Annotated in this window: 46 protein-coding genes; 31 read left to right on the top strand and 15 right to left on the bottom strand. The window is 41.6% G+C overall.

Going from position 1 to position 54,374, the window contains the following annotated elements:
- Positions 1-32: 32 nt before the first annotated feature.
- The gene (locus RM368_RS24490) at positions 33-779 is read right to left on the bottom strand and encodes an ABC transporter substrate-binding protein (protein WP_322696443.1); all 747 of its coding nucleotides are present in this window, start codon (positions 777-779) and stop codon (positions 33-35) included.
- A 281-nt stretch (positions 780-1,060) separates the two neighbouring features.
- Entirely contained in the window at positions 1,061-2,023 is a 963-nt protein-coding gene (locus RM368_RS24495) for a TauD/TfdA dioxygenase family protein (protein WP_322691836.1), read from the bottom strand.
- 451 nt (positions 2,024-2,474) lie between these two features.
- On the opposite strand from RM368_RS24495, the gene RM368_RS24500 reads away from it, so the two are divergent.
- Entirely contained in the window at positions 2,475-3,134 is a 660-nt protein-coding gene (locus tag RM368_RS24500; protein WP_322696444.1) for a DUF1003 domain-containing protein, read from the top strand.
- A 376-nt stretch (positions 3,135-3,510) separates the two neighbouring features.
- Here RM368_RS24500 and RM368_RS24505 read toward each other — a convergent pair whose 3' ends face one another.
- From RM368_RS24505 to RM368_RS24515, 3 genes are all read right to left on the bottom strand, one after another.
- Positions 3,511-4,563, bottom strand: coding sequence for a sulfate ABC transporter substrate-binding protein (locus RM368_RS24505; protein WP_322696484.1), 1,053 nt, complete (start codon positions 4,561-4,563; stop codon positions 3,511-3,513).
- A gap of 451 nt (positions 4,564-5,014) precedes the next feature.
- Positions 5,015-5,248: an EF-hand domain-containing protein gene (locus tag RM368_RS24510; RefSeq protein ID WP_322696485.1), complete on the bottom strand. Its 234-nt coding sequence runs from the start codon at positions 5,246-5,248 to the stop codon at positions 5,015-5,017.
- 347 nt (positions 5,249-5,595) lie between these two features.
- Complete coding sequence (locus tag RM368_RS24515) at positions 5,596-5,811, bottom strand: hypothetical protein (RefSeq protein WP_322696445.1); 216 nt, start codon at positions 5,809-5,811, stop codon at positions 5,596-5,598.
- Between the two features lie 392 nt (positions 5,812-6,203).
- Between RM368_RS24515 and RM368_RS24520 the strand changes: the two genes are divergently transcribed.
- Positions 6,204-7,631: a DUF456 domain-containing protein gene (locus tag RM368_RS24520; RefSeq protein ID WP_322696446.1), complete on the top strand. Its 1,428-nt coding sequence runs from the start codon at positions 6,204-6,206 to the stop codon at positions 7,629-7,631.
- Positions 7,632-8,060: 429 nt separating this feature from the next.
- Here the strand turns inward: RM368_RS24520 and RM368_RS24525 are convergent, their stop codons facing one another.
- Positions 8,061-9,209, bottom strand: coding sequence for an alanine--glyoxylate aminotransferase family protein (locus tag RM368_RS24525; protein WP_322696447.1), 1,149 nt, complete (start codon positions 9,207-9,209; stop codon positions 8,061-8,063).
- 531 nt (positions 9,210-9,740) lie between these two features.
- On the opposite strand from RM368_RS24525, the gene RM368_RS24530 reads away from it, so the two are divergent.
- The 5 genes from RM368_RS24530 to RM368_RS24550 all read left to right on the top strand — a co-directional run bounded on the left by RM368_RS24530 (position 9,741) and on the right by RM368_RS24550 (position 18,213).
- Complete coding sequence (locus RM368_RS24530; RefSeq protein ID WP_322696448.1) at positions 9,741-15,473, top strand: putative Ig domain-containing protein; 5,733 nt, start codon at positions 9,741-9,743, stop codon at positions 15,471-15,473.
- Positions 15,474-15,699: 226 nt separating this feature from the next.
- Positions 15,700-16,089, top strand: coding sequence for a DUF1499 domain-containing protein (locus RM368_RS24535; protein ID WP_322696449.1), 390 nt, complete (start codon positions 15,700-15,702; stop codon positions 16,087-16,089).
- A gap of 270 nt (positions 16,090-16,359) precedes the next feature.
- Positions 16,360-17,025 carry a DUF1345 domain-containing protein gene (locus tag RM368_RS24540; protein ID WP_322696450.1) on the top strand — a complete coding sequence of 222 codons (666 nt, stop codon included), beginning with the start codon at positions 16,360-16,362 and terminating at the stop codon, positions 17,023-17,025.
- Positions 17,026-17,139: 114 nt separating this feature from the next.
- Positions 17,140-17,385, top strand: a complete 246-nt coding sequence (locus RM368_RS24545) for a ChaB family protein (RefSeq protein ID WP_322696451.1) — start codon at positions 17,140-17,142, stop codon at positions 17,383-17,385.
- A 180-nt stretch (positions 17,386-17,565) separates the two neighbouring features.
- Positions 17,566-18,213 (top strand): GNAT family N-acetyltransferase, encoded by a 648-nt coding sequence (locus RM368_RS24550; RefSeq protein ID WP_322696452.1) that lies wholly within the window; start codon positions 17,566-17,568, stop codon positions 18,211-18,213.
- On the opposite strand, the gene RM368_RS24555 is transcribed toward RM368_RS24550, so the two are convergent.
- The 4 genes from RM368_RS24555 to RM368_RS24570 form a co-directional block, all read right to left on the bottom strand.
- Entirely contained in the window at positions 18,151-18,633 is a 483-nt protein-coding gene (locus RM368_RS24555; RefSeq protein ID WP_322682621.1) for a cupin domain-containing protein, read from the bottom strand. The two genes, RM368_RS24550 and RM368_RS24555, sit on opposite strands and share 63 nt — an antisense overlap.
- Before the next feature lie 308 nt (positions 18,634-18,941).
- On the bottom strand, positions 18,942-19,109 hold the full coding sequence (locus RM368_RS24560; protein ID WP_322696453.1) for a hypothetical protein: 168 nt from the start codon (positions 19,107-19,109) through the stop codon (positions 18,942-18,944).
- Positions 19,110-19,240: 131 nt separating this feature from the next.
- The gene (locus RM368_RS24565) at positions 19,241-24,283 is read right to left on the bottom strand and encodes a PAS domain S-box protein (RefSeq protein WP_322696454.1); all 5,043 of its coding nucleotides are present in this window, start codon (positions 24,281-24,283) and stop codon (positions 19,241-19,243) included.
- Between the two features lie 335 nt (positions 24,284-24,618).
- Positions 24,619-24,822 carry an EAL domain-containing protein gene (locus RM368_RS24570; RefSeq protein WP_322696455.1) on the bottom strand — a complete coding sequence of 68 codons (204 nt, stop codon included), beginning with the start codon at positions 24,820-24,822 and terminating at the stop codon, positions 24,619-24,621.
- 7 nt (positions 24,823-24,829) lie between these two features.
- On the opposite strand from RM368_RS24570, the gene RM368_RS24575 reads away from it, so the two are divergent.
- From RM368_RS24575 to RM368_RS24585, 3 genes are all read left to right on the top strand, one after another.
- Positions 24,830-25,006, top strand: a complete 177-nt coding sequence (locus RM368_RS24575) for a hypothetical protein (RefSeq protein WP_322696456.1) — start codon at positions 24,830-24,832, stop codon at positions 25,004-25,006.
- A 374-nt stretch (positions 25,007-25,380) separates the two neighbouring features.
- Positions 25,381-26,385: an ABC transporter ATP-binding protein gene (locus RM368_RS24580; protein WP_322696457.1), complete on the top strand. Its 1,005-nt coding sequence runs from the start codon at positions 25,381-25,383 to the stop codon at positions 26,383-26,385.
- The gene (locus tag RM368_RS24585) at positions 26,386-27,198 is read left to right on the top strand and encodes an ABC transporter permease (protein WP_322696458.1); all 813 of its coding nucleotides are present in this window, start codon (positions 26,386-26,388) and stop codon (positions 27,196-27,198) included.
- A 38-nt stretch (positions 27,199-27,236) separates the two neighbouring features.
- Here the strand turns inward: RM368_RS24585 and RM368_RS24590 are convergent, their stop codons facing one another.
- Complete coding sequence (locus tag RM368_RS24590; RefSeq protein ID WP_322696459.1) at positions 27,237-27,608, bottom strand: four helix bundle protein; 372 nt, start codon at positions 27,606-27,608, stop codon at positions 27,237-27,239.
- Between the two features lie 163 nt (positions 27,609-27,771).
- On the opposite strand from RM368_RS24590, the gene RM368_RS24595 reads away from it, so the two are divergent.
- The 4 genes from RM368_RS24595 to RM368_RS24610 all read left to right on the top strand — a co-directional run bounded on the left by RM368_RS24595 (position 27,772) and on the right by RM368_RS24610 (position 31,814).
- On the top strand, positions 27,772-29,601 hold the full coding sequence (locus tag RM368_RS24595) for a GldG family protein (RefSeq protein WP_322696460.1): 1,830 nt from the start codon (positions 27,772-27,774) through the stop codon (positions 29,599-29,601).
- 114 nt (positions 29,602-29,715) lie between these two features.
- A complete protein-coding gene (locus RM368_RS24600) occupies positions 29,716-30,342 on the top strand; it encodes a DUF4340 domain-containing protein (protein ID WP_322696461.1) in 627 nt (208 codons plus the stop codon).
- Between the two features lie 96 nt (positions 30,343-30,438).
- Complete coding sequence (gene purU / locus RM368_RS24605; RefSeq protein ID WP_322696462.1) at positions 30,439-31,293, top strand: formyltetrahydrofolate deformylase; 855 nt, start codon at positions 30,439-30,441, stop codon at positions 31,291-31,293.
- A gap of 119 nt (positions 31,294-31,412) precedes the next feature.
- Positions 31,413-31,814, top strand: coding sequence for a nuclease A inhibitor family protein (locus tag RM368_RS24610; RefSeq protein WP_322696463.1), 402 nt, complete (start codon positions 31,413-31,415; stop codon positions 31,812-31,814).
- A gap of 66 nt (positions 31,815-31,880) precedes the next feature.
- Here RM368_RS24610 and RM368_RS24615 read toward each other — a convergent pair whose 3' ends face one another.
- From RM368_RS24615 to RM368_RS24630, 4 genes are all read right to left on the bottom strand, one after another.
- Positions 31,881-32,726: a DNA/RNA non-specific endonuclease gene (locus tag RM368_RS24615; RefSeq protein ID WP_322696464.1), complete on the bottom strand. Its 846-nt coding sequence runs from the start codon at positions 32,724-32,726 to the stop codon at positions 31,881-31,883.
- Between the two features lie 333 nt (positions 32,727-33,059).
- Positions 33,060-33,242, bottom strand: a complete 183-nt coding sequence (locus RM368_RS24620) for a hypothetical protein (RefSeq protein ID WP_322696465.1) — start codon at positions 33,240-33,242, stop codon at positions 33,060-33,062.
- 188 nt (positions 33,243-33,430) lie between these two features.
- Positions 33,431-34,264 (bottom strand): hypothetical protein, encoded by an 834-nt coding sequence (locus tag RM368_RS24625; RefSeq protein WP_322696466.1) that lies wholly within the window; start codon positions 34,262-34,264, stop codon positions 33,431-33,433.
- Positions 34,261-34,563: a hypothetical protein gene (locus tag RM368_RS24630; protein ID WP_322696467.1), complete on the bottom strand. Its 303-nt coding sequence runs from the start codon at positions 34,561-34,563 to the stop codon at positions 34,261-34,263. The genes RM368_RS24625 and RM368_RS24630 overlap by 4 nt, the downstream gene beginning before the upstream one ends.
- A 308-nt stretch (positions 34,564-34,871) precedes the next feature.
- Between RM368_RS24630 and RM368_RS24635 the strand changes: the two genes are divergently transcribed.
- The 17 genes from RM368_RS24635 (at position 34,872) to hemL (ending at position 54,180) form a co-directional block, all read left to right on the top strand.
- Complete coding sequence (locus RM368_RS24635; RefSeq protein WP_322696468.1) at positions 34,872-35,369, top strand: ISAzo13-like element transposase-related protein; 498 nt, start codon at positions 34,872-34,874, stop codon at positions 35,367-35,369.
- A gap of 841 nt (positions 35,370-36,210) precedes the next feature.
- Positions 36,211-37,215 (top strand): oxygen-dependent coproporphyrinogen oxidase, encoded by a 1,005-nt coding sequence (gene hemF / locus RM368_RS24640; RefSeq protein WP_322696469.1) that lies wholly within the window; start codon positions 36,211-36,213, stop codon positions 37,213-37,215.
- 947 nt (positions 37,216-38,162) lie between these two features.
- The gene (locus tag RM368_RS24645; RefSeq protein WP_322696470.1) at positions 38,163-38,789 is read left to right on the top strand and encodes an L-2-amino-thiazoline-4-carboxylic acid hydrolase; all 627 of its coding nucleotides are present in this window, start codon (positions 38,163-38,165) and stop codon (positions 38,787-38,789) included.
- Positions 38,790-38,794: 5 nt separating this feature from the next.
- On the top strand, positions 38,795-40,228 hold the full coding sequence (locus RM368_RS24650) for an FAD-binding protein (protein ID WP_322696471.1): 1,434 nt from the start codon (positions 38,795-38,797) through the stop codon (positions 40,226-40,228).
- 97 nt (positions 40,229-40,325) lie between these two features.
- The gene (locus RM368_RS24655; protein ID WP_322696472.1) at positions 40,326-41,750 is read left to right on the top strand and encodes a glutamyl-tRNA reductase; all 1,425 of its coding nucleotides are present in this window, start codon (positions 40,326-40,328) and stop codon (positions 41,748-41,750) included.
- A gap of 40 nt (positions 41,751-41,790) precedes the next feature.
- Positions 41,791-42,855 (top strand): aromatic ring-hydroxylating dioxygenase subunit alpha, encoded by a 1,065-nt coding sequence (locus tag RM368_RS24660; RefSeq protein ID WP_322696473.1) that lies wholly within the window; start codon positions 41,791-41,793, stop codon positions 42,853-42,855.
- A 242-nt stretch (positions 42,856-43,097) separates the two neighbouring features.
- On the top strand, positions 43,098-44,150 hold the full coding sequence (gene hemE / locus RM368_RS24665; RefSeq protein WP_322696474.1) for a uroporphyrinogen decarboxylase: 1,053 nt from the start codon (positions 43,098-43,100) through the stop codon (positions 44,148-44,150).
- 5 nt (positions 44,151-44,155) lie between these two features.
- Positions 44,156-45,142: a hydroxymethylbilane synthase gene (gene hemC / locus RM368_RS24670; protein ID WP_322696475.1), complete on the top strand. Its 987-nt coding sequence runs from the start codon at positions 44,156-44,158 to the stop codon at positions 45,140-45,142.
- A gap of 131 nt (positions 45,143-45,273) precedes the next feature.
- Complete coding sequence (gene hemB / locus RM368_RS24675) at positions 45,274-46,266, top strand: porphobilinogen synthase (RefSeq protein ID WP_322696476.1); 993 nt, start codon at positions 45,274-45,276, stop codon at positions 46,264-46,266.
- Positions 46,267-46,314: 48 nt separating this feature from the next.
- Entirely contained in the window at positions 46,315-47,214 is a 900-nt protein-coding gene (locus tag RM368_RS24680) for an alpha/beta hydrolase (protein WP_322696477.1), read from the top strand.
- 25 nt (positions 47,215-47,239) lie between these two features.
- Positions 47,240-47,377, top strand: a complete 138-nt coding sequence (locus RM368_RS24685; RefSeq protein WP_322696478.1) for a hypothetical protein — start codon at positions 47,240-47,242, stop codon at positions 47,375-47,377.
- 178 nt (positions 47,378-47,555) lie between these two features.
- On the top strand, positions 47,556-48,593 hold the full coding sequence (gene hemF, locus RM368_RS24690) for an oxygen-dependent coproporphyrinogen oxidase (protein ID WP_322696479.1): 1,038 nt from the start codon (positions 47,556-47,558) through the stop codon (positions 48,591-48,593).
- Between the two features lie 163 nt (positions 48,594-48,756).
- Positions 48,757-49,950, top strand: a complete 1,194-nt coding sequence (locus tag RM368_RS24695; protein WP_322696480.1) for an ABC exporter membrane fusion protein — start codon at positions 48,757-48,759, stop codon at positions 49,948-49,950.
- Between the two features lie 148 nt (positions 49,951-50,098).
- A complete protein-coding gene (gene devC / locus RM368_RS24700) occupies positions 50,099-51,274 on the top strand; it encodes an ABC transporter permease DevC (protein WP_322696481.1) in 1,176 nt (391 codons plus the stop codon).
- An 84-nt stretch (positions 51,275-51,358) separates the two neighbouring features.
- Positions 51,359-52,102 (top strand): DevA family ABC transporter ATP-binding protein, encoded by a 744-nt coding sequence (locus RM368_RS24705; protein ID WP_322696482.1) that lies wholly within the window; start codon positions 51,359-51,361, stop codon positions 52,100-52,102.
- A 37-nt stretch (positions 52,103-52,139) separates the two neighbouring features.
- Entirely contained in the window at positions 52,140-52,709 is a 570-nt protein-coding gene (locus RM368_RS24710) for a heme-binding protein (protein ID WP_322696483.1), read from the top strand.
- 166 nt (positions 52,710-52,875) lie between these two features.
- Complete coding sequence (gene hemL, locus RM368_RS24715; protein WP_416212257.1) at positions 52,876-54,180, top strand: glutamate-1-semialdehyde 2,1-aminomutase; 1,305 nt, start codon at positions 52,876-52,878, stop codon at positions 54,178-54,180.
- Positions 54,181-54,374 lie beyond the last annotated feature (194 nt).

The raw sequence follows: 54,374 nt of genomic DNA on the forward strand, positions 1-54,374 counted from the left end.
ATTCTTTTTCAGCAGTTCTGATTCCAGTTTACCTAATTGATGACACGCCCTAGGTAATAACCTCCTGGCGTTTTAATTCCTTGGGCATTTCGTAAGACTCGAATAGTGCCTTCCCGTTGCAGCTTGATCAGACTAGGATCGCTTTCTACAAAAGCATCAACCGTCTTGTTCAAAAACGCTGCTCTTCCATCTGCAATGGCTAGATTCACTGATTCAATATCACTGATTTTTAGCCCTACTTCTTCAAACGCTTTCACCACAAAAAAGGTCTGAGCCGTCCCTCTAGAATAAGCAACTTTTTTACCTTTAAGACCTGCCAATGTTTGGATTGGAGAATCCTTTAACACAACAATTGCTGAACCTTCTCCAGTACCTGGCGGGGTATTAACTACATAAATCAGATTAGTACCAGCTGCCTGAGCAAAAATAGGTGGTGTTTCACCGGTTGGCCCCATATCGATACTACCCACATTTAAGGCTTCTAAGAGTGGTGGCCCGGACACAAATTGAGACCAAGTAACACCTATTCCTTGAGGAGCTAAACGTTTTTCAATTACCCCTTTTTCGTGTGTTAGATCCCCAGAAACTTGGTAGCCAAGCCGAACAACCTTAGTACTGCTACTACTCTTAATAATATTGGTGTTACTGGCAGTGCTATTGCCGATACTGGTCTTGTTTGTACCACAACTGGCTAAAGTCGTAAAAGAAATTAATCCATAGAAAGCGTAGAGTAAATCACGTCTGGATATCGAATATTCGCCAATTTGCACTTTTCTCATAACTTTGATATTGATACCTTTAGGCAAAAGTTTAGGCAGTGTTATACTGTCTCCCTTTTCTCTCTAAAAAACTTTCAAACATCTTTTTAGAGAGAAAATAGAGATGCTTTTAGAGTCTCCTTAAAAAGAAGTGCTTAGACTTTCATTCTCTCCTTGAAAAGCTGCGATATATATACATCTCCATGCTCGGCTAAAGATATCATTACCGCCTTATTCCCCCTTTTTAAGGGGGAATTCAAGAGGCGGCCTCTCGTAGACAAGAAAACCAACAGAACTCAGGTTTACGAAAGTACTGGTTGTGGTTCCTTAGATTCAGCTTTTTGCTTGAAGACAGTTGGTACTTCCGCGTTGAACACCTCACCTTGAACCACTTGGGAGCGGAAACCATCAACTCCAACTGGAACATCACCAGTAATGGTGGTGCGATATAACAAACGCTCCACATCCAAATGATCTAAATCTTGAGGAGCTAAATGCACAGTAGCGCGGTTATCCCAGAACGCTATGTCACCATTGTTCCAACGGAAACGGGTGGTGTAAGCAGGCTTGGTGATTTGGTTGAAGAACAACTCAAGTAACAGTTTGCTCTCTTGTGGTGACACATCAATAATGTGCGAGGTGAAGCCAGGGTTCACGAACAACGCACGTTCACCAGTCTCAGGATGAACCCTGACTACTGGGTGGATTGAGACTAGTGGATTGACAGCAATGCGCTCGTCGAATTTGCCGTTGCGGGGCTGATACCCGCCCCCATTAAAGCGATGTTCAGCTTTCAATGTGTCTGCTAGCGCCCGTAGAGGTGCTGACAGTCCTTCATAAGCTGCAACTAGATTGCTCCACTGAGTGTCACCACCGAAGCTGGGGACATTAACCGCGCGTAAAATTGAACCTGCTGGTGGATTAATAGCTGCCGTTACGTCTGTGTGCCAAGGACCACCAGTGCGAAAACCGTACTGCTTCTCATAGAGCTTACGATCTACGGGTTTGATCTGTGGGAATCCTGGTACTGGTTCAGGCTCTCCGAGTGGATGCGCGAAAGTTACTTCACCGAAACGAGATGTAAACTCAACCTGGGCAGCATGATCGATGTTCTGACCACGAAAGAATACAACTTTCCATTTCAATAACGCTTTACGGATTTCTTGAACTTGTTCGTCAGAAAGAGGACGGGAAAGGTCTACGCTACCGATTTCGGCACCGATGAAACCAGCAACTTGTTTAACTTCTATATGTTTGTAGCCCATGTAGATTCTCCAAAGTTTGATCTGTAGGGTGGTGTTCACACTCGCCTGTTTTCTTTGGAATTTTGCCAATATTCCGATCGCAACATTCCTGTGCTGGGAGTAGAACTGAGAATATCATACATTATTCCGATAGATTTACCGTAGTATGCAATGCTATTTAACAATTTCCTGTGTTTTTGCAGCTAGATTCGGAATTGATACACTGATACCCTTCTCTACGAGAGGCTCTTGCTAGCTTGCTTAAGAGGAGGGGTACGGCAAAGCTACTTCGGCTGCGCTCAGGACAAGCTCAGTACAAGTCAGTGACCATCGTATACATCGCTGGAATTCTCACGAGTAATTACTTCTATTTATCGTTTTGAAAAAAAAGAATATTTGCTTCTATCGGCGGTAAACCTTAATTTTAAAGTATCAAGCCAAACACATACTGAATTAACTAAACAGGTGTAGCATGAGTATAAGCAAAAAAATATTGTCAAATAGCGTTGATGTACAAGCACTTCAAAACACTCAAGTTGCACAGAAAGCTCCAGACGCATCGATAGAGCAATTAACGCGCGGACAACAGCTTGCTGATAAATTAGCAAACCATGTAGGCTCTTGGAAATTCCTGATTTGCCAAAGTACCATTTTGGCCGGATGGGTGGGAATGAACTTGACACCAGGAGTTCCCCACTGGGATAATTCACCGTTCATCATGCTCAACTTAGTGTTTTCATTTGCTTCAGCCTACACAGCGCCAATTGTATTGATGAGTCAGAATCGCCAGTCTGACACTGACCGCAGAAGTGCCGAAATCGACCACCAAGTGAATCTTAAAGCCAGTCAAAATATTGAACTACTACATCAGAAATTGGATGAATTACACTCTCAAAGGCTTAACGAACTAACTCAAATTATCAAAGACCAGCAACAAATTATTAATGAGATGAAAGAAACTTTAGTATCTAGTCCGACAGATAATAAAGAAGCTAAAGTGGCTCTATTACCAGGCTTGCATATTCAAATTAATAGCAAATTTACTAAACAACCTTCTAGCAATAAACCTTTTACGGTTGCTCAAGCAGTTGGAGACAATAATAAGGTTGTTGAAAAACTGATTTGTCACTAAAAATCAGCCATAAATGCTTTTTTTATTAGTAGATAAGAGTATGAACTTTCTCTTCATGATAGTCGATTTAGTTAAACTCAAGCTCTTTAAATAGTAATTTTTATTTGGATATTTATCTAAGATTGTAGACCATAAGCTTTTCTCTAATATGGCTTATGGTCTACGAGATGATTTATAAAGTAAAGCTTAAATTGTAGGGTGCGTTATAGCAACGCTTAACGCACCGACAGATATGATGCGTTACGGCTAATCCTGATTTTCTGAAACTCCCAAATCTTTACATAGCCGTAACACATCCTACTTAATATTTACTTTATAAATAGGCTCTACATTCATAATCATGTAGGTTGTAAAAATTTTTAGAATTTCAAGCTATTTATTTTGAAGCTTTCTGAGCTTGAATTTGGTCAAAAATAGCACCTTCATTAAAAAATTTCTGTTGAATATTGTTCCATCCTCCTAAATCTTCAGCTTTGAACAGAGTTTGAACTTGAGGAAAATTGTTACCCAATTCTTTTGCAATCGTATTATTCACAGGACGAAATCCTATTTTGGAAAATTCCCGTTGTATCTCTGGGGTATAGAGATATTGAACAAATGCTTCTGCAACTTTCCGAGTCCCGTGTTGCTCGACGTTCTTATCTACCACAGCAATTGGATTATCAATAGATATATTCACATCAGGGACAACATATGAGAACTTTTCGCCTTTTTGTTTTGATAAAATCATTTCATTTTCATAGTTGAGTAAAGCATCCCCTTGACCTTGTTTAAAGAACAATTCGCTGGCATTACGAGCAGTTTTGGGCAGCACAAGTACATTTTTATAAACTTTGGAAGTAAAATCTAATGCTTGCTTCTCATTCTGACCAGTTTTTGTTACGTAACCCCATAAACTTAAGAAGTTCCATCGCGCACCACCAGATGTTTTCGGGTTAGCTGTCAGTACGCTAACTCCTGGTCTTGTCAAATCTGTCCATGTTTTAATATTTTTGGGATTCCCCTCACGAGTAGCGATCGCACCTACGGATTGGGTGACAATTGCATTATTTGGTGCTTCTTTTTCCCAACCCGGTTGAATAAAACCTGTCTGAACCAGTTTGTCAACATCAAGGGCTAGTGACAGGTGTATCACATCAGCCTCTAAACCATCAATCACATTTAGGGTTTGAGAACCAGACCCATCATAACTTTCAGTAAACTTCAGATTTTGGTTATGCTCTTTTTTCCATTTTTCTACAAATTGTGGAATAATTCGCTCGTATGCAGCCTTGGTCACTGAGTAAGAAACAAACGTTAGGTTTAGATCGCGCTCTGAAGTGGCGATTCTATTAACAGTGTTATCAACATTAGCTCCAGAGCAAGCACTCATCACTATACTTAAGCTTACTCCCGCCAAAAATAGGGATATAAACCCCCAGTTTCTCATAGCTTGCCAAGCTTTAACAGTACGAGTGTGAACTTGTTTCCTGATATAGTTTAACTTCCAAGTATGCTGCCGCTTGTTTCTCAAAATTTCCCTCCTCTATTAAATTCGGTAAGCCGAGAGATTTACTGTAGTTTAGAGGTATTATAAGATAGTTGTGATTCATCGCATAACCTTTGGTTAACCTAAATTTAAACAAGTTGTATATGTAGAACACCGAAAGCACTTCGCCTGCCGGATCGTTGAGACTCTAATGGTGTCAAGTTAAGCTCAAACAAGCAACTAGTAGTTCGCCAAGGAAACGCAAGCGGGGTAAAGGGGAAAGGGAAAATAACAAACCTTTCCCCGACTTTTGCCAAGAAGTCCAATGACCATGAAAATTGCAAATCCCTCAAAGGCGTGGGCTAGAGAGGGATTTTTGGTTATTGGGTATTGGGTGTTAGGGATTGGGTTGCTACTTTAAATTATTTGCTTTCTCAACTGCTTCCTTTAACTCTTCAAAGGTAATACTGCCGTCTTTGTCTGAATCATAATTTACTAGCAATTCCTGGGGACTAGTGGTATTTGTTTCTGATGAAATGATTGCACTTAAACCAGGACTTAAAAAAAGATCGTTAATCGATACTTTGCCATCTCCATCGGTATCTAAGGAATTAAAAAGGGATTGAAGCTCTTGCTCGGTCATGATAAGTTTCTATCTGAACTAGTTTTTCAACTTAATATCTCATTAATCTTTGATTAATATCTCAAAATTAAAAAAACTTGTATCTTTAGACGTAGAAACGGCGATCGCTAAGGCTGAGATCGGGTGTACACAGTGAGTTACAGGGTTTACAGTCTAACGACGAAAATAAATCGACTAGGCGTAGCCCGCACAACTCTTAGAGACGCTCTTGCTAGCTTGCTTAAGAGGAGGTATACGACAAAGCTACTTCGGCTGCGCTCAGTACAAGTCAGTGACCACCGCAGGCATCGCTTCTTGGTTGAGTACAATTTCAAAGCCTTGCGACAAGGGACTTCCAAATAAAAAAATAATCAATCGCTTTGGAGAGACTTGGGAGAGGGGGGAGACTTGGGAGAGGTATTGCTACCTTGTCTACCTTGTCTACCTTGTCCCCCTGCTCCGATTGGATGCAAAAATTGAGTAATGTAATTTTTGGATGTCCCCAATTCATCAAATGCCTTACGGTTTAGTCCAGTCAATGCTCTCAGCAAGCGGTCTTCTTTCAAAACCCGATTGATGTCTAGCATTTTTCTGTCTGATTCCAGTTGCTAATCGTTACTCTACCTGATGAAGCGACAAGTCTAAAGAAGACTAGTCAAAAATTCTTAGCTAATTTTCCGGAATGGGTAACAATGGCGTGGTAGTAAATATCAGAGCATCGATATTATACTGAACCTCTATAACTAACCTTCGGGGAATATATCCCCATTGTTTCCCTCAAGAACCCGGTTATTAAAACCGGGTTTTTGGTGTTTATACCAAGTTACAGTCGAGCAAATCAGGGACAGAGCGATGCCTACGGCTGGCTACACCAACGCAGCACTTCTCTCAATTGTCTGGGTATCAAATAAAACTATTGTCCAGAAACTTTTAAGAGATTTTATTGGTCTGGTTCTTCAAATTCTGCAAAAATCAGCCAATGTCATCTTCTGCTCAAGGTATTCCCGGATTACCCGATTTGACGCATCCAGTTGAGCTTGTTCAATTTGGAACCCAGGCGCTCAAAGCTTCATTGTTATTAGTATTTTTGGTTGTAGCTTTAGGAATTGCGATCGCACTCATCAGTTTTTCTCTGCGTCGCAGCCAGCCGGAAGAATTTATATTCATTGGCGAATGGGCTGTGCGTTATTCTCAACTGTTACGGGGATTACAGCATTTAACTCTAGTATTAGTCTTGTTAGTTCCGGGATTTTTTCTCTGTTCGACTTTGAGCAATCGCTATCACTACTGGGAACAAACAAAGGTGGCTCAAGTGGCCCAAAGTGTCGCAGGTGAAAAGCTCGAACAATCTGCCCCGCAAGTTCGCTACTCGATTCAAGAGCCATACTCCTATAACACTCAAGTTAATGGCAAAATTGTCAAGGTAAATGAGACACGACAAATCAACCGCTTCTTAACGTTGGCTGGTTCGCAAATACAAGTCAAGCTAGACCAAAGTGTAGATGTTCCAGGCCACAGTTCAATTTATCAGGTAAATTACACTGCTGATTATAAAGTAGTTAACCAACTCAAGGATATTAATAATTTCTTTTTTGAAGCATCGCCACCTAACGGCTACACACTGCTTGCTAGCTACAAAGTTGAGCGTGACGGTACTAGGTTACAACAAACCAATCCGGGAGACTATGGCTTTCCCTTCCGGCTGCAACCAGGAGAAGAAACTACCTTTCGAGTTACCTATCAGGCTCAAGGCGGGCCGCGTTGGGTTTATAGTGCAACGGGACAGTTGCTTTCTAATTTTCGCCTCACAGCAATTGCCAACTTTGCTCCGGCTGATTTCGCTAGTGGTGTTGTACCGAATGAGATTAAAGTTAACGGACGCAGTACTCAGTTTACTTGGATATTTGACGATAATGTTTCAGTCAAAAATCCATTTGGAGTGTTTACTAACACCGAACCCATTCGTCATACTGGCATCATTCCCCGGCTGTTATTACTAGCACCGGCAATATTTTTGTGGTGGATATTGCTGTTATATTTGTCACTGCCAATGAGTTTTAGAAATATTGCGATCGCTGCTAGTATTTTCTTTGCTTGTCTGTTGACTTTGACTTATCTAGCTCGTGTTATCAATGCTCAGTTGGCTTGGACTTTAATTTCGGTCGTTTTACTAATTTTAACATGGGGATTGGGAGCAAGCCGCAGTGGTTCTTTGGCTGCGATCGTTGCTACTATTGCTGGAGCAGTACTACCTATTTTTGGATTATTAATACCGTTTAGCGGACTAACCCTTAGTTTGGCGGGTTTGCTTTCAGCGGTTTGGCTAGCAGTTCGTCACTGGTTTGGCTGGTACAGTTTGCACCCAGAAGATCAAAGATTGCAGACTCAGAAAAATGCTAAAGATTAGATAATTCCGCTATGATTAGCGAAGTTTTAGCGTCGGGTATTTATGGATAACGATTTACTCGCTTTCTTTGCGGCGGCTGGGTTACTCATTCTCTATCTTATCTTCTCAGCTTTAACTGAAATGGGGACTAAATTGCCTTGGAAGAAATAAGCTGATGGGCTAAAAAGTTTACACTTTTAAACCTTATTGGGCTTGGAAAAAAAAGTAACCATCATTTAGGCTTAGGTAATATATTGATTGTTCGAGGAGTGCCAAATGCGCGATCCAGAGAAGAACCAGATTAAAGTCGAGCCGGCAACTCTGGTTTTGATTGTATCTGTTTTAATACTTTTGCCTCTGCTGGTTGTTGGTTTTTTCTCGCAGTGAAGTTAGCCCGATGCTCTTTTTCTCAGGTGCGTTAAGCTACTCTTAACGCACCATATATCAAAACTACTTAGGCAAAACCTGCCGCAATGCGGCTAAAAGTTGGTCAACACTTTCCTTTCGACTATTAAAGCCCATCAATCCCACGCGCCAAACTTTACCTGCGAGTTCGCCAAGACCACCGCCAATTTCAATATTATGTTCATTGAGTAACTGCTGTGCGATCGCTTTCCCATCTACCCCGGCTGGAATACGGACAGTGGTAAGTGTTGGCAATCTATACTCTTGCTCAACGTGCATACTCAGTCCTAAATTCTCTAAACCTTCCCAGAGATATTCTACGTTTTTTTGATGCCGTTGCCAGGAATTTGCTAATCCCTCTTCTGCAAGCAAACGTAGTGCTTCTCGCAATGCATAGTATAAATTTATGGGTGCTGTGTGGTGATAGGTGCGTTCAGCACCCCAATACTTACCCAGCAACAACATATCTAAATACCAGTTTGCAACTTTCGTTTGCCGTTGTTGCAATTTCTCAACTGCACGCGCACTCATTGTAAAGGGAGAAGCACCAGGCGGGCAACCTAACCCTTTTTGGCTACAACTATAGGCTAAGTCAACTCCCCAAGTATCCAAAAATAAGGGGACGCCGCCCAAACTTGTCACCGTATCCACTAATAACAAAGTGCCAAATTCACGACACAAATCAGCAACCCCTTCCAAGGGTTGACGTGCGCCAGTGGAAGTTTCGGCATGAACTAAAGCTAAGATAGTTGGACGATGAGTTTTTAAGGCAGTTTGGAGTTCCTCCAAATTGAAGACTTGTCCCCAAGGTTTGGTAATGGTTCGCACATCAGCGCCATAACGTCCAGCCATATCCACAAGGCGATTACCAAAATAACCAGTTACACCGATTAAAACGACATCACCAGGTTCTACAGCATTGGCAATGGTTGCTTCCATTGCAGCTGTTCCCGTACCACTGACTGCAATGGTAAGTGAGTTTTCTGTTTGCCATACGTAGCGTAACAACGACTGAATTTCATCCATGAGTGCGAGAAAAGTTGGGTCAAGATGCCCAACGGGTGAAGTATTCATTGCTTGGAGAACTGTGGGATGGGCATTAGATGGCCCTGGCCCCAACAGCAGACGGGATGGGATTTCTAGCGGCGTGAGTTGCAAGCGCCCGGAGTCGTTAATTGAAATTGTTTGCGTCATAAATCTCTTTTCATTTAGACGATACTTACCGGATCATATAGGAATCCGATTTGATTCCTGAACTTACTTGTCTAGGGAGGAAACAAGATATCTGGGAATAGGGCATTGCAGAACAGTGGTATGAATTGAGGCAAGCAAGGGAAACTGGGGGAAATTTTTGGACGTTGCTAAATCATTCCGCAAATATGCAACGTCGGGATATAGATGTGTACTCAACACGGTTCGGATAAGTCTTTTGAACTCAGAATTACCTTTGGGAAAAGGTTACTGGGAAAGGAGAAAGAGGTTTTTTCTCCCCCTTTCCCCTTTCTCCTTTCCCCAAACCGTATTGGATGTTTACTGAGTTTTTTTATCAAAAGTTTCAGCTACTTTCTATGCCCAAAATTTCTAAATCTTCATTAATTAAACTGGTGGATTTACCGAGGGAAAGGATTTATTTTATTCCTACATTGAAAATGAAAGCAACTACAAGAAATGATCTGCAAAAAGTTTCATTTTTGCTGAATATCAGGGATTTACCATTGGAAATTTATGATAAAGCATAATAGCAATAAAAACTTTACTATAAACAAAATATCTAACAGCATTAATATTAAATCAACTTTAGACTTGTATCCTACTCGCCTAGTTTTTATTGACCCAGAGGTTGATGACTACCAAAGTCTGGTAATGGGTGTATTACCAGATACCTCAATTGTAGTCTTAGATGCCAACCAAGATGGTATTGAGCAAATTAGTCGAGTGCTGGAGTCTCATCAAGGAGTCAATAGTCTGCACATTGTTTCCCACGGCGCACCTGGGTGCATCTATTTGGGCAACAGTCAACTCAACAACGAAACGCTTAATCGTTACGCAGCCCAACTTATGGGTTGGGCAAATGCTTTGGGTGAAGACGCACAACTACTGCTATATGGTTGCAAAGTCGCTCAAACCGAGTCAGGTGTATTGTTTATACGCTGTCTGAGCGAATTGACAAGTGCAGTAGTAGCGGCCTCTGATGACTTGACAGGGAGTGCTGCATTAGGTGGTGATTGGGAACTGGAGGTTTCTACAGGATCTATTGTTCCTCGTTTAGCGTTTGGGCAAGAAGTAATAACAGCCTACGCTTCAATTCTATCTGTAGTTCTCGATGCCAGCTTTGATAGTGATGGCAAGGTCACTACTGATATTGGTACTAATACCACTGATATTGCTAGAAGCATTGTCATACAAGACGATGGCAAAATTCTGGTAGCGGGAGTGAGTAATAATAACTTTGCTGTGGTACGTTACAACAGTAATGGTAGTCTCGACACCAGCTTTGGTAATACTGGCAAAGTCACTACTGACTTCGGCAATACTGACATAGCCTACAGCATTGCCCTACAAGACGATGGCAAGATTCTGGTAGCGGGTGCGAGTAGTAGTAACTTTGCTGTGGCACGTTACAACAGCAATGGAAGTCTCGACACCAGCTTTGGTACTGCTGGCAAGGTTACTACTAACTTGGGCAGTACTGACATAGCCTACAGCATTGCCCTGCAAGACGATGGCAAGATTTTGCTGGCAGGAAAGCGCGGTAATGACTTTGCTGTGGTACGTTACAAGAGCAATGGAAGTCTCGACACCAGCTTTGGTGGTACTGGCAAGGTCATTACTAACTTGGGCAGTACTGACATAGCCTACAGCATTGCCCTGCAAGACGATGGCAAGATTCTGTTAGCGGGAGTGAGTAATAATAACTTTGCTGTGGTACGTTACGACAGCAATGGAAGTCTTGACACCAGCTTTGGTACTGCTGGCAAGGTCATTACTGATATTGGTACTAATACCACAGACACCGCCTACAGCATTGCCCTGCAAGACGATGGCAAGATTCTGTTAGCGGGAGTGAGTAGTAGTAACTTTGCTGTGGTACGTTACGACAGCAATGGAAGTCTCGACACCAGCTTTGGTACTGCTGGCAAGGTCATTACTAACTTGGGCAGTACTGACATAGCCTACAGCGTTAGCATGCAAGCTAATGGCAAAATTATTGTGGCGGGTTCGAGTAACAATAACTTTGCTTTAGTACGTTACAACAGCAATGGTACTCTTGACACTGATTTCAACACTACTGGCATTATCACTACTGATATCGGCACAAAGACTACTGATAATGCCTATGCTCTCACCCAACACGATGGTACGGTAATAGTCGCGGGAGTAAGCGCCAATAACTTTGCTGTGGCACGTTACAGGGTTAACCAAAATCCAGTACTAGTGAAGGAAATCGCAGACAAAGAGACTCCAGAAGACATAAATTTCAACTTCACAATCTCAGATAGCTTCCAAGATCAAGATCCTGAAGACATTCTCACCTACACTGCCACTCTCGAAAACAGTGACTCTTTACCCAGTTGGTTAAGCTTCAATGCTGCTACTCAAACATTCAGTGGCACTCCCTTAAATGAGAATGTGGGTAGCTTAAACATTAAAGTTACTGCTACAGATACTTATCTTGCTCAAGTCAGTGATGTGTTTACACTCACCGTTAAGAATGTCAACGATCCGCCAGAAGTATTTCAGGCGATCGCTCCTCAACAAGCAACAGAAGACACACTTTTCAACTTCATTATCCCAGACAACACCTTTAAGGATGTTGATGCTGGCGATATTCTTACCTACACTGCCACTCTTGAAAACGGCGACTCTCTACCGAGTTGGTTGAGTTTTAATGCTGCAACCAAAACCTTCAGTGGCACTCCCTTAAATGAAAACGTCGGTAGTCTGAACATCAAAGTTACCGCCAAGGATATTGCTCAAGCTCAAGCGAGTAATGTATTTACACTCACTGTTAATAATACCAATGATGCGCCACAAGTAGCTTCGCCCATCGCTCCTCAACAAGCAATAGAAGACACATTTTTCAACTTCTTTATCCCAGATAACACCTTTAAGGATGTTGATGCTGGCGACACTCTCACCTACACTGCCACTCTCGAAAACGGCGACTCTCTACCGAGTTGGTTAACCTTCAATGCTGCGACCAAAACCTTCAGTGGCACTCCCTTAAATGCAAATGTCGGCAGCCTCAACATTAAAGTTACTGCTAAAGATACTGCTGGCGCCCAAGCGAATGATGTTTTTACACTCACCGTTAACAACGTCAACGATGCGCCAGAGGTATTTCAGGCGATCGCTCCTCAACAAGCAACAGAAGACACACTTTTCACCTTCATTATCCCAGATAACACCTTTAAGGATGTTGATGCTGGCGACACTCTCACCTACACTGCCACTCTCGAAAACGGCGACTCTCTACCGAGTTGGTTAACCTTCAATGCTGCAACCAAAACCTTCAGTGGCACTCCCTTAAATGCAAACGTGGGTAGCTTAAACATTAAAGTTACTGCCACGGATTTAGCTCTTGCTCAAATCAGTGATGTGTTTACGCTCACTGTTAACAACACCAACGATGCGCCAGAGGTGATGAACGAAATTGCAAACCAAGAAGCAATAGAAGACACGGTTTTCAATTTCACTTTCTCAGAAGACACCTTCATTGATGTCGATGCTGGCGATAGCCTCACTTACACCGCCACTCTCGAAAACGGCGACTCTCTACCGAGTTGGTTAACCTTCAATGCTGCTACCAAAACCTTTAATGGCACTCCCTTAAATGCAAATGTCGGCAGCCTCAACATTAAAGTTACTGCTAAAGATACTGCTGGCGCCCAAGCGAATGATGTTTTTACACTCACCGTTAACAACGTCAACGATGCGCCAGAGGTATTTCAGGCGATCGCTCCTCAACAAGCAACAGAAGACACACTTTTCACCTTCATTATCCCAGATAACACCTTTAAGGATGTTGATGCTGGCGACACTCTCACCTACACTGCCACTCTCGAAAACGGCGACTCTCTACCGAGTTGGTTAACCTTCAATGCTGCAACCAAAACCTTCAGTGGCACTCCCTTAAATGCAAACGTGGGTAGCTTAAACATTAAAGTTACTGCCACGGATTTAGCTCTTGCTCAAATCAGTGATGTGTTTACGCTCACTGTTAACAACACCAACGATGCGCCAGAGGTGATGAACGAAATTGCAAACCAAGAAGCAATAGAAGACACGGTTTTCAATTTCACTTTCTCAGAAGACACCTTCATTGATGTCGATGCTGGCGATAGCCTCACTTACACCGCCACTCTCGAAAACGGCGACTCTCTACCGAGTTGGTTAACCTTCAATGCTGCTACCAAAACCTTTAATGGCACTCCCTTAAATGCAGATGTGAGTAGCTTCAACATTAAAGTTACTGCTAGGGATATTTTTGGGGTTGAAGTTAGTGATGATTTTGCACTTACTGTTAACAACACCAACGATGCACCAGAGTTAGTTGAGGCGATCGCTAATCGAAAGGTACTCATAAATACGCAGTTCAATTTCACGATTCCAGAAAATATTTTCATTGATATTGATGCTGGCGATAGCCTCACCTACACTGCTACTCTCGAAAACGGCGATCCACTGCCCAGTTGGCTAACTTTTAATTCTGCTACCCGGAATTTTAGTGGTACTCCGACGATGGAGAATTTGGGCAATCAAAATATCAAAGTCACTGTCAAGGATATTTCTGGGGATGAAGTCAGTGATGTGTTTGTATTGACAGTTGCTAAGTTCAATAGTGCGCCAATTGTAGATCAAGCGATCGCTGACCAAAAGGCCACAGCAAAAACTACCTTCAACTTCACAATTCCTGAAAATACTTTTAGCGATGTGGATCTTGAAGATACCCTGACCTACACTGCTACCTTAGACAATGGCGATCCACTACCTAGTTGGTTAAGCTTCAATGCTAACGAGTTTACCTTCAGCGGCACTCCTACCAATGATAATGTGGGTAGTTTGAACATTAAAGTCACCGCCACAGATCCGGCTCTTGCTGAAATCAGTGATGTATTTACACTCACAATTGCTAAAGCTAACAATCCACCAATTGTAGAGCAGGCGATCGCTGACCAAAAAGTTACGGCAGAAACTACCTTTAACTTCACTATCCCTGAAAACACCTTTAGCGATGTAGATATTGAAGATACCCTAACCTACACTGCTACTTTAGACAATGGCGATCCACTACCTAGTTGGTTAAGCTTCAATCCTAATAAGCGTACTTTCAGCGGCACTCCTACGAATAATAACTTGGGTAGCTTGAACATCAAAGTTACCGCCAAAGATTCGGTTGGGGCTGAAGTCAGTGATGTATTTGCACTCACCATTGCTCAAGGGATTACTGCTGAGACTAAATCAATCAGCCTCCTCACTAGAATTACAGGTGATATCTTTAGGATCAAAAATCAAGTTAACGGGGAAAAAGCCAAACTCTCAGTCAAGATTAAAAGCAACACTTCTGAAGAAGTCAATGAACTGGGTGTATTTGTCGTTGACGATGCAGAAGGTAGGATTAATGGCGTAGCCCCTGGTGCTGCAAATTACACCGAACTAGCTCTCCAACGGGCAACAGTGCTTCTTTCATCTCTTGCCAAATTACCCAATGGTTTTAATCCCACTGACCTCAGCAGGCTACTGGAGTTCAACTCTGAGAGCAACCTAAGATTTTATTTAATCCGTAGCAGCACTACTCAGGCGGTGCTATCTGGACAAACCCCGTTTTCTCAGGTGCTTTTTTCCTCAGATACGAATGTGGACGATACAGGGTTCTCTCTCAACTTCCAGAATTTGGTTGTCAAGATTGCAGCAACAGAGCAAGATCCACCTCTAGGTACTGGTCTTCAAGGAAAATATGAACCCGAACTAATTGATTTACGGGATGTGAAACAATTGGTGAAAGCCGAATTTGTAGTTCATAGAGAAGCAGCTTTTAACAACTTTGTCGGCTTTTATCAGATAACTGATGAGAATGGTGGCATCGATACCAATGGCGATGGTACAGCAGATGTGCTGGTTGGGCAGGCGGGTTATACTCAAGCAGCTATTAGTCACCGTGTCGCTGGTATTGATTTGAGTGTAGCTAACGAAGGTACAGCAACTTTCACAGGTAATTTCCAACCTAGTGCTATTTTCGTCCCATTTATCATCGTTAATGCCGGAACTGATGCAATTCTTGATAGCAATACCAATAACGATCCGGCAGTTTACTTCTCCTTCTTGGGTGCTAACACTGACAAAGCAGATCATATTCGCCTATTAGGGAATAACGCTTTTGGCTTTGAGGATTTGGCTAATGGCGGCGATCGAGATTACAACGATTTGATTGTCCGAGTTAATTTGAGTATCGCCTAGTCTGAAGTAACTTGGTATAGGTGTAATATAGCCTGTAAGCTTTATTGAGCAAAGAATACAGGCTTTTTTTATGAAAAAGTCAAATATTGAGTTCATAAAGAGCGATCGCATCACTGATGTTTTAGTGAATCTGCCATTTGCCAAAAGATGCGATTACAGCAAAATATTACAGTGATTAAAACAAATATATGAGAGTATATTTATTCACTCATTCGGAGACATAATTATGGTTTTTGCTGGCAAACGACCAAGTAATTTAGGTATTAGCAACGGTAAATTAGCATCTTGCCCTAATTCCCCCAATTGCGTTTCTAGTCAGAGTACAGATGCATCTCATCAAATTGCACCACTGACTTTTACATCTACTCCAGAACAAGCGATTACTAATCTTAAACAGATTATTGAGTCTTTACCAAGAACCAAAATCATTACTGAAAGTAAAGATTATTTATATGCAGAATTTAAAAGTGCTTTACTAGGATTTGTGGATGATGTAGAATTCTATCTAGACCGGACTGCCAATGTTATCCATGTGCGTTCAGCTTCACGTTTAGGTCAAAGCGATTTGGGTGTTAATCGTAAACGCATAGAGACGATTAGAGCCAAGTTCCAATAATTTTTAATTGAACTAAGGGCTGGAGATTAAAGACTGAGAAGATAAAAAAGTAGTTGGACAAAATTAATTACACAATGTCATTACGAATGAGACATTTGCAGAGTATTGGATTGATTCACTGAGTTTGCAATGGTTGTAAATATTTTTGTCCATCTACTGATGTGGATTCAGATCCTAGTAAAATCTGGAATGACGATTGTGTAATGTGGTGTAGTGTTTCACCAAAAATTACAAATTACGAATTAGTTAAACTCTGCGATCGCAATATTTGTGAAACTTAATTTATTTAAAAACTTTGACACCCGACCCCGATTAATCATTGCTATCGGACTCGCTGTATTAGTTTCAGTAATCCTGCCGCATTCTCTGCACTTACCTACTCGCATTCTCTGCGCTTGGAACTCCGCTATTGACTTTTTCTTAGCGATAACGTGGTGGAAAATGATTAAGGCTAACCCAGAAAAAATTCGCCGTTATGCTGAGAGTGAATATGAAGGACATTTGGCTATATTTATGCTGGTAATCGCTGCGGCTTGTGCGAGTGTTTTAGCTATTGGGTTTTTACTTGATAAAAAAGGATTGTCAATAATTCAGCTTACCCTACACGTTGTACTTTCAATTATGACCATTGTCGGTTCCTGGTTATTAGTGCATACGATGTTTGCAGTGCAATATGCACACAGCTATTACAAATATATTAATCGTAATCAGAGTGAAGAAATCACTAGAGGTTTAGATTTTCCTCATAACGACTATCCAGACTACTGGGAATTTTTATATTATTCATTTGTTGTTGGTATGACCAGTCAAGTTTCAGATGTGCAGACAACATCACCCGATATGAGACGCTTGACTCTGTTACATGGCATATTATCTTTCTTTTTCAACACCACCATTTTAGCTATGAGTATTAATATTATTGCATCGCTGATTTAAAAATTGTTTGACTCAGCCAAAAGTATGATTATTTGGTCTCTACTTAGAGAAGGAGGAAATTAGATTACCAGTTCTTTAGCATGGACTCAAGTTGAAATAATTCGGAGTGAGTTTATGCCTTATAACAAAATAGATGAATTAGCGGAAGATATCAAAGGACAACTGCCTGAACACGCACAACAGATTTTTATTACGGCATTTAATGCTGCTGAAAGTGATGGTTCGAGTGAAGAGGGTGCGCGTGATATTGCTTGGAATAGTGTAAAAAATGAATACGAACCAGGCAATGATGGGAAATGGCAGAGAAAGCCTGAAGACACTGCGATACATAATAAAGCTGTTGTATCTGGTGGTAACTAAGTAAATCTCACCTGTGGATAACTATCTAATCTCAAGGGTCTTATAAGGGTTGAAGAGGAATTTTATTTTTAGAAAATAGAGATAAAATTCCTCTTTTTTTCACAAATTATGTCAAAATATAGATATTTTTAACGACTGATATTAATAGCTGCTACAAAAAATATTCTATTTATACAAGATATGCTGATTAGAAAAGACGAAATATTTATTCGTCTCATGCAAGATGAAATGTATGATTATGAGTTGATGGCAAAATGGTTAACTAATGCAAAAGTTTTAGAATTTTATGAAGGAAGAGATAATTTTTTTCCTTTAGAAAGAATTATAGAAACGTACAAACCGATGGTTAGGAGAGATGAGCCGGTTATTCCTTGCCTCCTCTACTATCAAGATATTCCCATTGGTTATTTGCAGTATTGTACACTCAATGACTTATCGGAAACTGATAGACAATTGTATCATCTCGACCAAACCGATGGTGTCTATGCGATTGACTTGTTCATCGGCGAAACCGACTATTGGAACAAGGGAATTGGTACAAAAATGCTATCAGTATTTATCAACTATCTTTTTGAACAGTGTCAAGCTGAGAAAATTGTTATAGATCCGCACGTTGACAATTATCGTGCTATTCGCTGTTATGAAAAATGTGGTTTTGTGAAAGTAAAGCTATTGCCGGCACATGAACTGCATGAAGGAGAATACTCAAATTGTTGGCTCATGGCAATAGAGCCAAAGAAATCATCAGGAAATGCATTCTACCTGTTATGCCTTCTTACCTGCTACTGGTTCAGCTATATTTTCCATATCGACCAGATTCCACTTTAAACCTTTGCTCCGATATATACGCTTCTGCAAATTTGGATAATCACCGATATCATGGTCTAGCCTTTGACCAACTACTATACATTTGAATATAGAATTGCCCGTGTTTTTCAGCTTGTGCGGCTTACCACCAGCGCGATATCCAATAAAATCTCCTGCTTTAACTGGATAAACGCTTTCTCCAATTGTTGCTTCAGCTTCTCCTGAGAGAACGTATACGCACTCTTCTTCGTGATAGTGCATGTGAAGCTCCGTCGATTCACGTCCAGGCTCTACCTCAATGATGTGGAAACCGATATTTTTTAAACCTGTCAAATCCCCTAAAGACTTATTTAGTCTGCGAGCATTGGAGTTGAGAAAATGTGTTTTTTCTAGTCCTTCATAAGACTCAATCTCTTCTTTGGTGACTAAATACTTTTCCATTTCTTGATACCAAGGTGTTAAGAAAATTTGATGGTGAATAAACTAGGGGCCTAAAGATGAATTAAGACGGAAGTTAAAACAGGTTCAAGGGTTCCATCTCAGCAGAAGCGATGCCCTTCTCTACGAGACGCTCCGCGAACGACAGGCTCAGGGTAAGACCTACGGCGGTAAACTACGCTTCTATTTGTGGATGGGATTATATCATCACCTCGTTATTAAGTGCAACTTCACAGAAAATTGGTATCATTTAATGTCTGACTGGATACCGAGAGTAGTACATCAATTTAGATCGTAAGTACGTTACTAAATTAACTCGCGTGTTCCCAGTCACTAAGTAACTCATGCTGTTGGACTATTTTATGGAATTTACGAAATGGTACTTTGGGAGTACCAATACTCTTACCAGGAAAAGACTGTTTTTTCGTCTTGGTAGGTGTATTTTCTAGGGTTGTTGAACTGAACTGTTGGGTTTTCATTGGTAAATAAATCTCTGATTAAAACCTGAGCATTAATTTATAACATCAATTTGCAAATGGCAAATTTCTAAAGAAAAATAAAAAATATATATTTAATTTCTAAAGTAAAGAAGAGAAATTGAAGAGTTTATTTACTCAGAAGATGAAGTGTGCCCAATGAGACTAACGATCGCTGCGGCTAAATCCGCTGGATCGACGGGTTTAGGTAGATGTTTTTGAAATCCTGCTGCCATTGCTTGATTGTAGTTAATTTCTCCTGCATAAGCTGTCAAAGCGATCGCCGGAATTTGTCCGCCTTGCTCTGGTGGTAATTTTCTCACTTCACGTAGCAACATATACCCATCCATGAAGGGCATTCCAATATCGCTTAAGAGGATATCTGGGTTTGATTGCATTAATGTTTGCAGCGCTTCATCTGCTGATTCGACTGCCGTTACCGTCGCGCCATATTGTTCCAGCGCAAAGCTAAAAAACTCTCGCACATCGGCTTGATCGTCTACAAGCAGGATTTGTACTCCAGCCAGTAATGTCTCTTCAGTACTGAGTTCTGTTTGAGAAGCCTCACTACTGCTAACTCGCAACTCAGAATTTTTCAGCAAAGGTAGTTTAACTGTGAAGGTAGCTCCTTGTCCTTCTCCGGGACTCTCTGCCTGAACTGTGCCACCATGAAGTTCTACCAGATGACGCACAATTGCCAGTCCCAATCCCAATCCGCCAAATACTCTGGTTGTCTTAGCATCTGCTTGCCGGAAGTAATCAAAGACGTAGGGCAAAAATTCTGGGTTAATTCCTTTACCTGTATCAATTACCTGGATTTGGGCATCTAAACCAACTTGCTCTAGACGCACTTCTACAAGTCCATTCGTGGGTGTGAATTTAACAGCATTGGAGAGGAGATTCCACATTACTTGTTGCAAGCGATCGCCATCGCCGAGAACTTTGCCGATATCATTACTTAACACCGTTTGAATTTGAATCGATTTGGCTTCTGCTGCTAAACGCACCGTTTCTAATGCAGATGCGATCGCTATTTTCAAATCCACTGCATGGAGATTTAACCTAACCTTACCTTGCAAAATCCGCGAAACATCAAGTAAATCTCCAATCAATTCGGTTTGTAACCTGGCATTCCGCTCGATTGTTTCCAATGCTCGGATTTTAGTAGCTTCGTCGAACTTGCGGGTTCTGAGTAACTTTGCCCATCCTAAAATTGGATTCAAGGGAGTTCGGAGTTCGTGGGAAAGGACAGCGAGAAATTCATCTTTAATTCGGTTGGCTGTCTCGGCTTCTGCCCTGGCAGTCTTTTCAGCTTCGTAAAGTTGAGCGCGGGCGATCGCTTGGGCACACTGTTGTCCCAGTGTCAACATAAATCCCCGGTCTTCTTCATTAAATATTTGTCCACTAGTAAAGCTTAATCCCAGTGCGCCAATTACTTGACCTTCTACCACCAAGGGAATGGAAGCCCAGGCATTATTCGCCATAACAGTCACAACATCTGCTAATTTGGGATATCTAGCAATCATGGCTGCTAAATTTTCTAAAAAAATCGGCTGCCCAGTTCTGACTGTTTCTGCTATTTGGTTAGGTGCTGCGATCGGAAAAGTTGTCAAAGTATTGATGAGCGTTTGCGGATAGCCAATTGCTTGCACAACATTTAGGGTAGTATTTCCCTCAGTCAGCAAGACAACGGAACCACCAGTAGCTTCCAAGGCGGCAATGCCTTGGTTTACCACGACATTAGCTACTTGTTGGGGAGTTAAGGCTTCCGAGAAGGCAGCAGTTATTCTTTGTAAAAGTACGGTGCGATTGACAGACCGTTCAGTTTCCTGGTAGAGTCTGGCGTTGTCGATAGCTGTCGCTGCCCGCCGAGCAATATCTTCTGCTAAAGCCAAGTCTGTTTGTTGATAGTACCGACCAGATTCGGCGGTAAAAAAAGAGATTGCTCCAAATAATTGCCCGCGAGAACGAACTGGAATCACCATTAGAGAACGAATACCCAAACTTTGCAGCAATTGCAGATGTTCGTCGTCTTCAGACATCTGTAAAAGATGTGAGTCAGATAATTCGGGATAAAAGACAGATATTCCTAAACGTAGCTGCCGTACAAGTTCTTTCGCTTTGGTTTTGGGTCGATAACGCCGTCGAATTTCGTCTAAAATATTCAGTTTTGTGTGATCGGCAATTGCGATCGCAATTTGTTTACTTGACCAATCTTCCTGGAAAACATCTACAATGCACAAATCGGCTAAAGTTGGAACTGCTAGATTAGCTACATTTTCTAAAGTTATTTCATAATCTAATGAGGCAGCTAGTAAGGTACTGGCTTCGACTAAAAAGTTTTGTGTGGCTTCAATTCGTTTGCGATGGCTAATATCCTCAATAATCCCTAATGCATACATTGGTTGTCCCTTCGCATTCCAAACTGCTGATGAAGTTAAGTTTGCCCAAACGATAGAACCATCTTTGCGAATGTAGCGCTTCTCTAAGGAATATCCACTAATTTCTTTTGCTAAAACTCGCCGACCATTTTCCAAATCAACTTCTAAGTCGTCAGGGTGGGTAATTTCCTGAAAGTTCATTTGCATTAACTCTTCATGGCTATACCCAGTAATTTCGCATAGGGCAGGATTAATTTGCAGAAATTTTCCATCCAACGCTACTAGAGTAATACCGACAGCTGCTTGATTGAACATTGCTCGAAACCTTTCTTCACTTTCTCGCAAAGCAACTTCTGTTTGCTTTGCTGCGGTAACATCTGCCAAAATAATCCCAATTCCTACCGTTTCAGCCATTGCGTTATTAACCGGGTAATAGTTGCCCAGCCAGTAACCGTAACGTCTTGGCTGTCCTCTTGTCTCACCGCTGATTTCCATATTCAGCAGGGGTTCTCCAGTATCTAACACGTGCTGTAACTGTGGCTCTAACTCAGCCGCCATTGCTGGCAAGGCTTCCCTAAATTTGCGTCCTAAATGTTCTTCTATAGTTAAACCGTTAATGTCAGCGAAAACTTGATTAATGCGGATATATTGCAGTTCTCGATCCAAAAAGCATACAGCAATCGGAGCTGCTTCTAGGAGCGCATCTAGAAGAGATAGAGATTCAGCATAATGGACTAAAGCTTGGTGGATGTCTCGATAAAGTTGAGCATTTTCCACTGCTAAGGCAGCACGATGAGTAATATCTGTTGCTAAAGTTAGGTCAGTGCGATCGTAGCGACGGTCTGATAGAGTGCTGACAAAGGTAATACAGCCGAGTATGCGCCCTTTTGCAATTAACGGCACAATCATTACAGACTGCATCCCCAATTGCCGAACAAGTTCTAAGTGTTCCTGATTCTGAGTAGTTGCTACTAATAGCGAGTCAGATACCTCTGAGATCAATTCACTTTGTCCAGTTTGCAGTACTCTAGTAATTGCACTTGCACTCTTGTAATCTGTCACATATTCCTGAAGTTTACGCGCCAACTCCGCTTTCGATGGGTCTGCATGGGCAATGGGTAGGCGGCGAATGGAACCATCTTCATTTAAAATATCAACGCTACACCAATCAGCTAGCTGAGGAACTGAAATTTTGGCGATTTGTTGTAAGGTTTGTTCATAATCTAACGAAGTAGAAAGTACACTACTAATTTGGGCAATATAGCGTAGTCTTTCCTCAGCCTGCTTGCGCTCTGTAATATCGAGAACAAAAAAAGCTCCTCGATCTATAGTCCCTTCAAAGTGGCTACCACCTATCAAAATCGGGAAGCGTGAGCCGTCTTTACGGATATATTCTTTTTGATATGGCGTACAAAAGAAACTATCTTGTAATTGAGTTATTGCTTCTCGATCGAGTGGCACGTACTCTGTAGGAGTTAGGTCTTGCCAGCGAAGTGTTCCAGAAAGTAATTCTTCACGGGTATAACCCACCATATTCAGCAAGGCATCGTTAGCGTCTGTAATCCTGCCGTCTCGATCCCAGAAGCCGATACCAATCATGTTTGAATCAACCACACTGCGAAACTTAGCTTCGCTTTCTCGTAATGCTTGTTCAGTTTGTTTGAGTTGAGTAATATCAATTGAACTAATGCCCACTCCCAACAACTGTCCATTCGGCAAACACACCGGATAATAGCTGACAAGACCATAACGATATACCCCAGGCGGATAAGTTTCACCGCTCACTTCTTGGTTGAGTAGGGGCTGCCTAGTTTCCATCACTTGCTGAAAAACAGGCTCAATTTGCGCTGCCCATTCTGGTAGTACTTCCCTAAAGGTGTGACCAATATGTTGAGTTTGCGGTACACCGTTAATAGCAGCTAGCGTTTCATTCGCATGAATATAGCGCAGTTCGGGATCGAGAAAAGCCAGCGCCACTGGCGAACTAGTAAGCCAAGCATTGAGTAAAGCCAGAGATTCATCTTTTTGCCCAATAGCTTGTTGAAGTTCCTGGTGCAACCTGGCTTTTTCTAGTTCTGCCTGCTTGCGCTCAGTAATATTCACACCTGCACAGGTGATACCTAAAATGTTATTGTCTGCATCCCTTAGCGGTTCAACTAGTAAATCGTAGTAACGATTTTCTTGACTAATTGTCAAATAAACCTCTTGGCGGGTTGCAACACCAGTTTTTATTACATTTTGCTTAATTGCCTGCAATGGCGCTGCTACTGAGGCGGTAAATAATTCATCATCAGACTTACCTAACATTTCCTCAGCAGTTTCTAGACCTTGAGAATTATGAATCCACTGATATCGCAAATCGCGGTCTTGCTGAAAGACCACGATATCTGAACTACTTAACGCTAATCGAAATCTTTCTTCACTAACTCTCAGCTTTTGGAGATTTTCATCAGCCCCTGTTTTAGCAGTTTTTAATGCTTCACATAAAATACTAAAGAACAATCCTTGCAATGCAAATAATCCAATTCGCACAGAATTAGATAAATCAAAACTCAGCTCATAAGCTGGAGGGAGAAAGAAATAATTGCTCAGTAATGCAGACAATGAAGTTGCTAACAACCCTGACTTCAAACCACCATACCAAGCACTCAACATTACAGCGCTAAAAAATAGTAGAAAAGGGGTTCTACTTATGTTTAACCAAGGGTCTAGCATTAACATTAGCACTAATGCTAGTGCGACAATTAATACAACAAGGACATAACGCCGTAACTGAGGATAATGAATATGGGGCATGAAAAGTTTTTGGAAAAACTAATACTCATTGCTGAGGCTGTACATACCCTAAGCTAGTTTGTGATTTTTAGTAAGTTATCTACAGATAGATTTTTGCTGAGTCCAAAAGTCTCTTTTGCCAGAGGTCAAGGTTTTAGTTATCTGATATGTGGAATGAAAATTTAGCTCGACCCATCAAGATAAATAACACTATTTAGCTAATTTAAAATACTAAATACAAATACCAGTTAACTTATAACAAAAATTATCGAATAATATCTGGTTAAGGATAGAGAAAAACAGAAAATCTTGGCTGTATTTGTGAGATCGCCTATTTCTATCATCCAACTGCTTTTTTAATTAGTGCATCTGTTGCCGTATTCACCAGAGGATAAATACGTGGTTTGAGTTGCTAGAAGTATTTTTGCTGTCTCATATTTTAGAGGTTTAGAGAACACATAACCTTGACCAAATTCACATCCAAGTTTCTGTAACCATTGAAGTTGTTGTGGTATTTCAATACCTTCGGCAATAACGGCTAATCCGAGTTGATTGCTCAAAAGAAAAATGAGAAATAGTTTCTTTCAAGATACTTGCTTAATTAACTCGACACTGCTCTTTGTACAGATTGGCTATGGTGTACACATAAATCTAAAAAAGCCTGATTTTCCATTATTCTCTGGTTTATCTCGTTTCTATGCAGAGTATGAAAATGGCTTATTAGGGGCTGATGGCTTAATTTGACACCAATGGCATCTTATACCAATTCGGAATTCGGAATTAAGAAAGTCAGATATGGCCTGGGTTTCGGGCGTTGAATGTGTTGCCTAACTTTAGAGAATTGGTATTAGAGCAGATTTCAAGTTGATGAGGCACACAAGCTGGCGTCTGTTATCTAGATATAAAGCCTGTTTTACTTCTGAATTCTGCTATATATGAGACACGTGAGGACACCCATCCCATAAGAAAATTTGGGATGTTTTTTATTTGGAAGTGCCTAAAGAGGTTTTTCAGGAACTTTACCCATTGTCAGCTAATCTTTGTGCCAGTCCCCTATACTCAATATTGCGATCTAAGATTATTGGGTATTCTATAAATTTGCGATCGCCACTATACGCATGATTGAAGTTGAACATCTGAGTAAAATATACGGCTCTACCCCAGCAATTACTGATGTCACCTTTAGCGTCGAGCCTGGGGAGATTTTAGGGTTGTTGGGCCCCAATGGCGCTGGAAAAACCACAACCATGCGGATTCTGGCTGGTTATTTACCGGCAACCAATGGAAATGCCCGAATTGCTGGTTATGATGTTCATGAAAATTCCCTAGCTGTGCGCCAACGCATTGGTTATTTACCCGAAACACCGCCGTTATATCCAGACATGACGGTGGAGGGATTTTTGCATTTTGTCGCCCGAATTAAGGGAGTTTCAGCAGGCGATCGCCCCAACAAAGTGACAGCCGCTATCGAACGCTGCAACTTGGAAGATAAGCGGCGAGTAATTATTCGCAAACTTTCTAAAGGATACCGCCAAAGGGTAGGAATTGCTCAAGCGATCGTCCACGATCCCCCAGCAATCATTTTAGATGAACCCACCGTCGGACTCGATCCCCGACAAATAATTGAGGTGCGGAATTTAATCAAAAGCCTCGCTGGTACTCACACAATTATTCTTTCCACGCACATTCTGCCAGAAGTGAGCATGACTTGTAGCCGCGTCGCCATCATCAATCGCGGTAAGGTGGTGGCAACTAATACACCAGAAAATCTGATGACTCAGTTGACAGGTGGTTCTGGTTATGAATTGGAAATAGAAGGAGAAGCCGCCCTAGCGAAACAGGTATTGCAAAAAGTTGCGGGTGTGAGCCTGATAGAATCAATTCCGACAGGTGGAGGTCATCAACCCCAGTCAAATCGCGCTTACCTGCGGGTGATATCGCAACCGGGAAAAGAACCAGGACGCGATATTGCCACAACATTAGTGCGTGCGGGATTTGGTTTACATGAACTGCGGCGGGTTAACGCTACCTTAGAAGACGTATTCTTGCAACTAACCACAGAAGAAAAAAATTTCGATCCTGATGTAGACTTAGCAGCAGACAAAGAAGGAGAGGCAGCGTAAATGGGTATAGTGCTGAGTAATATTATTGCCATTTATCGCCGAGAGTTACAGAGTTATTTTGTATCGCCCTTAGCTTATGCGATCGCAGGCATATTTTGGTTCATCGCCGGGTTATTCTTCGTGATGATTTTGCTAGGCCCAGACGGCATTTTGGTAGGAGTTGCGGCAATAGATGCACAAGGACAACAGCTGGGAGTACCAGTACCACCGATAGATGTCCCCTACGAATTTGTTCGGGCATTTTTGGATCGCATGGGATGGCTATTGTTGTTTATTCTGCCCATACTGTCGATGGGACTCTATGCCGAAGAACGGAAACGGGGCACTTTAGAACTATTAGCCACCTCACCAATCACCAATTGGGCGGTAGCTGTAGGTAAATTATTAGGTGTAATCACATTTTTTATCACAATGGTTGTACCCATGCTATTGTTGGAAGCGATCGCCATCAGCGGCTCAAATCCACCAATGACACCCTCAATTCCCTTACTGGGTCATATTGGATTAATCTTACTAGCAGCAGCAATTTTATCTGTAGGAATGTTTATTTCCTCATTAACAGACAGCACAATTTTATCTGCCGTTCTTACCTTTGCAGTAATCTTATTATTGTTATTGATTGATTTAATCGCCAAAATTGTCCCTGGCCCCGTAGGTGAAGCTTTAGGTTATCTATCGTTACTGAAACATTACAACACATTAATCCAAGGTATTTTTGATACTAGCGCTTTAATTTTATTTGCCAGTTACATTTTTTTGGGCATCTTTCTTACAGCTCAATCAATTGATGCACTGCGTTTTCAAAGGCAATAGTCATTTGTCATTTGTCATTTGTCCTTGGTCATTTGTTATTAGTCATCTAGGACATTGCCAATTGAGTTTAGGTAGGAGTTTAATTTTGGTGCTAGTTCGTTAATAATTGTTTTGATTGCATTTATCTGTTCGGTAGTTAATAATTTACGAGTGTAAGCTCGTCTTAACCAATGTTGAGTTTCATTCAAAGAGCCTCTTGCTATTTTTATAAAACGTCTATTTTCTTGAAAACTACCTCTTCCTACACCTTCTGCTATATTGGCACCGATACTATCTGCCGAACGTACAATCTGTTTACCAATTGTATCTTTTGCAAAAAAACTCCATCCTTCAACAATTTTCCAAATGTCATCTGCTAATTGTTCTGATAATTGATACACCTGTAATTCTTGGAAACGCTTTGTCGCCATTTATTCAGTTATCTTACTTACTTTTAGTTACTCAATTTTCCTCCATATATTTTTACTTGTCACTATTTTTAGATAAATGACCAATGACAAATGACCAATGACCAATGACCAATGACAAATGACAAATGACAAATGACCAATGACAAATGACAAATGACAAATTATGAAGATAGTTGCAAAAAAGAAACTGTGGAAATATCTGTTTTGGTTAGGCCCATTCCTAATTACTGTCGGCTTAACAGCTGGGTTAATCTCTGAACAGTGGGGATTAATTCCATTAGTATTTCTGATTGCAGGAATTGTCATCAGTGGGTTGGGGATAATATGGCAAAGCTACCAGAGTAACTGGTGGAATCGTCGTTCTACCCAAGCTGGGACTAATGCCCTAGTGGCAACTCTGGCAATATTAGCAATTTTGGGATTGATTAACTTTTTGGGAACTCGCTATCACTTGCGGGCAGACTTAACAGAGGCTCAATTATTTACCCTTGCACCCCAGTCACATGAATTAGTAAAGGTTTTACCACAGCCAGTGAAAGTATGGGTATTTGATATTAACCAAAATCCCCAAGACCGAGAACTACTAGAAAATTATCAACGCCAAAGCTCAAAATTTAAATACGAGTATATCGACCCCCAAGCTAGACCAGGACTTGCAGAAAAGTTTGGCGTCAAAGATTATGGAGAAGTTTATTTAGAATCTGGGGATAAACGGCAATTAGTACAAACAATAAATGAAAATGAGCGCTTGTCAGAAATTAGATTAACTAGTCGCCTGCAACAACTAACAAATTCAACCACAGCTAAAGTTTACTTCCTCCAAGGTCATGGCGAACGCCAACTTTCGCCTGGTAAAGATGCAATATCACAAGCAGTTCAGGGATTAGGCGATAAAAATTTCACAACATCACCTCTGAATTTAGGAGAAACTTCCAAAGTTCCTCAAGATGCGGCTGTCGTAATAGTAGCTGGCCCCAAACGAGGACTGTTTGAGGGTGAAGTTAAAGCTTTGCAAGACTACCTTAATCGCGGCGGTAATTTACTGCTGATGATCGATCCTAATACCGATCCCAAACTTAACAGCTTGCTACAAGAGTGGGGTGTTCGTCTGGATAATCGTTTAGCAGTCGATGTCTCTGGCGAAAGCGTTGTGGGACTTGGCCCTGCTGCGCCCTTAGTGACAGAATACGGACAACATCCAATTACCAAAGATTTCGGTAACGGCAATTCTTTTTATCCGATTGCCCGACCGCTGGAAATTACCTCTGTGCCTGGTGTTCAGGCTACTCCACTGCTACGAACCAAACCCTACCCCAGCAGTTGGGCAGAAAGCAACCTCCAAAGCGAAAAATTAGAGTTTAATGCAGATAAAGACCTGAAAGGCCCTTTAACTTTGGGCGTTGCCTTAACAAGAAAACAAACACCCAAATCTACTTCCACACCCCAATCTGCACCGACACCTTCACCTTTACCATCACCAACCACTCAAAGCAAGACTAGCCCGACTCCTTCCCCTTCCCCTAAGACTCCGCAAGCCTTACCATCACCAACCACTCAAAGCAAGGCTTCCCCCACTCCTTCCCCTTCCCCCAAGACTCCGCAAGCCTTACCATCACCAACCACTCAAAGCAAGGCTTCCCCCACTCCCCCTACCTCCCCTGCCTCCTCTGCCTCCCCTGCCTCCCCTGCCCCTCCTTCCCCTGCTGCCTCATCTCAAACAGCTACCGAGTCACGGTTAGTAGTTTTAGGAAATTCCGATTTCGCCACCGATGGTTTGTTTCAACAGCAATTAAATGGAGATGTATTCCTCAACTCAGTTACTTGGCTGAGTCAACAAGATCAGCAACCCCTTTCCATTCGTCCCAAAGAACCGAAAAATCGGCGGATAACCCTGACAACCACCCAAGCTAATCTTTTAATATTGTCATCTCTGTTAGTTTTACCCTTAATTGGATTTGCGATCGCAGTTATTATTTGGTGGAAACGGCGGTAAGAAATAGAGACGCGATTAATCGCGTCTGTACAAGAGTTAGGAGTTAGGAATGACAAGTAGAGACTGAAGAAGAGTTTTTCCCATGCCCAATGACAAATGACAAATGACTAAAAAATGAAATTGCCACGAACGACTTTAATTTTGATACTGCTAGCGTTGGGTTTAGGTGGTTTTGTTTACTTCCATGAAATTCGACGTGCAACTGTACAAGAAGAAATCAAGGAGCAAAAGCAGAAAATTTTCTCTTTTGGAGAAGATGATGTGCAATCCTTAACAGTCAAGACAAAAAAATTCACCCTGAATCTGGAACGGAACCCTGAATCTTCTAGTAAACCCAAGTGGTTAATCAAATCTCCAATATTGGGGCCAGCAAATGATGCTATTGTTTCTTATTTAATGGATTTGTTGGTCAAGGGTAATAGCGATCGCACTCTCTCAACTCCAGCAAAACAGCTTGGAGAATTTGCCTTAGATCCACCCCAAGCAACTATTAATATCACCCTGAAAAACCGACAAAGCCATCAGTTGATTTTAGGTAAATCTAATTTTAACGGTCGTTTATTATATGCTCAAGCTGACCCTATTGGTAAATCCGATGGAAATATAAATGTGCTGTTAGTATCTACAGATTTTGCCAATGCCGTAAATCGGGAACTATCAGAGTGGAAACAACCTGTAGATAATAGTCAGAAGCTACCTGGACTCAGCACCCCTTTACCAACTCCGACAAATAGTAAATAAGCAATTACGGTTTCTGTGGTATGTTTCGGTAACGCACAATGGGTTAGCACATCTGTGCTACTCTACTTCAAATCTCACTAGTTTCTCTTTGTTACTATGACAAATCCCACAGCAACATTGCTGATTTCCTGCCCCGATCGAAGGGGACTGGTGGCGAAATTTGCCAATTTCATCTATTCTAACGGTGGTAATATTATCCATGCAGATCAGCATACAGATTTTGCTGCTGGGTTATTCCTCACCCGCATTGAATGGCAATTAGATGGGTTCAATTTACCGCGAGAATTTATTGCCCCAGCTTTTAATGCGATCGCACAACCTTTAGGTGCTAAATGGGAATTACGTTTTTCTGATACAGTACCACGCATTGCTATTTGGGTAAGTCGGCAAGACCATTGTCTATTTGATTTAATTTGGCGACAACGTGCTAAAGAATTTGTTGCTGAAATTCCTTTAATTATTAGTAACCATTCCAATTTAAAGGTAGTGGCAAAACAATTTAATATTGACTTTCAGCACATCCCCATCACTAAAGATAATAAATCAGAACAAGAAATCCAACAACTAGAATTATTACACCAGTACAAAATAGATTTAGTTGTGTTGGCAAAATATATGCAGATTGTTAGTGCAAATTTTATTAATCAATTTCCACAAATTATTAATATACATCACTCATTTTTACCAGCTTTTATTGGAGCAAACCCTTATCACCGAGCTTTTGAACGTGGTGTGAAAATTATTGGTGCAACTGCTCATTATGCCACTGCTGATTTAGATGCAGGCCCAATTATTGAACAAGATGTAGTGCGAGTTAGTCACCGTGATGAAGTTGATGATTTGGTAAGAAAAGGCAAAGATTTAGAGAGAATTGTATTAGCAAGAGCGGTGCGATCGCATTTACAAAATCGAGTATTAGTATATGGGAATAGAACAGTAGTATTTGAGTGATTTCATATCCGAAGGAATGCAAGAGAGCGATTGCGGGAAGTTGTGAGATGATGTTTTCTAGATAGTCTTTGTCAATTATCTAACTCAAAAATCAATGCTCATAACCATAAATAAATTTTATGACTAACGAGATTACGGAAAAACTTAAACAAGCCTCCGATGGTTTGTTAATGATAAGTGAATCAGAGTATCCTTTTCAAGCTTTTTTGTGGTCTAATCAAGCGCAAGAATCTTTGACAAATCAAAAACTTCTCCAGTTAACAGGACATCCTCAAGAAACACCAGTTGAAGAAGTAGAACTAGATTATTTTTTTCGGAACTGTGCCCAAGAAAAAGAATGGCACGATGAAATACAACAACAAAATGTGCCAAAGTTTAAATCACTTATCAAAACACTAAGAGATCGCCTCACTAATATCAAGGTTTATCGCATAGGTACGATAAGTATTGATGTCTATATTGTTGGTAAAACTCCAGATAAAGATTTAGGCGGAATTTCGACAAAAGTTGTAGAAACCTAACTAATTAAATATCAGCCTATCTATAATTTACAGATAGGCTTTAAATTTTAAGTGAAGTAAGTATCCTTACAAATTGTCAACTCTAGACTCAATTACACTTTGAACAGACGAAGAAACATTAGAGAGCAAATTGTAACCAGTGTTTGTTTCAATGGAATCAACACTAACTCTGTAGTTTGTCCAGTTATTATTTCTAATTCCCTGTGAATTAGGCATATTCACTGCAATTACTCTTGTGTTATTAGTGACACTGCTAGCGTCAGAATTTGATGAATTTAATACTACAATAACCTTCCATGTTCTGGTCGGAACTGTAACGTTACCATTAGCAATTGTGTTTTTTGTTCCATTCGACCCAGTTCCACCAGTGCCGTAAGAACCAGAAATAATGTAGAGTTCTTTCCCCTGGTTTACTAAGTCTCTAGAATAGTTTTCTAGTGCAGCCCAAGGCCCCTGATTATTATCAGGTGACTGAGGAATTATATTCGTCATTAAAAAAGTAGCAGAATTATTGGTAACTGTGTTTGTCCTATCTGCTGAAGCAGTCATGTGTCCCCTATCAAAACCACTACCAGTGTAATCGGAAGAAGTGACTCGGTAGCAGCTTGAAGGTAATGTAGTATCTGCACGAAAATCATCTTGGCGAGGTGCGCTTCCTAGCCATGATGTGTTTAGCTGCCAACTTACCCAATTTGGTGTCCCTCTATAGCAATTGTAAGAAACTGCGTATTGAGATTTGCTCAATAAAAGATTACTGTAACTGCTGCCAGCATTACTAGGATTGCCCATTCTTAGATGAACGCTTGAGGTTTGGGCTGTTAGTGGCTTTTGTAGATAATTAAGCAGAGTGAAAGATATTGCTGTAGGTACAGCAATAGGTAGAATAGCCCTGAGAAAATCAGACTTCTTCATTTGTTACTATTTATTTGTTTAAATAAACTACAATTGTTTCTGTTAAAATTACAGAAATTCAGTAAAACTTACCAATCGCAATATAGCTATGGTTGTATAAAGAGAGGTTAAAAAACTGTAAATAGTGCGTTAACATCTAGTAATTATTTAAGTGATTATCTGAAATTAGATAATCATCTAAATAGGATGAAAAACTTATATATTATTTGCTTTAAGAATTGAGTGATGGCGCGGAATGCCGCGCCCAAGCGATCGCTATTTTCGCTATACTGAGGTCTAGAGAGTATTTTGACTGATTGACAAAATACGCTTTATTTTAACCCTCACGAGAGCTTAGAAAGAGGAAGGAATATTAAAAAATAGTCCTTGGCCGAATTGATTTTTCAAAAAGTCTTCCAGTTCAATTTCGTCGTCATTCGGAACTTGAAACCAAGTATCGAAGTTGTGCTTCAAGAAGTAACCGAAAGATTTCCAACCGAAAAGTTGCTGCCCAATGCTTGTGATTGCGACGTTCATTGTATTTTCCTCAGATTGTTTGAAGTATGCGATCGAGAATTGGTTAAATAAATTGGCGTTCTACAACAAGTGGATAAATTCTGGCAAGCAGTTCTTGTACAGGGGAAGCAGGCAAAGAGATTTTATACTAAATCATCCTGCTTTCTCTGCAACGCCAACAAATTAATCATTGTTCAGCGATATTTGCATTAGCAAATGTATTCAGGAATAGAATTATTCTTACTACAAGCATCTAACTTGAACTGATTCAATATCTGCTGTAATTCCACTTCTGATACATACTTCTCCTTAAGCGAGTTGAAGTACAACAGTGCAGTTTCATAGCAGGCGAGAGTTATGTTAGTGCGCTCCTCTGAACTTAGTGCTGCCACTATTTGAACTGTCTCCTCCACGTGCTTTACGTCACTACCTAAACAACTGTGCATTCGCAGGCAGCGAGTAGCATAGGTATTAGGTGGTAGTATCGCTTCCACCAGTTGGATATGCTCTGCTTTAATATTCATTGCTAGACGTTCCATCGTATAGCAATACCCAACGCAACTAATTGGATCTGCTGCTTGTACGCTCTGAGTGAAGAAACTCAGCAAAGCCATAGCACTCGGAGGGAGGAGTGCTTTGACTACAGCTTCTGCATCATATCCCATCGATTGAATATCAAGCAAGGCGAGGCGATCGTGACCTTGTTCTTCACGAGCTTTTTCTGCTGCCCACTGTGCTAAACTCCAGCGTCCCAATCCAGTAAAGCGCCGAGCTGCTTCTTCCATTAATAGCCCAGTAGAGTGAGTTAAATGGTAGGAAGCAGCAAGTTGCCAGATCCAATGGGAGGGAGTTAAGGCAGGTGGCTTGCAGTTTGGTAATGTATCTTTGGCAGCAGATACTATAGCTCTATCTAGAAGCTTGCGAGTCTCAGATATAGTGTCCCTGTTAAATATCAGTTGGATAAAGGGATTACCGCTCTTTAGACTTAATTCCTTACTTTTGTTAGGTTTGTCGATGTTAGTTGAACGGAATAATAGATTCATGGCAAGTTTCTTTCATGGGTTGTTTCTACCCATTCACGAATAAGGTTATAGAGGATAAAGCGTTGCATAACCTCTCTTTGAGCACAAAGAACTTTAAATTGTATCTTCAGGGAGGAGGGAATGTATGCCTTAATATGCGTGATATTGTCTCGGTCTTCATCTAAGGTGTTAGTCATGAAAGAAGAAGTTGGGCCATCAGCCTTTACCCATTCGCTGATTAATACTTCCAAGACTTCACTCATATTTAATCCATATTGTGCACAGAGCGCTTTAAACCGAAACTTAAGCGCTTTCGGCATACTACCTTTAATCACCGTATATGCCTCTTGCTCCTCCTTATACATCCAGGTTACAAAAACGAAAGTTCAAAAGTCCTTTGTGATCTAGGGTAAGTTTTCTAAAAAATTTCGCCAGTAAAGACTAGTGAAGTTAAGAAAAAAGTTATTTGGTAGTGACAACACTACAGGTATTTTTCTAGAAATTCCAGAAAATAAAATATACAATTATAATAATCATTTTGAAAAAAGAGGGGGAGATTGGCGATCGCAGTCTCTCCCTCCCTTTTTGTAGTAAATTCAATAATGATTGGATTTTCGGGTGAACAGAGATGCCAATACAATTAACGGATTCACTAAAAAAGTTGTTGAAGGAAACCGCACAGCAATTAAAAGGTGCAGAAAAACGTAAATTTATAGCACAAACAGTAGTGGCATTAGGACACGGAGGACAGTCTCTAGCGGAGCGAGAGTTAGGATGGAATCGCGTAACTATTAGTAAAGGAATTAAAGAATTAACTACTAGTATTACTTGCGTGGATAACTACCGAAGTAGAGGACGTAGCAAAGCAGAAGCAAAACTACCAAATCTTTTAGAAGATATCAAAAATATTGTCGATTCACAAAGGCAAATAGACCCAGAAGTTAAAGGCGAAAGAATGTATACACATCTTTCTGCGGCTGAAGTGAGACATCAATTAATTGATAAGTTTGGTTATAACAATCGAGAATTACCAACTTCGGAAACAATTCGTGTCAAGCTAAATGATTTAGGATATTGCCTCAAGAAAACTGCCAAAACACAACCTCAAAAAAAGACCCAAAAGTGACGTATTTTTTGAGTAATTAGCTATAGTACATTAAGAAAAAAAGCTTGAGAGAAATCAGGTATTTTACATTTAAGTTAATATTGGCTCATTTATCGTGGTGGTAGAAATCGAGTACTAACGGCAAATGATGACCATGATTTTACCCAAAAATAAGCATGACTCCTTACGGTATGTTTGTTCCAGAAGCTATTTTTATATTGAATAATTTTAACTAATTACTTTCCTAGTCCCCAATCTCTATTTTCAAGGCAGGTCTATTTACCAAAAATACAGTGTATCTTGCCCGTTTAAATGATTATTATTCTAGCAAATTGTATATTTTATTTTCTGGAATTTCCTAAATACTGGAAAAGCGAAAAAATTAGTACAAGCGTAAATCATCGGTAAGAATATTTTGTCTTCTATCTAAAGAATGAGATATTGATTATGTTAAAGTTAAAGATTAACTAAAAATAACTTATTGTTTAGTTAAATTAAAATTGTACCAAACAATTTATTTTAAGTGTGACTAGTTACGGTTATTGAAGTTATCCTGTTTTTCTTCTGCAAGCTAGGCAATTACTTCTTAATAATTTTTTTATAATTTTCCTAAAATTCTATATCTTCACTAGTAAAAATCTGGCTAACGGAAAAAGATAGATTACGAAAAGATTTAGGTAATGCGAAAAGTAAAAGTAATTAACGCGAAACGCTAGCTCTTTTCTTTCCAGATTTTTGCTACGAGGCAAACATACTTAATCAATGAAACTCCAAGCTGAAAACTTGAGAAGTAACTGCCAATTTTTATAAATTCCAAAATTTCTTCGGAAATAATTATTTAGTCACAACGAGGTCATCTGTCATGGTTCAAATTCTTGAAAACCCAGCAGTCAAGCAACCACCAATTAGTAATAGAGTTGAAAGTTTTTTGTTAGATATGTTCGAGAATGTTTGCGAAGCTATTGAGGAAATAGATGGAAGTAAACTTCACGAACAACACTGGACAAGAGATGAAATAGGGCAATGGGTACAAGGTGAAAACAGTAACGGTACTATCTATATAGACAAGTCGCTGCGGAACGGCAATGTATTTGAAAAAGTAGGTATCAACTACGTATCAATGAAAGGTGAGTTACCTCCTGGTGTCACCTTTCGAGGATCGGATGTTGTGATGGCTGACCCCACAACTATAGCACCAGATCAAAAAGGTACTTCTTTCTTTGCTACGAGTACTAGTGTTGTAATTAATGCATTTAATCCAATGGTGCCGACAGCACACGTTAACTATCGGTACTTCCAATTGGGTGATGGTACTGAACCTGGTTCTTGGTGGTTTGGCGGTGGAGGTGATTTAACACCAATTTACTTATTTGAAGAAGACGCAGTTCATTTTCATCAAGTACATAAAGCAGCTTGTGACCAGCACGATGCAGAACTTTATCCACGCTTGAAAAAGTGGTGTGATGAATACTTTTATCTTCCTCATCGCAGTGAGTGTAGAGGTGTAGGTGGAATTTTCTTTGACAATTTGCAACATTCCGATGCTGAAACTCTACTTTCCTTTGTAAAAACTTGTTCTGAAGCTTTCATTCCTGCCTATTTTCCGATTGTCAAACAACGTAAGGATATGGAGTTTACAGAAGAGCAAAAATATTGGCAGCGCATCAGACGCGGACGTTATGCCGAATTTATTCTCTTGCATGATAGAGGTGTTCGATTCGGACTAACAAGTGGGATTGTAAGTACGCAAAGCGTCCTCAATTGTATGCCTGGAGAAGCGTTTTGGAACTATAACGACCAACCCATTGCTGATAGCGAAGAAGCAAAGCTTCTAGAGGTACTGAGAAATCCCCAACAGTGGGTATGAAGAAAGGGAAAGGGGTAAAGGGGAAAGGGAAAAGGAAACTCCTGCCCTTTTAAAAGCAGGGGTTTCAAATATGGACACTGATTTTTCTCTCTGCGAGACGCCAAGGGCGAACGCACTACGTGTCTGCTCAATCTTCTTTTTTGTTCTCCATATTTAAAAACACTTGCTCTATACCTTGTGGGGAAAAGTTCTTTATTTGTGCCCTTTCCCTCTTTTTCTCTTCTTGGTAAAGGCGTTAACAGCAGATTTGAAAACATGGCTACCCAAATCCTAATGCCGTTTCACCTGAAGATTGATACAGATTTCAGGGAAATAAGAAAAGTAATTTGTATCGAAAATTGAGTGAAATGGTATGAGAAGCGCCTAAATTTTACTCTTCACATTTTTTTAGAGATAGCCTCTAAACAGGAAGTAACAAGGTGTTTATGGAAAAATTGCCGACAAGTATTTGGCTAAAAATTCACAAATCATTTCGCTGGTCTAATTCAACTGAATTTGCCAACTTCAAAACTGAAATTAGCAATTTTTTACAAGTTCAATGGTTGAGTTATTTCTCAATCAAGCAACTGCGGGAAGTTGACATTGTATTTCTGTGTATGTTTGTTAGCAGATACCTAACGTTGACGCTAATTTTACTATACTTATGGAGTTCATTTCATGCTAGTACTCAATCACCAAGGACATGCTAGTTCTGAATTAGTAAAGAGAATAAACTCCATAATTAAAAAATCTCTAGCAGACAGTTGGTTGAGAACTGGACAAATAAACTGATTGAGAATGGGATCAAATATTGGATTGATAAACTGTTATTTATGTTGTCAATCGGATAAATCTAAGAGTAAAAGAGTTTATGGCGATCGCTATCTCCCATCTAGCAGCGATCGGCCGTTGATTACCTCGTTTTTCCAGGTCAATTCAAATTAGTAAAAAAATACGGAGAAGTGTCAATGGACAACGTTATAGGTATTGGCGACATTACCATGAACGATGTGATGCAAATGGATTCCTCCAAAGCAGTGAGTATGTTTAGGAATCGATTTGCAGCCTACAAAAAGCTGTCAGATGAAATTGGAGAAGATGCAGCTTTTGAACAAATGATGTTAGCTTACCCCGCTCATCAAAAGGCGTTCATGGGTGCTTTCATCGACAATACCACCATAGCCAAAGGCTTTACCGAGGCAATTCCGATCTTTCGGATCATGGGCTTCAAAATGCAAGTCGTAGATATTTCCCAAGTAGGAAAAGATGCTGCATTAGAAATTCAACGAGTTTGTCCGGTGCTTTCAATCGCCAAAGAATATGGGCTTGAAAGCCCTTGCCGAGTTATTTGCGAGATGGAACAAGAAGCAACCAGGAGAGCATTTCCTGGGATGAAAGCTGCAATTATTAGCAAGCAGGCAGATGGTGACTGCGTTTGTATGTTCAAATATGAAAGACCTGCCAAAGGGTTAGAAGTAAAACCACAAAAATCACCCAGCTTGTTCTCTCATATTCTCGATTTGATTCGCTTGACTCCTAAAATCTTGCAGATTGGGATGAACCTTTTAAAAACGTCTCTTTCTAAAGGATCGTAACTTTTATGAATGGCATCATTCAAGACCTCAAGCATTTGATTGCAGGTGAAGTTAGCAACGCTTCAGAAATTTTGACAGAAGTTTCACAAGATTTTGGTGGTATACTCCAAAAGTCTCCCCAAGTTGTTGTTACTCCTCAAAACGCTAACGATATTGCCCAAACTGTTAAATATGCCGCTCAGAAAGGATTAGTAGTTTCTTCACGCGCTGCGGGACATTCGTTAGGCGGTCAGTCTTTAAACCAAGATGGAATCGTTTTAAATATGAGGAATCTCGATAAAATTCGAGATATCCAAAAAGACCAACTTTGGTTTAAAGCTGATGCGGGGACTTCTTGGAATCAAGTAATCGATGCTTGTATTCCTGATGGTTTAGTTCCTCCTGTATTAACCAATTATTTTGGTGTTTCTGTAGGAGGAACTCATTCTGCGGGTGGTATAGGTGCAGCCTCTTTTCGTTACGGAAATCAAGCTGATAATTGTCTTGGTGTAGAAGTCGTAACCGCAGAAGGCGATATTCTTTGGTGTACGCCTGAAGATAACAGCGAACTTTTTAATCACGTACTTTGCGGTTACGGTCAGTTTGGAATTATTACCCAAGTTCAGCACAAACTCAAAGTTTACCCTTCCCAAACCCGCACCTATTTATTGTTCTATGACAATCTAGATGCTCTTTTAGATGACAAACAGGTTTTAGTCAGCGAACAAAGAATCGATCATCTTGTATCTTTCCCAGTTCCCTGTTTGCAAGGAGTATCTAGAGCTACAGGGATAATGCAACCTTTGATTCAATGGTTTTACACGTTGCGGATTACTGTTGAAGCAAGTTCTCTTGAGGTTATTGATGACAAAAAAATCCTTGCTGGCTTAAATTTTTACCGTCATATCCATACTGAAGACTTGGAATTTGAAAAATTCATCGAACCCATGATTCAAGTAGATAGCAAGGATATTGCTCACCCTTGGATGGATGTTTTTCTTCCAGCCTCATCTGCTAAAAATTACATCGAAACGGCTCTCAAACAGTTGCCTTCTTTTCTCGATATTAGTAAAGCGCAGATGGGCTGCTTTTGCTTGGTAAACCGCAATAATAAGATGCCGATGTTTCGTTTACCAAAAGAGGAAGAACTGATTATTGGGTTTGGCATTTATCCCAGTATTCCGAAATCGCAAGTTCAACCCATCTTGGCTGAATTGAAAAAGCTGAGTAACCTAAGTTTAGAAATGGGTGGAAAAAGATATTTAACTTGCTGGATAGATTTTACTATTCAACAGTGGCAAAGCCAATTTGGCGATTACTGGCCAAAAGTTAATGAAATCAAAAGGAAGTACGATCCCAAAGGAATATTTAACTCTGGCTTTTTTGAATACGAACAAATTGCCCAACCGAAAAACCAACTTGTTAAAGAAGTTGCTACGAAATCTGCGATCGCAGTATAAGTCACTTCTCTATCATCTTCTTTAAAATCAACTCTGATTCACCATCCATATTACTTGACCGAGGCTCTAGAAGAAGACAAACTTCAAAAGAGGAAACATGAATATCGCACTTGTAGGTCTTAGTCACAAAACAGCTCCGGTTGAAATTCGGGAAAAACTGAGTATTCCAGAAGAGCGAATTGAAAATGCGATCGCTCAACTGTGTAAATACTCTCACATTGAAGAAGCTGCTATTCTTAGCACTTGCAATCGTTTAGAAATTTACGTAGTTGTCAACAAGATAGACCGAGCAGCTCAAGAGGTGACGGAATTTCTTTGCGAGTACAGTAAACTGCCTTTTTCAGACTTACATCAATACTTGTTTACTCTGCTACAGCAAGATGCTGTTAAACATTTGATGCAAGTTGCTTCTGGTTTGGATAGCTTGGTGTTGGGAGAAGGACAAATTCTGGCTCAAGTTAAACACGCCTACCAATTGGTTCAGCAACACAATCAGGGCGAACGCATCCTCAATCAGTTGTTCAAGCAGGCCGTTACCACTGCAAAGCGGGTGAGAACGCAGACATCAATCGGTACGGGTGCGGTTTCGGTTAGCTCTGCGGCAGTAGAATTAGCCCAAATCAAAGTAGAGAAGTTATCGGCTTGTCGAGTGACAATTGTCGGCGCTGGTAACATGGCTCGGCGACTGGTACAACATCTCATCGCTAAAGGCGCAACTCAAATTTCCATTGTCAATCGTTCCCTCGAACGCGCTCAGGAATTGGCCAATCAATTTAGTGATGCTGGAGTGCAATATTATCCGCTTGCTGAATTGATGTCATTAGTGGCAGCTTCCGATTTGGTTTTTACCAGCACTGCTTCAGTTGAACCCTTGCTTAATAAAGCCAAACTCAAAGCTGCATTGCAACCCGAACAGCCTTTGATGCTGGTTGATATTTCAGTGCCTCGTAACGTTGATGCGGACGTTAATGAGTTACCTCATATGCAAGTGTTTAATGTTGATGATTTAAAAACCGTCGTTGCCCAGAATCAAGAAAGCCGTAGGCAAATGGCAATAGAGGCGCAAGCATTAATCCAGGAGGATTTAGACGTATTTCAAAGTTGGTTGCGATCGCGAGAAACTGTTTCCATTATTAGCTGTTTACGAGACAAAATGGAAAAAATTCGCGAACAAGAGTTAGAAAAAGCTTTGTCCCGTATGGGGTCTGATTTTGCTAAAAAACATCAAGAAGCCGTCGAAGCCTTAACTCAAAGGATTATCAACAAAATTCTCCACGAACCGATGGTGCAACTGCGGACGCAGCGCGATTTGGAAGCTCAACGTCTTGTCCTCCAGGTTCTACAAGTGTTGTTTAATCTAGATACGCCAGAGGTGCAATCTAATGTTGTTGCCCAAACATCCTCTCTATCAATCAGCACCGTAGAGATAGCAGCAAAAAACATCAAAGTTGCTCAAATGAGACTTGAAAGTATTGAAGTCCATGCAAAAGTTGAAGAAGTTATTGCTCAAAGCGTAACTTAAGAAACTCCATGATTCTTAATAGCAATAGCAGGAAGCAAGTATGTTAAAAAACTTCTGGTACGCTTGTGAGTTCAGCGCCGCCGTTACCACAAAGCCCAAGCAAGTTCGGATATTAAATCAGAAATTTGTCTTCTACCGTAACGCTAAAGGACAACTAATCGCTTTACAAGATCGGTGTCCCCATCGTGGCGCTGCCTTATCTCTCGGTTGGGTAAAAGATGACTGCATCTATTGTCCCTATCATGCCTGGAAGTTTCAAGCAGATGGAAGATGTATTAACATTCCTGCTAATCAACCCGGAATTCCCATTCCCAAAAATGCTCGTGTAGATAGCTATCCAATACAGGAAAAATACGGTTTTATCTGGCTGTTTTATGGTGATTTACCTGAAGAAGAACGTCCCCCAATCCCACCATTGCCAGAATTTGAAGACCCAAGCCTACAGAAAATTTTCTTTGAATACGAACTTAACGCTCACTACACCCGCACGCTAGAGAATGATATGGATATGTCTCACGTATCTATTATTCATTCCAAGTCTTTCGGGAATGGGTTTGCATTAGAGCAAAAAATGGAAGATTACGAGCTGAATATCGGCGAGTGGGAAGGTCACGCCAAAGTTAATGTCCGAGATTACACCAAAGCAAAAGACATTTTCGCCTTTGTGTTTCGCCCATTGAAAGCTAATGTAAAAGTGACTCTGGGCTTTTATATGCCTAATATCACGCGCTTAGTGGTTGACTTCGGTCGTGGCAAGCTGGTTAATTTTACTGTCCACGTTCCTATTGACGATCGCACCACCATTACTAAGCGAATTCAGTTCCGCAGTTTTTTAACTTTCCCTTGGGCTGATGGCATCTTTCAACGGGCAGCTTACAAAGTTGTTATGGAAGATAAGGGAGTGGTTGAGTCTGAATATCCCATAGCAATCCCCGATAAGTTGTCAGACGAAGTTCACGTTCCTTGCGATAACTTATCTCTTGCTTATCGCAAACTTCGGCAAAAATGTTTGGCGATGGGATGGGGTATGAAACCCGATCGAAACCCATCAAACAACTCGAACGGAAATTTAATCCAACCTTCTTCTGTCTTATTGAAGAACTAAGGAACTGATTATTTATTGTGGGGTGGGCGACACGATAGCCCAGTCCATAAGGCGGGCAGGATGCCCACCCCACAAGATTGGATAATTTATTTCTTGAAGTTTCTTAATAAATATAGAGTTCGTTTTGAATTCTGGGATGAATTTTTCTTCGCGCCTTGGCTAACAATCTCAATTCATTCTGCATTGATGCAACGCCATAATTTTTAGCTTCAGCTCAAATTATTAAATCTAGGGAGAAATGTATGGGGAATTATACGTTACTGCAAGCTGCGCGAGGTGAAGTACTCGATCGCCCTCCTGTATGGGTGATGCGCCAAGCGGGTCGCTACATGAAAGTTTATCGAGATTTGCGCCAGAAGTATCCTTCGTTCCGCGATCGCTCTGAGAACCCTGACTTAGCCGTGGAAATCTCGCTGCAACCTTTCCGTGCTTTCCAACCCGACGGAGTGATTATGTTCTCAGATATCCTCACACCGTTGCCTGGTATGGGTATCTCCTTTGACATTCTAGAAAGTAAAGGGCCAATATTCGAGCGACCAATCCGCACGCCAGCACAAATTGAGGCGCTGACTGCCCTCGATCCCGAAGCTTCTTTACCTTTCGTGCGGCAAATTCTGAGGACGCTACGCCAAGAAGTTAACAATCAAGCTACCGTCTTGGGCTTTGTGGGCGCACCTTGGACGCTAGCTGCCTATGCAATTGAAGGTAAAAGCTCGAAAGACTACGCCATTATCAAGAAGATGGCTTTTTGCGAACCTGTGATGCTGCATCAATTTTTAGGGAAACTGGCAGATGCGATCACAGTTTACGCCCGCTACCAAATTGATGCCGGTGCCCAAGTCGTGCAACTGTTTGACTCTTGGGCGGGACAACTCAGTCCTGAAGATTTCCAGACGTTTTCTCTACCTTACCTGCAACGAGTTGTGCAACAGGTTAAAGCAACGCACCCCGATACACCGTTGATTTTGTATATCAACAACAGTGCTGGAATCCTAGAGTTAATGGCGCAATCTGGTGTTGATATCGTCAGCGTGGACTGGACTGTGGATATGGCAGTAGCGCGGCAGCGACTTGGTGCAAATATTGGAGTCCAAGGAAATATCGATCCGTGCGTGTTGTTCGGTACTAAAGAACTGATCCGCGATCGCATTCTCGACACGATCCGCAAAGCGGGGAACCAGAAGCACATTCTTAATCTCGGTCACGGGATTTTACAAAACACTCCCGAAGAGAATGTTGCTTTCTTTTTCGAGACAGTCAAACAACTCAGCTACTCGTCAAACGATCTCAACTAAAAGTTATGACTTCAGTTCAACCCGCTTCATCTAATATTTCCAGTCCCGTTCGCACCATCCGCATCGGTTCTCGTAAAAGCCAACTCGCACTTGTACAAACTTACTGGGTTCGAGAACAACTCCAAAAGCACTTTCCTGATATTTCCTTTGAAGTCCACACCATGTCCACCCAAGGCGATAACATCTTGGATGTGGCATTAGCCAAGATTGGCGATAAGGGACTATTCACCAAAGAACTCGAATTGGGAATGCTCAACCAAGAGATTGACTTTGCGGTTCACTCTCTCAAAGATTTGCCGACTTGCTTGCCAGAGGGGTTAGCGTTAGCAACCGTAACAGAACGGGAAAACCCGGCAGATGCTTTAGTTGTGCATGAAAAGTATAAAGATAAGCAAATCGATACACTGCCCGAAGGCGCAGTCATCGGTACATCTTCCTTGCGCCGCCTTGCACAATTGCGTTATCACTTCCCCCACTTTACTTTTAAGGATGTGCGCGGCAACTTAAATACGCGCTTGGCAAAGCTGGATGATGGAGAATATGATGTGCTGATTTTGGCAGCAGCAGGGTTGCAGCGATTGGGAATGAGCGATCGCATTCATCAAATTCTGCCCACCGAACTCTCTCTCTACGCTGTCGGACAGGGAGCCTTAGGGATTGAATGCCGCGCTGACGATTTGCAAGTGCTGTCATTACTCAAAGCAATCGAACACATCCCTACCCGCGATCGCGTTTTAGCCGAACGTGCCTTCTTGCGAGAACTAGAAGGCGGTTGCCAAGTACCAATCGGTGTTAATACGCAACTCGACGACAATAATCTTACATTAACCGGGTTAGTCGCCAGCGTAGATGGCAAACGTCTAGTCAAAGATTCTGTTACGGGCACTGCTAGCGAGGCAGAAAATTTAGGTATTCAATTAGCTCATAACTTGCGACAACAAGGAGCTACAGAGATTTTGACTGAAATTTTCCAGACAGTCCAGCGAAGTTAAGGGCTTGCAACTAAGTAGGCAGAGGGGAGACAGAAAAATACGATTACAAGGGAAAAGATTTTTTCGCTCGCCGCTTTCCCCTTTACCCCTTACCCTTTACCCTTTACCCTTTCATCGTTCATTTTAATATTATGTTTCCAATTCATCGCCCGCGTCGGCTGAGAAGCCATCCCCAATTGCGGCGGATGGTGCGCGAAAACGTTCTGACAACCAGTGATTTAATTTACCCTCTGTTCGCTGTACCGGGTCAGGCGATCGCCAACGAAATTAAATCTATGCCAGGAGTTTACCAACTTTCTGTAGATAAAATCGTCGAAGAAGCGAAGGAAGTTTACGACCTCGGCATTCCAGCGATTATTTTATTTGGCATTCCTGAAGATAAGGATTCAGATGCAACAGGCGCTTGGCACGATTGCGGGATCGTGCAAAAAGCTGCTACTGCCGTAAAACAAGCAGTCCCAGAATTAATCGTCATTGCCGATACCTGTCTGTGCGAATATACCAGTCACGGACACTGCGGTTATCTGGAATTAGGTGATTTAACTGGACGCGTTCTCAACGATCCGACACTGGAATTGCTGAAAAAAACAGCAGTTTCCCAAATCAAAGCTGGCGTAGATATCATCGCGCCTTCGGGAATGATGGATGGTTTTGTGCAAGCTATTCGTTCGGGTTTAGATGAAGCAGGCTACCAAGACACGCCAATTTTGTCCTATGCCGCTAAGTATGCTTCGGCTTATTACGGGCCTTTCCGGGATGCTGCCGAGTCTACACCCCAATTTGGCGATCGCAGAACCTATCAAATGGATTCCGCTAACGGTCGCGAAGCCTTAAAAGAAATCGAACTCGACACTAGCGAAGGTGCAGATATGTTAATGGTCAAGCCAGCCTTGGCCTACATGGATATTATCTGGCGCGTCAAGGAAGCAAGTAATCTACCTGTTGCTGCTTACAACGTTTCTGGCGAATACTCGATGGTTAAAGCTGCTGCTCTCAACGGTTGGATTGATGAAGAACGGGTGGTAATGGAAACATTGACTGGTTTTAAACGGGCTGGCGCTGACTTGATTCTTACCTATCATGCCAAAGATGCTGCCCGTTGGTTAGCGAAACTTGGCAATTAAACTTTCTAGTTTCGATTTCATATCTTTTGTGTAGAGGAGGAATTTATCATGTTCATTCCACTCGGTTTTGTTCAACGCTCCGTTTTAATTAGCTTGGGAAAGATGGCCTATTACACTAATCAAGGTGAACTTTGGGCAACTGATGGAATGAGCGATACGCCATCCGAACGCGAAACTTTGATATTCTTCCACGGTATTGGAGGCGGAGCATCTGCCTACGCGTGGTCGAAGGTCTATCCAGCATTTGCAGCAGAGTATAGAGTGTTAGCACCCGACTTGATTGGCTGGGGGCGATCGGATCGTCCCGAACAAAATTATCTTCCAGGCGACTACATCGCAATGCTAATTGAGTTCGTCGAGAAGACGTGCCAAGCCCCTGTAACAATAATTGCTTCTTCCCTAACTGGAGCATTTGCGATCCGAGCCGCAGTCAAACGTCCCGACCTGTTTAAATCACTCATTCTTACACTTCCGTCAGGCATTAAAGACTTTAGGCAATACTATAGCAATAGCTTTTTTGCTCAAATTGCCAGTGTTCCTATTCTCGATCGCGTTCTTTACGCAGGACAAGTCAGCAACTTTGGCATTCGTGACTTTTTTGAGCGAGTGTTTGCTCAACCCAATCGTCTTTCTCCCGAAATTGTAGAAGCTTTTGTGCAATCGGCGCAGCAGCCAAATGCCGAGTATGCTGCTTTGTCATTTTTACAAGGTAACTCATCCTTCGATCTATCAGAATACATTCCAAGATTGACAACACCTACCATCTTTATTTGGGGAAGCCAAGCAAAGTTTACAGGGCCGGATGTAGGGCGTCGCCTTGCAAATCTAAATCCACAAGCAATCCAAGCATTTATCGAATTAGAAGATGTCGGATTGAATCCAGAACTGGAAGTGCCAGAAGTAATAATCGGATTAATTCGCAAGTTTTTGCCTGTGTTAGCGCAGTAAGTTTTCTGCATCTGGGCGCCTCTGCGTGAAATTAAAATTATTAATTTCAAATATTCGTGCAAGAGGTTTAATGCATCGACCTGCACCTTTAATGCATCGACCTGCACCTTTAATGCATCGACCTGCACCTTTAATGCATCGGCTTGCACCTTTATTGCATTGACCTGCACCTTTATTGCATCGACCTGCACCTTTATTGCATTGACCTGCACCTTTATTGCATTGACCTGCACCTTTAATGCATCAACTTATAACTCGATCAGAGCCACTAGAAACTTTCAAAGTTTATCGAATTTATTCAAATGTTCGCTATTAAGAAATAGGAAAAATAGGTATTGCTCATGAACACTACTTTAACTCCTCAAGCAACTCAATCCAAACTTCTACTCCCAGTTGATGCCAAGGCTAGAGTTAGCCAGTTCATGCGACAGTTGCAAGACGAAATCTGTCAGGGTTTGCAACAGCTAGATGGCGAAGGCACGTTTCAGGAAGATGCATGGGAACGACCCGAAGGAGGTGGCGGGCGATCGCGCGTCATCCGCGACGGCGCAGTATTCGAGCAAGGTGGAGTTAATTTCTCTGAAGTCTGGGGTTCTCATCTGCCGCCTTCAATCTTGGCACAACGTCCAGAGGCTAATGGACATCAGTTTTATGCCACCGGAACTTCAATGGTATTGCATCCGCGCAATCCTTACGTGCCAACGGTTCATCTCAACTACCGCTACTTTGAAGCTGGCCCGGTTTGGTGGTTTGGCGGCGGCATCGATTTAACGCCTTACTATCCGTTTGCTGAAGATGCAGCTCATTTTCATTACACATTAAAACAGGCTTGTGACGCGCACGATCCCGAATATTATCCAGTGTTTAAACCTTGGTGCGACGAGTATTTTTATCTCAAACATCGTCAAGAAATGCGGGGCATTGGCGGCATCTTTTTTGACTATCAAGACGGTCAAGGTCAGCTTTATCGAGGCCCCGATCCCAAAGGAGCAGCCGCGCATAACAGCGATCGCGTTGACATACCACAAACCCGCAATTGGGAAGAATTATTTGCATTCGCACAAGATTGCGGTAAAGCTTTTTTACCTGCTTACACGCCAATTGTCAAGCGGCGGCAGTCAATGGAGTATGGCGATCGCCAACGTAATTTTCAATTATATCGGCGCGGACGCTACGTTGAATTCAATTTAGTTTACGATCGCGGCACGATTTTCGGGTTGCAAACAAACGGACGCACCGAGTCAATTTTGATGTCTTTACCTCCGTTAGTGCGTTGGGAATACGGCTATCAACCCGAACCCAACACCCCAGAAGCCGAGTTATACCAAGTATTCTTAAAGCCTCAAGATTGGGCAAGCCTGACATCTCTTGTAGTTTAACTTTTGCCGTTAAAACATAAGAAATGTCATTTGTCATTTGTCATTTGTCATTTGTCATTTGTCATTAGTTATTTGTCATTTGTCATTCGTGTTTACAAAGGACAAATGACTAATGACCAAGGACAATTTTACTAAAGTCCTCGCTGAAATTTGAAGTATTGACATGAATTTACAATCGCTCTCAAAACCTTCAAAGCAATGGACGCTGGCTGTCGTTTTTACTGGTACTGCGCTCACAGGAATTATCGCTTTCTACGGTATTTCTCAATCAAAACCAATCGGCAAACCCGTTGAAGTTGTGCAACCCAGACCAAAGATTGAAGAAATTACCGCTTTAGGACGGATAGAACCAGCTACGGAAGTCATCAAAGTATCCGTACCTGCTACCTTAAGCAACGATCGCGTAGCCAAATTGCTTGTACAGCGTGGCGGTAGCGTTAAAGCCGGTCAAGCGATCGCTATTATGGATTCGCGCGATCGCCTGCAAAATGCTCTACTGGAAGCACAAGCACAAGTCAAAGTATCTCAAGCAGAGTTAGCCAAGGTGCAAGCTGGCGCAAAATCTGGAGAGATTGCTGCCCAAAAAGCTGAAATCGATCGCTTGGAAGAAGAGTTAAAGGGCGAAATAGCTACTAGAGAAGCCACTATCTCTCGCTGGCAAGCCGAAGTTAAAACTGCCAATAGTGAGTATAATCGTTATTCCTCGCTTTACCAAAACGGCGCGATTTCTGCTGTGGAAGTAGATCGAAAACAACTTGCTCTAGAAACAGCGCAAGCACAGCTTACCGAAGCTAAAGCTAACCAAAATAAGAGTGTAGATACTCTCAAGGAGCAGATCCAGCAAGCTAAGGCAAACCTAAATAAGATTGCTGAGGTACGTCCGGTAGATGTGCAAGCAGCTGAGGCTGAAGTTAATAAAGCGATCGCCGCAGTCAAAAAAGCTGAAGCCGATCTCGCTGAAGTTTATATCCGCGCACCTATAGCAGGTCGGATTCTCGATATTAAGGCCAAACCCGGAGAAGTCGTTGGCGAGAAAGGCATTGCCGAACTCGGACAAACCAGTTCGATGGAAGCGATCGCAGAGATATATCAAACTGATATTGGCAAAGTTAGTGAAGGTCAACAGGCAACGATTTCGAGTGAGTCGTTCTCCCAACAGTTGCGCGGAACCGTTCGGCTGATTGGACTACAGGTGATCCAACAAGAAGTAACTAGCGGCGAACCTGGGGAAAACCTCGATCGCAAAGTTATTGAAGTGAGAATTGCACTCGATCCCCAAGATAGCAAACGAGTTGCAAACTTAACTAACTTGCAAGTACAGGTTGCCATTCAGCCGAATAACAATATCAAACAATAAAAGGGAACAAGCAAAATTAATACTAATTCTCAAAAATCATGCGGCAAACAAACCATTTTGTAGAGACGCGATTCATCGCATCTTCACTTCACCCAAAGATATATTGCTTGAATTTTGAATTTATAATTTTGAATTGGAGCGAAGCAACTTGACTATATTCGATAAATTATTTCGTAAAACCCCACTTGCTTGGCGGCAAATGAGCCGTCAAAAGAATCGTTTGTTAGTTGCTATAGCAGGAATCGCTTTTGCCGATTTTCTAATGTTTTTTCAACTGGGAGTTAGGGATGCACTATTTGATTCGCAAGTTACTCCCTATACCACGCTTAAAGGAGATTTATTTTTAGTCAATAAACTGTCTGATAACTTGCAATCTATCAAAAGTTTTTCCAGAAATAAGCTCTATAAAATAGCAGGTGTTAACGGTGTTAAATCCCTGGCGACGCTATATGTAAGTCAAGCATCGTGGCGAAATCCTGAAAATCGAGCTAGCCGTAAACTTTTCGTCTATGGAATCGATCCAAATCAACCAGCATTTGACTTACCAGAAGTCAATCAACAATTGAATAAACTGAAGTTATTGAATCGAGCGTTATTTGATAGGGCTGGATTGGTTCCTCAGCTTGGAGACGTTCCTAGTTTGCTGAAAAAACAGAATCCGCTGATCGTCCAAACTAACGATTATCAAATTCAAATAGTCGGATTATTTAAGCTCGGTTCTTCTTTTTCTGCTGACGGCAATCTGATCGTCAGCGATTCTACCTTTTTACGACTCTTTCCCCAACGCCAAGCAAACGACATCGATCTTGGTATTATTGACGTAGAATCAAATGCCTCCATTGAGCAGATCCAGGCTGATTTACGAGCCAAGCTGCCAGATGATTTACTAGTACTAAACATCGCTGAATTCACTGCTCGTGAAAGTGCATATTGGTCTACAGGCTCCTCTATTGGCCCGACTTTTAACCTCGGTGTCGCAATCGGTTTTTTAGTCGGAGCAGTCATTGTTTATCAAATTCTTTATACTGATGTCTCAGATCATTTGCCCGAATATGCAACTTTAAAAGCAATGGGTTACAGCGATATATATCTAATTAAAGTTATCGCTCAAGAAGCTTTTATTTTAGCGGTTTTGGGGTTTATTCCAGGTTTTTTGCTCTCAAGTGGATTTTACATTTTTTTTCAATCCGTGACGTTTTTACCGACTGCGATGAAACTAGCTCGTGCGGTAACTGTGTTAGTGTTGACTTTCGTCATGTGTATTGGAGCGGGAACGCTTGCTATGCAAAAGTTACGAGCAGCCGATCCAGCTGATATCCTCTAAGTTTTGAGTTGAAGTTTAGTAAAATATCGCATTTCAAAACTCATAGTTTTCTAGAACGAAACCCAAATTTACAGTTGAACTCTCATGCTGCAAGAAATTAGTCTCGATCGAAGCTCAAAACTCAAAGTTCAAAATACTTCCCAACAACCAGTTATTTCAGTTTGCCATCTCGATTACTACTTCGGTCGGGGACAACTCTGCAAGCAAGTCTTGTTTGATATTAACCTCGACATTTATTCTGGAGAAATCGTGATTATGACTGGCCCATCTGGTTCTGGGAAAACCACCTTACTAACACTAATAGGTGGATTGAGAGCCGCTAGAGAAGGCAACCTGAAAGTTTTGGGACAGGAAATGTGTGGGGCTAGTAAGCGGCAATTGATACAAGTGCGGCGGCAGATTGGTTATATTTTTCAGGCACACAATTTATTGACTTTCTTAACAGCAAAGCAGAATGTCCGAATGTCTTTAGAACTGCATGATGAGTATCTAAAGCAAGATATGGATCGGCTGGCGACGGATACTCTCAAAAGTGTTGGTTTGGGCGATCGCATCGATTATTATGCAGACAGTCTTTCTGGAGGGCAAAAGCAGCGAGTTGCGATCGCTCGTGCTTTAGCGAGTCATCCTAAAATTGTTCTTGCCGACGAACCTACTGCTGCTCTTGATAAAAAATCAGGTCGCGATGTTGTAGATATCATGCAGCGTTTAGCTAAAGAGCAGGGTTGCACCATTTTACTTGTCACTCACGATAATCGAATTCTCGATATTGCCGATCGCATCATCGAGATGGAAGATGGACGGTTAGTACAAAAAGTAGGCGACTAGTTTTATACGATTAATTTTAGTTATTTGTGAAAGTCTGATGAGTCAAACCGAAGAACCAAAATATTGCGTATTGCAATCCTATGATGATATTGAAATCCGGCAATACGAGCCAAAAATTGTTGCCGAAACACTTATTGAAGCCCAAAGAGATCGAGCAAACAAAGCTGCATTTTCGATTCTTGCCGCTTACATATTTGGTGAAAACACGTCTGTAACAAAAATTGCCATGACTGCGCCCGTGACGCAATCTCAGCCAAGTGAAAAAATCGCTATGACTGCGCCTGTCATTCAACAAGAAGCGCAAGGAAATATTGCTAGCACTTGGGCGGTACAGTTCGTGATGCCCTCAGAATACACCTTGGCAACGCTGCCAAAACCAAAAGACTCTCGCATTACTATCAAAGAAGTTCCCAGCAACAAAGTTGCGGCAATTCGTTTTTCCGGATCGGCTGGGGATGAACAATTGCAGGAAAAGGAAGCCAAATTATCTGCTTTTCTGGTTCAGCAAGGTATCGAGACAAAAGGTAAACCGATTTATGCTTTTTATGACTCTCCCTTCATCTTGCCAGCATTCAGACGCAATGAAGTCATGCTCGAATTGAAATAAGACGGTTGGTTTCAGCTAACTTTTATAGCAAGGGACTGGGGACTGGGGACTGGGGACTGGGTGAAAAGCCTTTTTGTGTCTAAGTTTTATCGTCTGTTGATGTCCTAACCACCTTGCGTGTTGCTATAACTCTAGAACCCAAGTCAAAATCTCAGGAGAAAAAATTATGATTGCAACGACTCGCTTAAAAACCACCCAATCGGCGGAAATCTTTGCTGCTGCCCAAAAATTAATGCCAGGAGGAGTCAGTTCTCCCGTACGGGCTTTCAAATCTGTTGGCGGACAGCCAATCGTGTTCGATCGCGTCAAGGATGCTTACATCTGGGATGTGGATGGCAATCAATATATTGATTATGTCGGCAGTTGGGGGCCTGCTATCTGCGGTCACGCTCATCCTGAAGTCATTGCGGCTCTCCACGATGCCCTGGAAAAAGGAACTAGCTTTGGTGCGCCCTGCTATCTAGAAAATGTACTGGCACAGATGGTAATCGATGCTGTTCCCAGTATCGAAATGGTGCGTTTTGTCAACTCCGGCACAGAAGCTTGTATGGCTGTGCTTCGTCTGATGCGAGCTTTTACGGGGCGGGAGAAAGTAATCAAGTTTGAAGGCTGCTACCACGGACACGCTGATATGTTTCTCGTGAAGGCTGGCTCTGGTATTGCTACCCTTGGCTTGCCCGATTCTCCTGGTGTGCCCAAATCTGTGACTAGCAACACGCTGACTGCTCCTTTCAACGATTTAGAAGCAGTAAAAGTATTATTCGAGCAAAATCCTGATGAAATTGCTGGTGTAATTCTTGAACCTGTGGTAGGAAATGCAGGTTTTATTCCACCTGCTGCGGGTTTTCTTGAAGGTTTGCGAAAACTGACGCAGGAGTATGGAGCGCTGCTGGTATTTGATGAAGTGATGACAGGCTTTCGCATCGCTTACGGCGGGGCGCAGGAGAAATTTGGTGTTATTCCTGACTTGACTACTTTAGGTAAGGTCATCGGTGGCGGTCTACCCGTAGGCGCTTATGGTGGTCGCCAAGAAATTATGTCGATGGTTGCTCCCGCCGGAAACGTGTATCAAGCAGGAACGCTTTCGGGGAATCCACTGGCAATGACGGCAGGAATTAAGACGTTAGAGTTGTTGCAACAACCTGGAACTTACGAGTATCTCGATCGCATTACAAAGCGACTCACAAATGAGATACTGGAAATTGCTAAACAAACAGGTCATGCTGCCTGCGGTGGTCAGATTAGTGGCATGTTTGGTTTCTTCTTTAACGAAAGTCCAGTTCGCAATTATGAAGATGCCAAAAAGTCTGACTTAAGTAAATTTGCTCGCTTCCATCGCGGCATGTTAGAGCATGGAATTTATTTAGCTCCATCTCAATTTGAAGCCGGATTTACTTCTTTAGCTCATACCGAAGCAGACATCGATCGCACCCTTGAAGCAGTCCGAACAGTTATGTCTCAGTCCCGCTAGTGGTCTGTCAAGCCAACGAAAGCTGGGTGAGGCTGGGGAAAGGGGAAAGGGGAAAGGGGAAAGGGGAAAGGGTAAGGGATTTAAAACGAATGGCACTAAGTTAAGACACGCCCCTTGCCCTAACTGGTTCCCAGCCTCCAGGCCTTGTCATTACCAACATCTTTTAAACTGACTGGGTGATAAAATCAGCAGCC

This window comes from Nostoc sp. DedSLP03, assembly GCF_034530815.1.
Lineage (GTDB): Bacteria > Cyanobacteriota > Cyanobacteriia > Cyanobacteriales > Nostocaceae > Nostoc.

Excerpts from the sequence above, each read along its gene's own strand:
- RM368_RS24490 (WP_322696443.1), bottom strand. The coding sequence starts at position 779 with ATGAGAAAAGTGCAAATTGGCGAATATTCGATATCCAGACGTGATTTA.
- RM368_RS24495 (WP_322691836.1), bottom strand. The coding sequence starts at position 2,023 with ATGGGCTACAAACATATAGAAGTTAAACAAGTTGCTGGTTTCATCGGT.
- RM368_RS24500 (WP_322696444.1), top strand. The coding sequence starts at position 2,475 with ATGAGTATAAGCAAAAAAATATTGTCAAATAGCGTTGATGTACAAGCA.
- RM368_RS24505 (WP_322696484.1), bottom strand. The coding sequence starts at position 4,563 with ATGAGAAACTGGGGGTTTATATCCCTATTTTTGGCGGGAGTAAGCTTA.
- RM368_RS24515 (WP_322696445.1), bottom strand. The coding sequence starts at position 5,811 with ATGCTAGACATCAATCGGGTTTTGAAAGAAGACCGCTTGCTGAGAGCA.
- RM368_RS24520 (WP_322696446.1), top strand. The coding sequence starts at position 6,204 with ATGTCATCTTCTGCTCAAGGTATTCCCGGATTACCCGATTTGACGCAT.
- RM368_RS24525 (WP_322696447.1), bottom strand. The coding sequence starts at position 9,209 with ATGACGCAAACAATTTCAATTAACGACTCCGGGCGCTTGCAACTCACG.
- RM368_RS24530 (WP_322696448.1), top strand. The coding sequence starts at position 9,741 with ATGATAAAGCATAATAGCAATAAAAACTTTACTATAAACAAAATATCT.
- RM368_RS24535 (WP_322696449.1), top strand. The coding sequence starts at position 15,700 with ATGGTTTTTGCTGGCAAACGACCAAGTAATTTAGGTATTAGCAACGGT.
- RM368_RS24545 (WP_322696451.1), top strand. The coding sequence starts at position 17,140 with ATGCCTTATAACAAAATAGATGAATTAGCGGAAGATATCAAAGGACAA.
- RM368_RS24550 (WP_322696452.1), top strand. The coding sequence starts at position 17,566 with ATGCTGATTAGAAAAGACGAAATATTTATTCGTCTCATGCAAGATGAA.
- RM368_RS24555 (WP_322682621.1), bottom strand. The coding sequence starts at position 18,633 with ATGGAAAAGTATTTAGTCACCAAAGAAGAGATTGAGTCTTATGAAGGA.
- RM368_RS24560 (WP_322696453.1), bottom strand. The coding sequence starts at position 19,109 with ATGAAAACCCAACAGTTCAGTTCAACAACCCTAGAAAATACACCTACC.
- RM368_RS24565 (WP_322696454.1), bottom strand. The coding sequence starts at position 24,283 with ATGCCCCATATTCATTATCCTCAGTTACGGCGTTATGTCCTTGTTGTA.
- RM368_RS24575 (WP_322696456.1), top strand. The coding sequence starts at position 24,830 with ATGAGAAATAGTTTCTTTCAAGATACTTGCTTAATTAACTCGACACTG.
- RM368_RS24580 (WP_322696457.1), top strand. The coding sequence starts at position 25,381 with ATGATTGAAGTTGAACATCTGAGTAAAATATACGGCTCTACCCCAGCA.
- RM368_RS24585 (WP_322696458.1), top strand. The coding sequence starts at position 26,386 with ATGGGTATAGTGCTGAGTAATATTATTGCCATTTATCGCCGAGAGTTA.
- RM368_RS24590 (WP_322696459.1), bottom strand. The coding sequence starts at position 27,608 with ATGGCGACAAAGCGTTTCCAAGAATTACAGGTGTATCAATTATCAGAA.
- RM368_RS24595 (WP_322696460.1), top strand. The coding sequence starts at position 27,772 with ATGAAGATAGTTGCAAAAAAGAAACTGTGGAAATATCTGTTTTGGTTA.
- RM368_RS24600 (WP_322696461.1), top strand. The coding sequence starts at position 29,716 with ATGAAATTGCCACGAACGACTTTAATTTTGATACTGCTAGCGTTGGGT.
- purU (WP_322696462.1), top strand. The coding sequence starts at position 30,439 with ATGACAAATCCCACAGCAACATTGCTGATTTCCTGCCCCGATCGAAGG.
- RM368_RS24610 (WP_322696463.1), top strand. The coding sequence starts at position 31,413 with ATGACTAACGAGATTACGGAAAAACTTAAACAAGCCTCCGATGGTTTG.
- RM368_RS24615 (WP_322696464.1), bottom strand. The coding sequence starts at position 32,726 with ATGAAGAAGTCTGATTTTCTCAGGGCTATTCTACCTATTGCTGTACCT.
- RM368_RS24620 (WP_322696465.1), bottom strand. The coding sequence starts at position 33,242 with ATGAACGTCGCAATCACAAGCATTGGGCAGCAACTTTTCGGTTGGAAA.
- RM368_RS24625 (WP_322696466.1), bottom strand. The coding sequence starts at position 34,264 with ATGAATCTATTATTCCGTTCAACTAACATCGACAAACCTAACAAAAGT.
- RM368_RS24630 (WP_322696467.1), bottom strand. The coding sequence starts at position 34,563 with ATGCCGAAAGCGCTTAAGTTTCGGTTTAAAGCGCTCTGTGCACAATAT.
- RM368_RS24635 (WP_322696468.1), top strand. The coding sequence starts at position 34,872 with ATGCCAATACAATTAACGGATTCACTAAAAAAGTTGTTGAAGGAAACC.
- hemF (WP_322696469.1), top strand. The coding sequence starts at position 36,211 with ATGGTTCAAATTCTTGAAAACCCAGCAGTCAAGCAACCACCAATTAGT.
- RM368_RS24645 (WP_322696470.1), top strand. The coding sequence starts at position 38,163 with ATGGACAACGTTATAGGTATTGGCGACATTACCATGAACGATGTGATG.
- RM368_RS24650 (WP_322696471.1), top strand. The coding sequence starts at position 38,795 with ATGAATGGCATCATTCAAGACCTCAAGCATTTGATTGCAGGTGAAGTT.
- RM368_RS24655 (WP_322696472.1), top strand. The coding sequence starts at position 40,326 with ATGAATATCGCACTTGTAGGTCTTAGTCACAAAACAGCTCCGGTTGAA.
- RM368_RS24660 (WP_322696473.1), top strand. The coding sequence starts at position 41,791 with ATGTTAAAAAACTTCTGGTACGCTTGTGAGTTCAGCGCCGCCGTTACC.
- hemE (WP_322696474.1), top strand. The coding sequence starts at position 43,098 with ATGGGGAATTATACGTTACTGCAAGCTGCGCGAGGTGAAGTACTCGAT.
- hemC (WP_322696475.1), top strand. The coding sequence starts at position 44,156 with ATGACTTCAGTTCAACCCGCTTCATCTAATATTTCCAGTCCCGTTCGC.
- hemB (WP_322696476.1), top strand. The coding sequence starts at position 45,274 with ATGTTTCCAATTCATCGCCCGCGTCGGCTGAGAAGCCATCCCCAATTG.
- RM368_RS24680 (WP_322696477.1), top strand. The coding sequence starts at position 46,315 with ATGTTCATTCCACTCGGTTTTGTTCAACGCTCCGTTTTAATTAGCTTG.
- hemF (WP_322696479.1), top strand. The coding sequence starts at position 47,556 with ATGAACACTACTTTAACTCCTCAAGCAACTCAATCCAAACTTCTACTC.
- RM368_RS24695 (WP_322696480.1), top strand. The coding sequence starts at position 48,757 with ATGAATTTACAATCGCTCTCAAAACCTTCAAAGCAATGGACGCTGGCT.
- RM368_RS24705 (WP_322696482.1), top strand. The coding sequence starts at position 51,359 with ATGCTGCAAGAAATTAGTCTCGATCGAAGCTCAAAACTCAAAGTTCAA.
- RM368_RS24710 (WP_322696483.1), top strand. The coding sequence starts at position 52,140 with ATGAGTCAAACCGAAGAACCAAAATATTGCGTATTGCAATCCTATGAT.
- hemL (WP_416212257.1), top strand. The coding sequence starts at position 52,876 with ATGATTGCAACGACTCGCTTAAAAACCACCCAATCGGCGGAAATCTTT.